79 protein-coding genes (1 of these 79 only partly in view) are annotated in these 55,792 nt (G+C 31.5%); 75 read left to right on the top strand and 4 right to left on the bottom strand.

The genetic code is table 11. From position 1 onward, the window contains the following. Positions 1–179 precede the first annotated feature (179 nt). The 13 genes from O0R46_RS08655 (at position 180) to O0R46_RS08595 (ending at position 10,385) form a co-directional block, all read left to right on the top strand. Entirely contained in the window at positions 180–350 is a 171-nt protein-coding gene (locus O0R46_RS08655) for a DUF362 domain-containing protein (protein ID WP_269311358.1), read from the top strand. A 344-nt stretch (positions 351–694) separates the two neighbouring features. Next, positions 695–1,948 (top strand): NAD-specific glutamate dehydrogenase, encoded by a 1,254-nt coding sequence (gluD, locus tag O0R46_RS08650; RefSeq protein ID WP_269311357.1) that lies wholly within the window; start codon positions 695–697, stop codon positions 1,946–1,948. A gap of 228 nt (positions 1,949–2,176) precedes the next feature. Further along, positions 2,177–2,398 (top strand): FeoA family protein, encoded by a 222-nt coding sequence (locus tag O0R46_RS08645; RefSeq protein ID WP_269311356.1) that lies wholly within the window; start codon positions 2,177–2,179, stop codon positions 2,396–2,398. Positions 2,399–2,564: 166 nt separating this feature from the next. Beyond that, positions 2,565–2,801 carry a FeoA family protein gene (locus O0R46_RS08640; RefSeq protein ID WP_269311355.1) on the top strand — a complete coding sequence of 79 codons (237 nt, stop codon included), beginning with the start codon at positions 2,565–2,567 and terminating at the stop codon, positions 2,799–2,801. A gap of 3 nt (positions 2,802–2,804) precedes the next feature. Beyond that, complete coding sequence (gene feoB, locus O0R46_RS08635) at positions 2,805–4,958, top strand: ferrous iron transport protein B (RefSeq protein ID WP_269311354.1); 2,154 nt, start codon at positions 2,805–2,807, stop codon at positions 4,956–4,958. A gap of 146 nt (positions 4,959–5,104) precedes the next feature. Next, positions 5,105–5,260: a FeoB-associated Cys-rich membrane protein gene (locus O0R46_RS08630; RefSeq protein WP_269311353.1), complete on the top strand. Its 156-nt coding sequence runs from the start codon at positions 5,105–5,107 to the stop codon at positions 5,258–5,260. 212 nt (positions 5,261–5,472) lie between these two features. Then, complete coding sequence (pyrB, locus tag O0R46_RS08625; protein WP_269311352.1) at positions 5,473–6,393, top strand: aspartate carbamoyltransferase; 921 nt, start codon at positions 5,473–5,475, stop codon at positions 6,391–6,393. A gap of 4 nt (positions 6,394–6,397) precedes the next feature. After that, the gene (locus O0R46_RS08620) at positions 6,398–7,087 is read left to right on the top strand and encodes a dihydroorotate dehydrogenase electron transfer subunit (RefSeq protein WP_269311351.1); all 690 of its coding nucleotides are present in this window, start codon (positions 6,398–6,400) and stop codon (positions 7,085–7,087) included. After that, positions 7,087–7,989: a dihydroorotate dehydrogenase gene (locus O0R46_RS08615; RefSeq protein ID WP_269311350.1), complete on the top strand. Its 903-nt coding sequence runs from the start codon at positions 7,087–7,089 to the stop codon at positions 7,987–7,989. Before O0R46_RS08620 ends, O0R46_RS08615 begins: the two co-directional genes overlap by 1 nt. A gap of 103 nt (positions 7,990–8,092) precedes the next feature. After that, on the top strand, positions 8,093–8,665 hold the full coding sequence (gene pyrE / locus O0R46_RS08610; RefSeq protein WP_269311349.1) for an orotate phosphoribosyltransferase: 573 nt from the start codon (positions 8,093–8,095) through the stop codon (positions 8,663–8,665). 206 nt (positions 8,666–8,871) lie between these two features. Then, a complete protein-coding gene (gene amaP, locus O0R46_RS08605; protein WP_269311348.1) occupies positions 8,872–9,519 on the top strand; it encodes an alkaline shock response membrane anchor protein AmaP in 648 nt (215 codons plus the stop codon). A 12-nt stretch (positions 9,520–9,531) separates the two neighbouring features. Beyond that, a complete protein-coding gene (locus O0R46_RS08600; RefSeq protein ID WP_269311347.1) occupies positions 9,532–9,993 on the top strand; it encodes a DUF2273 domain-containing protein in 462 nt (153 codons plus the stop codon). Positions 9,994–9,998: 5 nt separating this feature from the next. After that, positions 9,999–10,385 (top strand): Asp23/Gls24 family envelope stress response protein, encoded by a 387-nt coding sequence (locus tag O0R46_RS08595; RefSeq protein WP_269311346.1) that lies wholly within the window; start codon positions 9,999–10,001, stop codon positions 10,383–10,385. Between the two features lie 156 nt (positions 10,386–10,541). Here the strand turns inward: O0R46_RS08595 and O0R46_RS08590 are convergent, their stop codons facing one another. From O0R46_RS08590 to O0R46_RS08580, 3 genes are all read right to left on the bottom strand, one after another. Continuing rightward, positions 10,542–11,636: a site-specific integrase gene (locus O0R46_RS08590; protein ID WP_269311345.1), complete on the bottom strand. Its 1,095-nt coding sequence runs from the start codon at positions 11,634–11,636 to the stop codon at positions 10,542–10,544. 142 nt (positions 11,637–11,778) lie between these two features. Continuing rightward, positions 11,779–12,390 carry a hypothetical protein gene (locus O0R46_RS08585; RefSeq protein WP_269311344.1) on the bottom strand — a complete coding sequence of 204 codons (612 nt, stop codon included), beginning with the start codon at positions 12,388–12,390 and terminating at the stop codon, positions 11,779–11,781. A gap of 91 nt (positions 12,391–12,481) precedes the next feature. Beyond that, on the bottom strand, positions 12,482–13,150 hold the full coding sequence (locus O0R46_RS08580) for a LexA family protein (protein WP_269311343.1): 669 nt from the start codon (positions 13,148–13,150) through the stop codon (positions 12,482–12,484). A gap of 187 nt (positions 13,151–13,337) precedes the next feature. Here O0R46_RS08580 and O0R46_RS08575 point away from each other — a divergent pair, with 187 nt between their 5' ends. The 48 genes from O0R46_RS08575 to O0R46_RS08340 all read left to right on the top strand — a co-directional run bounded on the left by O0R46_RS08575 (position 13,338) and on the right by O0R46_RS08340 (position 42,755). Then, entirely contained in the window at positions 13,338–13,562 is a 225-nt protein-coding gene (locus O0R46_RS08575; RefSeq protein ID WP_269311342.1) for a DUF739 family protein, read from the top strand. Between the two features lie 33 nt (positions 13,563–13,595). Continuing rightward, on the top strand, positions 13,596–13,847 hold the full coding sequence (locus O0R46_RS08570; protein ID WP_269311341.1) for a hypothetical protein: 252 nt from the start codon (positions 13,596–13,598) through the stop codon (positions 13,845–13,847). 9 nt (positions 13,848–13,856) lie between these two features. Beyond that, a complete protein-coding gene (locus O0R46_RS08565) occupies positions 13,857–14,000 on the top strand; it encodes a hypothetical protein (protein WP_269311340.1) in 144 nt (47 codons plus the stop codon). After that, positions 14,001–14,213 (top strand): hypothetical protein, encoded by a 213-nt coding sequence (locus O0R46_RS08560; RefSeq protein ID WP_269311339.1) that lies wholly within the window; start codon positions 14,001–14,003, stop codon positions 14,211–14,213. A gap of 22 nt (positions 14,214–14,235) precedes the next feature. Then, positions 14,236–14,451 (top strand): hypothetical protein, encoded by a 216-nt coding sequence (locus O0R46_RS08555; protein WP_269311338.1) that lies wholly within the window; start codon positions 14,236–14,238, stop codon positions 14,449–14,451. Between the two features lie 51 nt (positions 14,452–14,502). After that, positions 14,503–14,634, top strand: coding sequence for a hypothetical protein (locus O0R46_RS08550; protein WP_269311337.1), 132 nt, complete (start codon positions 14,503–14,505; stop codon positions 14,632–14,634). 15 nt (positions 14,635–14,649) lie between these two features. After that, positions 14,650–15,513: a DUF3102 domain-containing protein gene (locus tag O0R46_RS08545; protein ID WP_269311336.1), complete on the top strand. Its 864-nt coding sequence runs from the start codon at positions 14,650–14,652 to the stop codon at positions 15,511–15,513. Positions 15,514–15,515: 2 nt separating this feature from the next. After that, on the top strand, positions 15,516–16,100 hold the full coding sequence (locus O0R46_RS08540; RefSeq protein ID WP_269311335.1) for an ORF6C domain-containing protein: 585 nt from the start codon (positions 15,516–15,518) through the stop codon (positions 16,098–16,100). Between the two features lie 10 nt (positions 16,101–16,110). Continuing rightward, on the top strand, positions 16,111–16,389 hold the full coding sequence (locus tag O0R46_RS08535; protein WP_269311334.1) for a hypothetical protein: 279 nt from the start codon (positions 16,111–16,113) through the stop codon (positions 16,387–16,389). Next, positions 16,389–16,628 carry a hypothetical protein gene (locus O0R46_RS08530; protein ID WP_269311333.1) on the top strand — a complete coding sequence of 80 codons (240 nt, stop codon included), beginning with the start codon at positions 16,389–16,391 and terminating at the stop codon, positions 16,626–16,628. The genes O0R46_RS08535 and O0R46_RS08530 overlap by 1 nt, the downstream gene beginning before the upstream one ends. Before the next feature lie 2 nt (positions 16,629–16,630). Then, a complete protein-coding gene (locus tag O0R46_RS08525; protein ID WP_269311332.1) occupies positions 16,631–16,861 on the top strand; it encodes a hypothetical protein in 231 nt (76 codons plus the stop codon). Between the two features lie 9 nt (positions 16,862–16,870). Then, complete coding sequence (locus tag O0R46_RS08520) at positions 16,871–17,206, top strand: hypothetical protein (protein WP_269311331.1); 336 nt, start codon at positions 16,871–16,873, stop codon at positions 17,204–17,206. A gap of 42 nt (positions 17,207–17,248) precedes the next feature. Beyond that, positions 17,249–17,419: a hypothetical protein gene (locus tag O0R46_RS08515; protein ID WP_269311330.1), complete on the top strand. Its 171-nt coding sequence runs from the start codon at positions 17,249–17,251 to the stop codon at positions 17,417–17,419. A gap of 9 nt (positions 17,420–17,428) precedes the next feature. After that, positions 17,429–17,968, top strand: a complete 540-nt coding sequence (locus O0R46_RS08510) for a siphovirus Gp157 family protein (protein WP_269311329.1) — start codon at positions 17,429–17,431, stop codon at positions 17,966–17,968. A gap of 8 nt (positions 17,969–17,976) precedes the next feature. After that, positions 17,977–18,597: an ERF family protein gene (locus O0R46_RS08505; protein ID WP_269311328.1), complete on the top strand. Its 621-nt coding sequence runs from the start codon at positions 17,977–17,979 to the stop codon at positions 18,595–18,597. Between the two features lie 44 nt (positions 18,598–18,641). Continuing rightward, positions 18,642–19,181 (top strand): hypothetical protein, encoded by a 540-nt coding sequence (locus O0R46_RS08500; protein WP_269311327.1) that lies wholly within the window; start codon positions 18,642–18,644, stop codon positions 19,179–19,181. A gap of 9 nt (positions 19,182–19,190) precedes the next feature. Beyond that, a complete protein-coding gene (locus O0R46_RS08495) occupies positions 19,191–19,457 on the top strand; it encodes a DUF7666 domain-containing protein (RefSeq protein WP_269311326.1) in 267 nt (88 codons plus the stop codon). A 14-nt stretch (positions 19,458–19,471) separates the two neighbouring features. Beyond that, positions 19,472–19,834 carry a DUF1064 domain-containing protein gene (locus O0R46_RS08490; protein WP_269311325.1) on the top strand — a complete coding sequence of 121 codons (363 nt, stop codon included), beginning with the start codon at positions 19,472–19,474 and terminating at the stop codon, positions 19,832–19,834. 1 nt (position 19,835) lies between these two features. Further along, positions 19,836–20,075 (top strand): hypothetical protein, encoded by a 240-nt coding sequence (locus O0R46_RS08485; protein WP_269311324.1) that lies wholly within the window; start codon positions 19,836–19,838, stop codon positions 20,073–20,075. Between the two features lie 4 nt (positions 20,076–20,079). Then, positions 20,080–20,538 (top strand): DUF3310 domain-containing protein, encoded by a 459-nt coding sequence (locus O0R46_RS08480; protein ID WP_269311323.1) that lies wholly within the window; start codon positions 20,080–20,082, stop codon positions 20,536–20,538. Between the two features lie 71 nt (positions 20,539–20,609). Then, entirely contained in the window at positions 20,610–20,849 is a 240-nt protein-coding gene (locus O0R46_RS08475; protein WP_269311322.1) for a hypothetical protein, read from the top strand. After that, positions 20,849–21,115, top strand: coding sequence for a hypothetical protein (locus O0R46_RS08470; protein ID WP_269311321.1), 267 nt, complete (start codon positions 20,849–20,851; stop codon positions 21,113–21,115). The genes O0R46_RS08475 and O0R46_RS08470 overlap by 1 nt, the downstream gene beginning before the upstream one ends. A gap of 2 nt (positions 21,116–21,117) precedes the next feature. Continuing rightward, the gene (locus tag O0R46_RS08465) at positions 21,118–21,321 is read left to right on the top strand and encodes a hypothetical protein (RefSeq protein ID WP_269311320.1); all 204 of its coding nucleotides are present in this window, start codon (positions 21,118–21,120) and stop codon (positions 21,319–21,321) included. Further along, the gene (locus tag O0R46_RS08460) at positions 21,321–21,617 is read left to right on the top strand and encodes a hypothetical protein (RefSeq protein ID WP_269311319.1); all 297 of its coding nucleotides are present in this window, start codon (positions 21,321–21,323) and stop codon (positions 21,615–21,617) included. Before O0R46_RS08465 ends, O0R46_RS08460 begins: the two co-directional genes overlap by 1 nt. Next, the gene (locus O0R46_RS08455) at positions 21,610–22,023 is read left to right on the top strand and encodes a single-stranded DNA-binding protein (RefSeq protein WP_269311318.1); all 414 of its coding nucleotides are present in this window, start codon (positions 21,610–21,612) and stop codon (positions 22,021–22,023) included. The genes O0R46_RS08460 and O0R46_RS08455 overlap by 8 nt, the downstream gene beginning before the upstream one ends. A 9-nt stretch (positions 22,024–22,032) precedes the next feature. Then, positions 22,033–22,209 carry a hypothetical protein gene (locus O0R46_RS08450; protein ID WP_269311317.1) on the top strand — a complete coding sequence of 59 codons (177 nt, stop codon included), beginning with the start codon at positions 22,033–22,035 and terminating at the stop codon, positions 22,207–22,209. A gap of 4 nt (positions 22,210–22,213) precedes the next feature. Further along, positions 22,214–22,717 carry a hypothetical protein gene (locus O0R46_RS08445; protein WP_269311316.1) on the top strand — a complete coding sequence of 168 codons (504 nt, stop codon included), beginning with the start codon at positions 22,214–22,216 and terminating at the stop codon, positions 22,715–22,717. A gap of 29 nt (positions 22,718–22,746) precedes the next feature. After that, positions 22,747–23,127 (top strand): hypothetical protein, encoded by a 381-nt coding sequence (locus O0R46_RS08440; RefSeq protein WP_269311315.1) that lies wholly within the window; start codon positions 22,747–22,749, stop codon positions 23,125–23,127. Continuing rightward, positions 23,120–24,760, top strand: a complete 1,641-nt coding sequence (locus O0R46_RS08435) for a tape measure protein (protein WP_269311314.1) — start codon at positions 23,120–23,122, stop codon at positions 24,758–24,760. Before O0R46_RS08440 ends, O0R46_RS08435 begins: the two co-directional genes overlap by 8 nt. Continuing rightward, positions 24,761–25,462, top strand: coding sequence for a LysM peptidoglycan-binding domain-containing protein (locus tag O0R46_RS08430; RefSeq protein WP_269311313.1), 702 nt, complete (start codon positions 24,761–24,763; stop codon positions 25,460–25,462). Further along, complete coding sequence (locus O0R46_RS08425; protein ID WP_269311312.1) at positions 25,462–27,477, top strand: C40 family peptidase; 2,016 nt, start codon at positions 25,462–25,464, stop codon at positions 27,475–27,477. The genes O0R46_RS08430 and O0R46_RS08425 overlap by 1 nt, the downstream gene beginning before the upstream one ends. A 3-nt stretch (positions 27,478–27,480) precedes the next feature. Then, complete coding sequence (locus O0R46_RS08420) at positions 27,481–27,759, top strand: hypothetical protein (protein WP_269311311.1); 279 nt, start codon at positions 27,481–27,483, stop codon at positions 27,757–27,759. Beyond that, positions 27,759–28,196 (top strand): DUF2634 domain-containing protein, encoded by a 438-nt coding sequence (locus O0R46_RS08415; RefSeq protein ID WP_269311310.1) that lies wholly within the window; start codon positions 27,759–27,761, stop codon positions 28,194–28,196. The genes O0R46_RS08420 and O0R46_RS08415 overlap by 1 nt, the downstream gene beginning before the upstream one ends. Then, positions 28,189–29,241, top strand: a complete 1,053-nt coding sequence (locus tag O0R46_RS08410) for a baseplate J/gp47 family protein (RefSeq protein ID WP_269311309.1) — start codon at positions 28,189–28,191, stop codon at positions 29,239–29,241. Before O0R46_RS08415 ends, O0R46_RS08410 begins: the two co-directional genes overlap by 8 nt. Then, positions 29,238–29,789 carry a putative phage tail protein gene (locus O0R46_RS08405; RefSeq protein ID WP_269311308.1) on the top strand — a complete coding sequence of 184 codons (552 nt, stop codon included), beginning with the start codon at positions 29,238–29,240 and terminating at the stop codon, positions 29,787–29,789. Before O0R46_RS08410 ends, O0R46_RS08405 begins: the two co-directional genes overlap by 4 nt. Before the next feature lie 257 nt (positions 29,790–30,046). After that, entirely contained in the window at positions 30,047–31,189 is a 1,143-nt protein-coding gene (locus tag O0R46_RS08400; protein WP_269311307.1) for a hypothetical protein, read from the top strand. Further along, positions 31,189–32,223, top strand: a complete 1,035-nt coding sequence (locus O0R46_RS08395; RefSeq protein ID WP_269311306.1) for a hypothetical protein — start codon at positions 31,189–31,191, stop codon at positions 32,221–32,223. Before O0R46_RS08400 ends, O0R46_RS08395 begins: the two co-directional genes overlap by 1 nt. A 10-nt stretch (positions 32,224–32,233) precedes the next feature. Then, positions 32,234–32,590, top strand: a complete 357-nt coding sequence (locus O0R46_RS08390) for a hypothetical protein (RefSeq protein WP_269311305.1) — start codon at positions 32,234–32,236, stop codon at positions 32,588–32,590. A gap of 1 nt (position 32,591) precedes the next feature. Next, positions 32,592–32,840, top strand: coding sequence for a hypothetical protein (locus O0R46_RS08385; protein WP_269311304.1), 249 nt, complete (start codon positions 32,592–32,594; stop codon positions 32,838–32,840). 35 nt (positions 32,841–32,875) lie between these two features. Next, complete coding sequence (locus O0R46_RS08380) at positions 32,876–33,112, top strand: hypothetical protein (protein ID WP_269311303.1); 237 nt, start codon at positions 32,876–32,878, stop codon at positions 33,110–33,112. A 5-nt stretch (positions 33,113–33,117) separates the two neighbouring features. Next, positions 33,118–33,789, top strand: a complete 672-nt coding sequence (locus O0R46_RS08375) for a hypothetical protein (protein WP_269311302.1) — start codon at positions 33,118–33,120, stop codon at positions 33,787–33,789. A 413-nt stretch (positions 33,790–34,202) separates the two neighbouring features. Further along, on the top strand, positions 34,203–35,093 hold the full coding sequence (locus O0R46_RS08370) for a DNA-3-methyladenine glycosylase family protein (RefSeq protein WP_269311301.1): 891 nt from the start codon (positions 34,203–34,205) through the stop codon (positions 35,091–35,093). Positions 35,094–35,178: 85 nt separating this feature from the next. Continuing rightward, positions 35,179–36,588 carry a cardiolipin synthase gene (cls, locus tag O0R46_RS08365; RefSeq protein WP_269311300.1) on the top strand — a complete coding sequence of 470 codons (1,410 nt, stop codon included), beginning with the start codon at positions 35,179–35,181 and terminating at the stop codon, positions 36,586–36,588. 169 nt (positions 36,589–36,757) lie between these two features. Next, entirely contained in the window at positions 36,758–37,039 is a 282-nt protein-coding gene (locus O0R46_RS08360; RefSeq protein WP_269311299.1) for a co-chaperone GroES, read from the top strand. 13 nt (positions 37,040–37,052) lie between these two features. After that, a complete protein-coding gene (gene groL, locus O0R46_RS08355; RefSeq protein ID WP_269311298.1) occupies positions 37,053–38,672 on the top strand; it encodes a chaperonin GroEL in 1,620 nt (539 codons plus the stop codon). Positions 38,673–38,854: 182 nt separating this feature from the next. Next, entirely contained in the window at positions 38,855–39,634 is a 780-nt protein-coding gene (locus tag O0R46_RS08350) for an SDR family NAD(P)-dependent oxidoreductase (protein WP_269311297.1), read from the top strand. Between the two features lie 241 nt (positions 39,635–39,875). Continuing rightward, positions 39,876–41,411, top strand: a complete 1,536-nt coding sequence (guaA, locus tag O0R46_RS08345) for a glutamine-hydrolyzing GMP synthase (protein WP_269311296.1) — start codon at positions 39,876–39,878, stop codon at positions 41,409–41,411. A 252-nt stretch (positions 41,412–41,663) separates the two neighbouring features. After that, positions 41,664–42,755: a DNA adenine methylase gene (locus tag O0R46_RS08340; protein ID WP_269311295.1), complete on the top strand. Its 1,092-nt coding sequence runs from the start codon at positions 41,664–41,666 to the stop codon at positions 42,753–42,755. Positions 42,756–42,759: 4 nt separating this feature from the next. Here the strand turns inward: O0R46_RS08340 and O0R46_RS08335 are convergent, their stop codons facing one another. After that, positions 42,760–43,794, bottom strand: coding sequence for a DNA adenine methylase (locus O0R46_RS08335; protein WP_269311294.1), 1,035 nt, complete (start codon positions 43,792–43,794; stop codon positions 42,760–42,762). A 224-nt stretch (positions 43,795–44,018) separates the two neighbouring features. Between O0R46_RS08335 and O0R46_RS08330 the strand changes: the two genes are divergently transcribed. From O0R46_RS08330 to O0R46_RS08265, 14 genes are all read left to right on the top strand, one after another. Continuing rightward, positions 44,019–45,653, top strand: coding sequence for an AlwI family type II restriction endonuclease (locus O0R46_RS08330; protein WP_269312554.1), 1,635 nt, complete (start codon positions 44,019–44,021; stop codon positions 45,651–45,653). Between the two features lie 44 nt (positions 45,654–45,697). Then, positions 45,698–47,230: a hypothetical protein gene (locus tag O0R46_RS08325; protein ID WP_269311293.1), complete on the top strand. Its 1,533-nt coding sequence runs from the start codon at positions 45,698–45,700 to the stop codon at positions 47,228–47,230. Next, positions 47,218–47,526, top strand: a complete 309-nt coding sequence (locus tag O0R46_RS08320) for a hypothetical protein (RefSeq protein ID WP_269311292.1) — start codon at positions 47,218–47,220, stop codon at positions 47,524–47,526. Before O0R46_RS08325 ends, O0R46_RS08320 begins: the two co-directional genes overlap by 13 nt. Positions 47,527–47,535: 9 nt before the next feature. Beyond that, complete coding sequence (locus O0R46_RS08315) at positions 47,536–47,658, top strand: hypothetical protein (protein ID WP_269311291.1); 123 nt, start codon at positions 47,536–47,538, stop codon at positions 47,656–47,658. Between the two features lie 543 nt (positions 47,659–48,201). Continuing rightward, positions 48,202–48,423, top strand: a complete 222-nt coding sequence (locus tag O0R46_RS08310; protein ID WP_269311290.1) for a hypothetical protein — start codon at positions 48,202–48,204, stop codon at positions 48,421–48,423. 22 nt (positions 48,424–48,445) lie between these two features. Beyond that, positions 48,446–49,393, top strand: coding sequence for a macro domain-containing protein (locus O0R46_RS08305; protein WP_269311289.1), 948 nt, complete (start codon positions 48,446–48,448; stop codon positions 49,391–49,393). Between the two features lie 114 nt (positions 49,394–49,507). Beyond that, complete coding sequence (locus O0R46_RS08300; RefSeq protein ID WP_269311288.1) at positions 49,508–50,200, top strand: vWA domain-containing protein; 693 nt, start codon at positions 49,508–49,510, stop codon at positions 50,198–50,200. 163 nt (positions 50,201–50,363) lie between these two features. Then, a complete protein-coding gene (locus O0R46_RS08295) occupies positions 50,364–51,290 on the top strand; it encodes an NTP transferase domain-containing protein (protein WP_269311287.1) in 927 nt (308 codons plus the stop codon). Between the two features lie 6 nt (positions 51,291–51,296). After that, positions 51,297–51,872, top strand: a complete 576-nt coding sequence (locus O0R46_RS08290; RefSeq protein WP_269311286.1) for a histidine phosphatase family protein — start codon at positions 51,297–51,299, stop codon at positions 51,870–51,872. A gap of 7 nt (positions 51,873–51,879) precedes the next feature. Further along, on the top strand, positions 51,880–52,908 hold the full coding sequence (locus O0R46_RS08285) for an XdhC family protein (RefSeq protein ID WP_269311285.1): 1,029 nt from the start codon (positions 51,880–51,882) through the stop codon (positions 52,906–52,908). Beyond that, a complete protein-coding gene (locus O0R46_RS08280) occupies positions 52,895–53,938 on the top strand; it encodes a molybdopterin-binding protein (protein WP_269311284.1) in 1,044 nt (347 codons plus the stop codon). Before O0R46_RS08285 ends, O0R46_RS08280 begins: the two co-directional genes overlap by 14 nt. Positions 53,939–53,957: 19 nt before the next feature. After that, positions 53,958–54,431 carry a cyclic pyranopterin monophosphate synthase MoaC gene (moaC, locus tag O0R46_RS08275; RefSeq protein WP_269311283.1) on the top strand — a complete coding sequence of 158 codons (474 nt, stop codon included), beginning with the start codon at positions 53,958–53,960 and terminating at the stop codon, positions 54,429–54,431. Next, positions 54,419–55,405, top strand: coding sequence for a GTP 3',8-cyclase MoaA (moaA, locus tag O0R46_RS08270; protein WP_331275587.1), 987 nt, complete (start codon positions 54,419–54,421; stop codon positions 55,403–55,405). Before moaC ends, moaA begins: the two co-directional genes overlap by 13 nt. 66 nt (positions 55,406–55,471) lie before the next feature. Beyond that, on the top strand, positions 55,472–55,792 hold the start of the coding sequence (locus O0R46_RS08265) for an MOSC domain-containing protein (protein WP_269311282.1). The gene runs 615 nt beyond the window's last position; the window shows 321 of its 936 coding nt (coding positions 1–321); the start codon lies at positions 55,472–55,474; its stop codon lies beyond the right edge, outside the window.

Genomic DNA, 55,792 nt, shown 5'->3' with positions numbered 1-55,792 from the left:
ATTATGATTGGAGTTATCTTATATTTGTTTTACTGTAAAAATAAAAGATTGATAGTATTAAAGCTTTGAAAAACAAAGAAAAAAATATGCTTTTTTTTCTTAAAATCAATTGCAAAAGAATAGGTCATCTGTTATAATGAATTTGATGATAAATATATTTAAATTTGGAGGTAATAACAATGGCTTATGTAATTAAAGATTCTTGTATTAGTTGTGGCGCTTGTGCTGCTGAATGTCCAGTATCATGTATATCTGAAGGTGACGGAATCTACGTTATCGATGGATCTGCTTGTATAGACTGTGGATCATGTGCAGGTGTTTGTCCAGTGGATGCACCTCAGCCAGAATAATAATAAGATAATATTCGAGAATTTTACCCTATACATTAAATGTATAGGGTTTTTTCTTATGTAGTTTACAGATAGAGTATAGTGAAAATATTTGATTTTTATATATGGATTTATAGACTTAAAAATATTCTGAAAAATTAGATTATTCGAACTTTCGATAGTGAATTAAAAAGAAAATAAAAAAAAGTCATAAAATATTAAAATTTTATACACTATTTTATTTATATGTGTTATAATCACATTAGAGTTAGGAAAATGTTCTCCGAACTAGAATTGTTGTTGAAAAAGGGGAAAATTTCCTACAAAAATATAAATAGAGTATCTTAATTTAAGGAGGCTTACAAATGGCAAATGTATTTGAAATGGCACAGGCTCAAGTAAAGAACGCTTGTGATAAATTAGGAATGGAACCACAGGTTTATGAACTACTTAAAGAACCAAGAAGAGTTATCGAAGTTAACATCCCAGTTAAAATGGATGACGGTTCTATAAAGGTTTTTAAGGGATACAGATCTCAGCATAATGACGCTGTAGGACCAACTAAAGGTGGTATTAGATTCCATCCAAACGTTTCTCTTGAAGAAGTAAAGGCACTTTCTATATGGATGACTTTCAAGTGCTCAACAACTGGTATACCTTACGGTGGTGGTAAGGGTGGAATCATAGTTGATCCATCTGAATTATCTGAAGGTGAATTAGAAAGATTATCTAGAGGATACATAGATGGTATCTACAAGTTAATCGGAGAAAAAGTTGACGTTCCTGCTCCAGACGTAAATACAAATGGTAAAATAATGTCTTGGATGGTTGATGAATACAATAAACTTGTTGGTGTTTCTTCAATCGGTGTATTAACTGGAAAGCCAGTTGAATTCGGTGGATCATTAGGAAGAAATGAAGCTACTGGTTATGGTGTTGCTGTTACAGTTAGAGAATCTGCTAAGAAATTAGGAATAGACATGAAGAGAGCAACTGTTGCTGTACAGGGATTTGGTAATGTTGGTGCTTACACAGTTAAAAATATCCAGAAATTAGGCGGAAAAGTTGTTGCACTTGCAGAATGGGATAAGGAAGTTGGACCGTATGCTTTATACAAAGAAGATGGTTTAGATTTCCAGGCAATGATGGACTACAGAGCTGAAAAGGGTAACTTAGTTGACTTCCCAGGTGCTAAAATGATAAACATGGATGAATTCTGGTCTGCAGATGTTGATGTTGTTGTTCCTGCTGCTCTTGAAAATTCAATTGATGCTAAGGTTGCTGAAATGATTAAAGCTAAGCTAGTTTGTGAAGCTGCTAATGGACCTACAACTCCAGAAGGTGACGAAGTTCTTAATAGAAAGGGAATAGTTCTTACTCCAGATATATTAACTAATGCTGGTGGTGTTACTGTTTCTTACTTCGAATGGGTACAGAACTTATATGGATACTATTGGTCTGAAGCTGAAGTTGAACAAAAAGAAGATGAAGCTATGGTTAAAGCATTTGAAGCTCTTTGGGCAATCAAAGAAGAATATGGTGTAACTATGAGAGAATCTGCTTACATGCATTCAGTTAAGAGAGTTGCTACTGCAATGAAACTTAGAGGATGGTACTAAAATATAAATAAATCAAAAGACTGCTTTTAGCAGTCTTTTTTTTGCAAAGAAATGAAAAATAATACAAACGATTATTATCAGAAATGAAAAATGTTTTTAATTAAATCTTAACAACTTATTGACAATTAATATTGATTGAACTATACTATTTATATCAAATTAGTTTAATTATTAAAATTTATGCAATAGATGATAATGAGTTTCTATTATATTTAAGGAGGGGTTTATATGAACCTATCAATTGCACCTATAGGAGTAGCTATGCAGATAGTGAAAATAAGAATAAAAGATGACCAGAAAAAACAATTAGCAAATATGGGTTTTGTAGATGGTACTCCAGTAACAGTAATATCAGAAAATATGGGGAATATAATTGTTAATGTGAGAGACAGTAGAGTTGGTATAGGAAAAGATTTAGCGAAAAAGATTAACGTGTCTCCACTGAATTAAAGTTAATTATATAATATATAATTGATAAAATATAATATTTAATCAAAAATAATAGTTTAGTTAGCAATAATTTATATTTTAATAAATATTTAATATCATAATGAAGTCTATTTTTAAAATTATAATGAGAATAGATTTCAATATCAATACGAAAAGAGGAATTATTATGAAAACATTAAAAGATGCCGAAGTGGGTAATTATTATTCGGTAAAAAAAATCCATGGTAGTGGCCCGTTAAAAAGAAGAATTATGGATATGGGTATAACGAAAAATGCCGAATTGTATGTTAGAAAGGTGGCTCCTTTGGGCGATCCAGTACAGATATCACTAAGAGGTTATGAACTTTCGCTAAGAAAAGACGATTCATCTTGTGTTGAAATTGAATTAATAGAGAGGGGATAAAAGATGAGTATTACAATTGCACTAGCAGGTAATCCTAACTGTGGAAAATCAACGCTTTTCAATGCTCTAACAGGATCTAACCAATATGTTGGTAACTGGCCTGGAGTAACAGTTGAGAAAAAAATAGGGTCTTACAAAAAAGATAAAGAGGTAAAAATAACAGACTTACCAGGTATTTATTCATTATCACCATATACTCTGGAAGAGGTAGTAAGTAGAGAATACTTAATTAATGAAAAACCAGATGTGATAGTGGATGTTGTAGATGCATCTAATATAGAAAGAAATTTATATCTATCTACTCAGCTATCAGAATTAGGTATACCTATGATAATAGCTTTAAATATGATGGATATAGTAGAAAAAAATGGCGATAAGATTAATGTCAGACAACTAAGCGCTGATTTGGGATGTCCTGTAATTGAAATATCAGCACTTAGAAATAAAAATATAGATAAAGTAATAGAAGAAGCTAGAAAAGCAGTAGGCAGAAATTATCAACCAATAGATGTTTTTGATGAGCAGGTTGAAGAATATTTAAATGAAATAGAAAAATCTGTAGGAAAAATACAATTTTCAAATCACAGTAGATGGTATGCAATTAAACTATTTGAAAATGACGAAAAAGCAACAGAAAGCTTAAATTTGAGTGCAAACGAAAAGACAGATGTAGAATCAGTGATTGCTAAGGCTGAAGCCGAACTTGACGATGATGGCGAAGGAATTATAACAGATGCAAGATATACATATATATCATCGATAGTAGCAAATACAGTAAAAAAGGGAAGGACAGGGCTTACAGCGAGTGATAAGGCCGATAGAATTCTTACAAATAGATTTTTAGCTATACCAATATTTGTGGCTATTATGTTCTTTGTTTACTATATTGCTGTTACAATAGTCGGAGGTCCAGTAACTGACTGGGTCAACGATGTATTTTTTGGAGAGATAATAGGTGGTGGTGTAGGTTCATTGCTTGAATCTGCAAAGGTTGCACCATGGGTAAATAGCTTAGTGGTAGATGGAATAATTGGTGGTGTAGGTGGTGTACTTGGATTCCTACCAATAATTGCAACTCTTTATTTACTAATGGCTATATTAGAAGATATTGGTTACATGTCTAGAATAGCTTTTATACTGGATAGAATATTTCGTAGATTTGGTTTATCTGGAAAGTCATTTATACCTATTTTAATAGGTACAGGTTGTTCAGTACCAGGTGTTATGGCTACAAGAACAATAGAAAATGAAAATGATAGAAGAATGACTATAATGGTAGCCTCATTTATGCCTTGTGGCGCTAAGACTGAAATAATAGCGTTATTTGCAGCATCAGTGTTTGCAGGCAGAAAAGGTTGGTGGTTTGCACCTCTATGCTACTTTATAGGTATTATTGCTGTTGTAATTTCAGGAGTGATTCTAAAGAAGACTAGAAAATTTGCAGGGGATCCAGCTCCATTTGTTATGGAACTTCCAGAATACCATATACCAACAGTAACAAATGTACTGAGAACTACTTGGGATAGAATTAAAGCATTTATAATAAAGGCAGGTACAGTAATTTTACTTGCTACAATAATAATTTGGTTCTTACAGAATGTATCTACAAGCTTTGAATTTGTCGAATTTAGTAATGAAAGTCATTCATTATTAGAAGCTATGGGTAGAGCAATTGCTCCAATATTCTCACCAATAGGATTTGGTGATTGGACATCTACAGTGGCTACAATAGGTGGATTGGCTGCCAAAGAGGTAGTAGTTTCTACATTTGGTGTTGTAGCAGGTTTGGGTGGAGATGTTGGTGCAGATACTCCATCGATGATTGAATATACTACAGCAGCATTTACTACGGTATCTGCATTAAGTTTTATGGTATTCAATCAGCTATGCGTACCTTGTTTTGCCGCAGTAGGTGCTATTAGAGAAGAAATGAATGATGCTAGATGGACTTGGTTCACAGTAATTTATCAGTGCTTATTTGCATATGGTATGGCTTTAATGGTATTCCAGTTCGGTAGTGTATTAGTATTAGGAAAGTCTCCAAATATTTGGACTGCTGTAGCAGGATTAGTATTGATAATATTTATTTATCTACTAGTTAGAAAACCAAAAAATTTATCTGATGTAGAAGTTAAAAGAGCTGTATCAGAAAATTAATTATAGTTTATATATATTTTATTGTTAATATGTGGAAAAATGAAAATAAGATTGTAAAGTAAGTGAAATAAAATTACCCATAAATGATATTTAATATCATTTATGGGTAATTTAACTAATGTAAATAAGAGAAAGGGGAAAAAATTATGAATACATCGATGATTTCAACAGTTGTAGTAGTGGCTATAATAGCTGTGGCAGTATTTGTAGCATTTAAATATGTAAGAAAAAATGGGGCTTGCAGTGGTTGCTCACACTCAGGTGGTTGTACGGGTTGCCCTTCAAAAATGCATCAGAAATAAGAGATGCAGCTTATAATATATTAGTTTGTAGACTAGCCTAAATGGCTAGTCTATTGTTATTTGAAAGTAGTTTATATTAAATGTAAAGTATAATATTGAATATAGACTTACTTTATTTTTCTTGACATTAGCTAGCAAAGATGTTAATCTTTAAGGTAGAAAATTTTTATGCTTTAATTGGGTCCTGTGAGGCCGAAAAGGAGGAAAATATAATGACATTAGTAGGTAGACACCTTGTCCAACCAGCAGATTTCTCAGTAGAAGAAATCGAATCAGTACTAGATTTGGGTTTAAGAATCAAAGAAGACCCATCAAAATATATAAGAGTAGCTGAAGGCAAACTATTAGCTACATTATTCTATGAACCATCAACTCGAACTAGACTTAGTTTTGAAGCAGCGATGAATAGATTGGGAGGAAGAATAATAGGTTTTTCTGATCCAGGAGCTTCATCTGTATCAAAGGGAGAGAGTCTAGAAGATACGATCACAACAGTTTCTAATTATGTGGATGTAATAGCTATGAGACATCCAATATCAGGAGCAGCAATTCAAGCATCAAAAGCATGCAAAATTCCTTTTATAAATGCAGGAGACGGAAAAAATCAACATCCAACTCAGACACTTACAGACCTACTTACAATAAAAGCATGTAGGGGACAATTAAATAATTTAACTATAGCAATGTGTGGGGATTTAAAGTATGGTAGAACTGTGCATTCACTTGCAAAAGCTATGTCAAGATATACCGACACAAAGTTTATTTTTATAGCTCCAGATGAATTAAAAATGCCAGAAGAAGTTTTAAATGATATAGAAGGAATTAATTATGAGCAGACAGCATCTTTAGAAGAAGCAATAGGAAAATGCGATATATTATACATGACTAGAGTTCAAAGAGAAAGATTTGAAGATAAGGCTCAATATGAGAGATTAAAGGATACATACATATTAGATGTTGAAAAAATGTCTAAAGCAAAAGAAAATATGTTGGTTTTACATCCACTTCCAAGAGTAAATGAAATTGCAGTAGAAGTAGATCAAGATCCAAGGGCAAAATATTTTGAACAAGCTCAATATGGTATGTATGTTAGGATGGCATTAATAATGAAATTGTTGGGGATTGGGGAGTAGAAAAATGGATTACAAGGTAGTAGAAAATTATTATGTGGGCGACAATATATACTACATAAAAATAGAAGGAAAATTTAATGCTAAAATGGGACAATTTTATATGCTAAGAGCATGGGATAATTTTCCATTATTGTCTAGACCAATCAGCATTTTTGAAGTAGAAGAAAATTATATAAGTTTCTTGTACAAGGTAGTAGGCAAGGGAACTGAAATAATATCAAAATTAAGAGAATATGATTATATAAAATTAGAAGGACCTTATGGAAATGGTTTTGAAAAGGTTAAGGGTAAAATTGCTCTAGTAGGTGGTGGAGTTGGAATAGCTCCTTTATATATGGTCGCAAAAGAACTGGAAAATTGTGATGCATATTTAGGTTTTAATGAAGAAGAAATAATGTTGGATATATTTTCAAAAGAATGTGAGAATGTTTTTACGACAAAAGGATCAACATTTATTACAGATATATTAGATGTAGAAAAATATGATTACATTATGGTATGTGGACCTACACCTATGATGAAAAAAATATTAGATATGGCTAATGAAACACGTACTAGAGTTCAGGTTTCCCTAGAAAATCATATGGCTTGTGGAGTGGGAGCATGTTTAGTATGCACTTGTAAAACACATTCAGGTAATAAAAAAACGTGCAAAGACGGACCAGTATTCTGGGGAGAGGATGTGATTTTATAATGGCAGATTTAAAAGTGAATTTGTGTGGCTTTGATTTAAAAAATCCAATAATAATGGCATCAGGAACATTTGGATTCGGAAAAGAATATGGAGAAATTTATGATGTATCACTCTTAGGTGGAATTAGTTCAAAAGGCCTTACTTTTGATAAAAGACAGGGAAATGATGGACTTAGAGTATATGAGACACCATCAGGAATGATGAATAGTGTGGGACTTGAAAATCCAGGAGTAAAAGGATTTATTGAAAATGAATTAAAAGACTTTTCCAAGATAGATACTTGTAGGATAGTAAATTTGGGTGGTAATTGTGAAGATGATTATATAGAAGGCGCAAAATTACTAAGCGATGAAGATTTTGATATAATTGAGCTTAATATTTCATGCCCTAATGTAAAGTACGGAGGTATGGCTTTTGGAATCAAATCAGAAGTAGCAAGAGATATAGTGAGGTCAGTAAGGGAAGTTTGCAAAAAAACTTTAATAGTAAAACTTTCACCAAACGCAGAGGATATAGTAGAGATGGCAAAGGTATGTGAAGAAGAAGGTGCTGATGGAGTCTCACTGGTAAATACATTTAAAGCAATGGCCATAGACATAAAAAATAAAAAGCCGGTATTTGATAATATTACAGCGGGTCTATCAGGTCCAGCTATCAAACCTATAGCTCTTAGAATGGTATATGAAGTATCTAAGTCTGTTAATATTCCAGTCGTAGGAATGGGTGGTATTATGTGTGCTGAAGATGTTATAGAATTTATTATGGCAGGAGCAACTTGTGTACAAATAGGAACTGCGAACTTTGTAGACCCAAAAATAGGTGAAAAGATAATAGAGGATTTAAAATACTATATGAATCAAAATGGTATTAATAGTCTAGATGAAATCAGAGGGATAATATAGGAATGTATAAGTTTATATTTAATAAAGTATAAAAAATATATTCATTAAAAATAAATTTATTAATAAAGATAAAAAGTATAATATGATTTTGTGGAGGTATAATATGACTAATGTTGATGTAATAAATATTTTAAGAGATTGTGATGCACTTTTAGAGGGACATTTTTTATTGTCTTCAGGAAAGCATTCAAATAGATATGTACAGTGTGCAAAAGTGCTTAGATATCCTGACAAAGCAGCACAAGTACTGAGTATAGTAGTAGAAAAAATAAAAGATTTAGATATAGATTTAGTAGTGGGACCTGCTATGGGCGGAGTGGTAGTATCTTATGAGTTGGGTAGACAACTTGGCAAAGAAGCTATTTTCACAGAAAGAAAAAATAATGTAATGGAGCTTAGAAGAGGATTTGAAATAAAACCAGGTTCTAAAATAATAATAGCAGAAGACGTGGTAACTACAGGCAAATCAACGAAAGAAACAAAAAAAGTTTTAGAAAAATTGGGAGGAGAAGTAATAGGAGTAGCTTGTATAGCTAATAGGACATCAGAAGATATAGGAATGCCAATATACAGTGCAATAGACATAGATATAAAAGTATATGATGCAGAAAATTGTCCACTGTGTAAAGAAGGAAAAATAGAACTTGTAAAGCCTGGCAGTAGAGAGTTTAAGTAATTTAATTTTTCGTATATGAAAAGCCTAAAGAATATGCATATGCAAAGTTCAATGGGCTTTTTTTATATCAATAAATAAATTAATATTACCTATAAACATTATTTCACAGAAATTTCAAAAATTTTAATATGTAATCACTTATAGTATTATGTTATACTATAAGTGATGATACAAACTTATAAATGAAAATGGAGGCTGAATAGTCTATGAAGAAATTATTGAATTTTATTTACTATTTGCTGGCGATTTTGCTTGCTATATCTTTATTAATATTTTTCTATAACAAGAGTTATTTGGAACCTATTTTGTCATATATGAATGAGAACATATTTGTATATTCTATGATGATTATTTTAGGAATTTTTATATTATCATCTCTTGCAAAAATATTATTTACTTTGGGAAAAAAATCTCCTGACTCTTATTTGATTTTGGCTGATGATAAGGGGCAAATATCTATTTCTGATTCTTCAATAGCACAGACTTGTGAAAAGGTATTAGCAACATATCCAGAAGTTGTGGAACAAAAGATAAAGACTAGTATAAAAAATAATAAAAATTCTCAGGCAGATGTCATCGTAAATATAAAATGTGGTCTTGATGAATATCTATGTGGGAATAAAGATGGAGAAAATCAAGTAGCTGTAGATAGCTTATGTTTAGATATACAAGATAAAATTTATAAGGCTTTAGAAGCTTTTCTAGGCAGAAAAGTTAATCAAGTGAATATAAAATATCACAATGTAAAGTATAAGGAAATAAATCATAAAGATAAAAGAATAAGAGATGAAAGAGATATTAAGTCTAATCAATCTGGAGCAAGCTCTAGAAAAAAAGGCAGTAGAGTAAGGTAGGGGGACAATAAATTGTTGGATGAAAATTACCATATAGTAGACATAGATGAATACAATGGCGATTTTGATAATAATGTAAAAACTCAAATAATATATGAATCAAGCGACAATATGGATGATAATATGAGCAGTAATAAATATGCTAGAAATAATATTAATCTTGATAGTAGCGATGATATAAGCGATTCGTATAGGGGATATGATAATAATAAATCTAAATATAAGATAGATGTATCTAATGAACTCACAAGATATTATCATAAGAAACCAAATACTTTTATTGGAACTCTAGTAGGACTAATATTTGCGATTTGTACATTATTAATTGGATTTTGGAAGACATTATTTTTATTTATTATAATATTAATCGCCAATATAATAGGACAGTTGTTGGATAAAAATTCTAGGATAATAATGTTTTTTGATTGGCTTATAAGAAAATTTAAAAGAAATAGATTTAGTAATTGGAGGTAGATGGTATGAACAACAATGATATGACTGTAAGAGACTACGAAAACAATAGCACTTTGGTATTTGATGAACAAGTTATAGTAAAAATTGTATCTATGGCACTAAGAGATATTGAGGGTGCAGCAATTGCTAGAGGAAATTCAAATGCTTTTTCAGGTATTGTAGGAAGAGGTTCTTCTGAGGGAATCAATGTAGAAGTTGGCACTAGCGAAGTAGCCGTAGATCTAAGATTAATTATTGAATATGGAAAAAATGCTAGGGCTGTATATGAACAAATAAAAGCTAAGATAGAAAATGAAGTAATGAGTATGACTGGCCTAAGGGTAGTAGAAGTCAATGCTAGGATTGAAGATGTTTTTGAGAAAGAAGAATTTCAAGCAAGAACACAGCTTTAAATAAAGAGAAATTAGGCAGCTGTACAAAGTGTATAGCTGCCTTTAATAAATGCCACTAATTTCATATAAAAATGAGTAATATTGATAAAATCGTGAATATAAGTTGTACTAACACTTTCAAGAAACATACTCTTTGTAAGTGTGTTGAAAAGTGTGTTAAAGTATTTCTAGATTAGAAAATAGTTCTATATCATTTTCTTTCATTTTTCTAGTAACTTGTATGTATATTCTTTCAGTTATTTTGGAATCTTTATGCCCTAGTCGTCTAGTTATGACTTGTAAGGGGACACCTGCCTCAGCTAACAAGCTTGCGTGTGTTTTTCTGAATTTATGAGTTTTTTGATTAGCTCCAATTGACTTTAAACATTGCCTTATTGAAGTTATATCTAAGTATAAACCTTTTCTACTGCAAAATACTATGTCGCTTCTAATACCGTTTTCAAACTTCAATTTTTTAGCTTCTAATATTATTTCTTTGCAACGTTTATTTAAACCAAGTATTCTATTTGATGTAGCTGTTTTTGTTGCATTAACTAAAAAGCCATTTGAATAAGTAGCGTTAATATTAATAGTATTATTTTTCACTTCTGAATCCTTTAGAGCTAATATCTCCCCAATCCTATTACCAGTAAGTGTTTGAAATTCTAGAATATAAGATGTCATTACACTTGTATAAGTGTCTTTTTCTTTCAAATTTTTAAAAATAACTTTTAGTTCTTCTTTTTCATAGTATTCTTTTTCAACAACATTATCATGTACAGCACTATTTTTAATATTTTTAAAATTATTTAATTCATAGTTGGTTAAGATTCCTTCACTAAAACCAAAATTAAGTAACATTTTAATGAATTTCCTATTACTTTTAGTGGCATTTAAAAAAAGCAGATTCATTTGTTTTAAACTTAAAGTATCTATTATCAAATTTTCTCCAAGTAGATTTTTAAGCGAATTAAATTGAGAATTAACTGTTTTGTAAGTTGTTTGCCTAGTATATTGCTTAGTTTTGAACCACATATCTATTAATTTCCCAAGTGTGATACAATCATCTAACTTAGCCTGCTCAAATTCTTCATCTATAGCTTGCATAATGTCCTTTTTAGCTTGATTTCTGTTCTTAGCAGTGTCTTTAGCGTACTTCCTTGTCTTTCGTCTTTTTTTTCCGTTTGGAGCGGTATACTGTAACTCATACTTAACTGATCCATCTTTTTGAATATGCGTCCAAATTTCTTGTTCGTGGTAGTCTTTATTCATTGATTTTATCCCCTTTCTCTGATATAATTGTATTACAAAAGGACGTACTAATACTGTACGTGTCTAGCCAAGAAGTAGTTCGGTCGCCAAACTTGATACTACTTCTTTTTTTATTTCAACTTATGGGAAATTCCCAATAGTTCTATTGACCAGCAACAAGCATATTATATATTATTTTAATATTTTTAGCTTTGCTGTTTTCTACTTGCATAAATCTTATCTGTTCAGGGATACTTTCATCAATACCTGCCTCTTTTGAAACAAAATCTATTGCAACATTTATATTTTTAACTTTATATTTGTAAGTATCGAGATTCAATATAGACAACTGATTTTTTGTTCCAAATTCAATGCCATTTTCGTTGTCAATATTAATTCTTACTAATTTATCTTTATAAAACCAATATTCATAGTCAATGTTATCTTTTTTATAAGATAAAGTTGATATATTATATTTATCACCACTTCCTTGTGAATCCCAATCGAATTTATCAGTGCTTTGCGGCTGACCTAATTCATTGATAATATCATCTTTAGTTTTATTTATGTATTTTTTTGTATCAAATACAACTGGTAAATCATTAGTTGTATTATCAGTTAATTGTTTTTCTTCGACTTTTGTTTTATTAGTGGCTGTCTTTTCTTTATCCGACAATAAAGAACCTATAATAGTGCCTACAACAAAAATTATTATTACAATTAAACAACCTACTTTAAAGCAACCGCCTTTTTTCTTTTTTTCTACATCGTTCATTATAAACCCCCTAAAAAATATAATTTATTTAATTTTATAATAACATCACAGGAAAACAGTTGCAATAATAGTTACATTATCGTAACTATTATTAATCAACATCAACTATATATTTTACAACTTTTCCTATAAGTTTTAAATCTTCGCTATCATCATAATTTACAATAATATCTGTATAAGTATCATCATAGCTTTCAGGCTTAAATATAAATCTCCTATTAGATTCATCATTTATAAATCTTTTAACACTATATTCGCCATTTTGAGAAAACACTACTATATCTTTGCTCTTTATATCAGATACTCTTTTCTTAGAGGTATCTACCACAATATAAGACTTATTAGGGATATACTTGTTCATTGATTCCCCACTTACTTTTAATAGTATAATAGATTTACTGCCTGCATATTTACCAAGTATCTTATCACTTAACGGAACTTCTTCATAATCGCTTATGCCTTCTATATTTTCTAATGAACCAGCTGATATAGAAACTGGAAAATATTTGTATAACGAATTAGATAAGTTATTTCTTATAATTTTATTTCCAGCTACATCAACGTCTGCCCCCATTAACCAAGTTACATCTACATTTAAAGCTTTACTTATTCTATAAATATTATTTTGTTTAGGTTTAAATCTGCCTGTCACATAATGACTAATAGAAGCTTTATTTATACCTGTTAGTTCAACTAAATCCGCCTGGCTAATATTATTCATATCCATTGCTTTTTGTATTCTTTTATATATTTCTTCCATTTTTTACCATCCTTCCTACATTTTTATTATACATTATAAGTTAAATAAATTCAACAAAATTTACAATATATTATAAAAAAAGTTAAACAAGTTTAAAAAAACTATTGACAGTGAAAAAAAATTGATATATACTAAAAACAAGTTAAACAAGTTTAACAAAAAACAAAAAAGAAAAGAGGTGTTAAAAATGGCTTGGGATTATTCAAAACTATTAGGTAAGATAAAAGAAAAATATGGAACGCAAGATAAGTTTGCTAAAGAGTTAGGCATGAGTGCCACTACATTAAATTTAAAGCTAAATAATAAATTAGAGTTTACTCAAAAACAAATGTTTTTAGCCTGTGATTTGCTAAACATTGATAGAAGTAAAACTAACGATTATTTTTTTGAACAATTAGTTAAACAAGTTTAACTAATACTAACAACAAAATTCGGAGGCAACAATATGCAAAAGACAAAACTAAGCGTTACAGAGGTAGCAGAAGAATATGGATGGAAGTCGCCAACAACAGCTATCAAATACGTAAAAGAATTTGAGCAGGCAGTAGATGATGGGTTGATTAATAGGAAGTATTTTTTACACCCTAATAGAAAAATCAAAAAGGTTAATAAGTACGCGTTTGAATACTATATGACAAATCGTACTAACTTCCAAGACCCATTTCAATGTAAAAAACTTACAGAATACAAATTCTAGGAGGTGTAAATGGTAGATTTAACAGAATACGCAAAAGAAAATAAACAACTAGAAGATAAGCACAACGATTTATTAATTAAATCTAGTGTCTTCTTTGCAATAGCATTCATATTCGAAGTGCTATTGATATTAGTAATAGTAGGAGTGATTTAAATGGAAAAAATAGAAGAAGAACAGATAAAAAAAATAACAGATGCATTGTATGGATTAGACTACGACCAATGGAGTTTAATTAGTAATTCGGTAGATATGTATTTCAATAAAAAAATCACCAAGCTGGAACTTGATGACAAAAAAGTTTTATATGCTTTTTTAAATAGGGACCCTAGAGACCCTGGCACTATAAATATACCTAAAGAATATTAAGCCGAAACTAAAGGAGGTTTCAATGAAAAAACTACAAATAATAAAAAATGAAGTAAAAGGTAAGAAATTCAATGAAATGATAAGAGTTAGCACAGATGTTAAAAATGCAATAGATGAATTATCAGCTAGTACAGGCAAAACAAGAGTAGTAATAGCAGATAAATTACTTAGATTTGCAATGGATAACTGTGTAATTGTTGATGAAGAAGATTTAACAGACTTAGTTATAGAGGAGTAATTATGCTAGAGGAATTAATAGAAGAAATGAAAAATAAGGAGGATTCAACATATGAGAGATACAAACGTCACAAAGCAATTTCTAAAGGAGAATGAGATAGATATAGTAGGTGCAGTATTTTACGCAGTACTAATTGTACTAGAAACTATCAGGCATAAGTTAGCAGAAAATGCATGGAGTTAGAAAAGAGGCGATAAATTGAATGATTTGCAACAAGTAACGCAATTAGAAGTAGAGATTAACTACTATAAAAATCAAACAGTACAAAACTTCTTAGAAATAGGTAAAAGGTTGGTTAAGTCTAAAGAAGTTATTCCTAATGGAGAATGGAAATATTGGCTTAAAGAAAAGGTAGACTTCACAGAAAGAACAGCTTATAGGCTTATAGATTGTTACAACAGATTTGGAGAACTGTCGACGTCGACAGTCATAAGTTCATCAAAAATGATTGAATTGCTATCATTACCCGAAGAAAAAACGCAAGATTTCATTGAAAATAATGATGTTCAGGATATGACAGTAAAACAACTAAGAGAAGCTGTTAAGAGAGAAAAAGAAGCAATCAAACGTGAAGAACAAGCGAAAAATGAAATAGCTAAGCTTAAATCCGAGTTAGAAAAACAACCTAGAGAAGTTATAAAAGAGATTGTAAGAACTGAAAAGGTCGAAGTAACACCTATTGACTATGAGCCAATTAAAAGGGACTTAGCCAGCAAAGACGAAGCTTTAAAAAAAGCAAGTTACAGACAAGAACAAGAAGTAAAAGCAAGAAAGCAAATTGAAGCAGAATTAAAAGCTACTAAAGAAGAAATGCAAAAACTTAAAAATGAGTACACATCAGAAGAAGCAAAGAATAGATTTTCTAAGAATTTATCTGAAAATACAATAGTATTTTTATCAGAAATGAATAACTTTTTAAGTCGTATAGGTGGCTTAGCTTGGGTTACAGATTATATAGAAGATTTAGAAGATGTAGAAGTTAGAAATATTCACAAAGGATTAGATAGCATTGAAGCTTGGACAGTAGCAGTAAGAAATAATTTAATTGAGAAAGGAAAATAAAAATGGCAAATGAAATACAAGCAATAGAAAAAATGATTAGGCAACAAACAGAACAACAACAATTATTCATTAATTCAGTAAGTCAAATGATGACAAATAATAACAGTAAATTTCAAATTGTAGAAAATAACTTGTCAGAAGTGCAAAAAGACATCAAAGATATAAAAGAAAACGAAGAATTAGAAAATGATAAGTATAACAGATTAAATAAATTAAAAGCTTCAAAAGTTGAGGAAACTGTAGCTAATACTAACGAAGTGATTAAACAAGAGTTATACAGACAGATAACTAGAGCTATAAAAGAAAAATTCAATTTATCAAGCTTACCAAAAATAAAGAAAAAAGATGAACAAGAGTGCGAATCATTCATAGAAAATTTCAAGTTCAACATTAATAACGCTTCTATATCAGCTTGTAGAAAATTTATAAAAGAGTTTGACAAGATAATAGGAACTGATAGCGTTCAACGTGCTAAATATATTATTTACGACTATGAAAAGTGTCTTAATATGATGGATAAGTCTTACAAAGAAGAATTTGAAAATCATTATAAATACACAGAATTAAAAGCTTTTTTAAATAATTAAGGAGGTATTTATGGCAAAAATGAGAATTAGCTATTTGAATAGCGAAAAGAAAGAATTAGTAAATGTAGATCATTTGAGGGCGATAAGAGTTGATACATTTATGTTTATATACGACAAAGAGATTAATACCTGTTCAGTGTATACAGAAAATGACGATTTAAAATCTGTTGGTGAATTTGATACAGATGTGTTTGATTCATCAGTATGTAGAGAGTGGATAAAGAACCATATAGGAGAACCAAGAACATTATCATATGAAGAATCATTAAAAATAGCGGAGGAAAACTAATGAAAATTAATTTAAGAAAAACAGAAAACATAGAAATAGGTGATGTAGTTACAGACGGAGACAATATGTACATTATATGTGTTAGCAATTTTGATGAACAAGTATGCTTACTTGACTTGAAAAATTCATATTTCATTGAAACTTCTTTAGAACCTTGTGAGCTTTCAGATTGTATAAAAGAATTTAATTTGAAATTAGTCACTAAAAATAAAGATGTATTAATAACAGAAAGCAGGTAATTATGAAGCACAAACTAACAGTAACTGAACACATTAGAAAAACACACGAGATTGAAGTAAAAGGAGACTATACAGCAGATGAATTAGATGTGGCGCTAGATTACGCACAAGATACAGCAGATGATATGGACGAATACAAGCAGATGTTAAGCGAGAATGGAATTAATACGGTAAATCACAGGGAAATAATAGATTGTCATAGCATAGAATGTGACTATGCAGATGAAATATAGGAGGTGGCTATGAATAAAGAAATAACACTAGAAGATATAGAACAAAAATGCAAAGAATTAGCAACTATATGCAATTGGTTTCTTTATAAAGCAGGAGCTTATTCTATAAATGTTGATAGATTTATACACAGAAGCCCACGATTACATTTTGGGCAAAACTATAAATTTATTGGCTTGAATGGAACTGAAAGAGTGCGAGAAGGTGGCCTGACAGTAGAGGTATCAAAGGTTATAAATGAATGTGAGTTGTTTTATTCAAGAGATTCAACTTTAGAGGATATCGAAAAAATTTTAAAAGAAAAAGCCGTTGCGACAACAACGACTAGTCAACAAAATGTTGAATAAAAAACTATATGTACATTATAACACATTTTTAGGAGGTTGAAAATGGCGAATAGTGATTTAAGAGAAGAAATAACTAGGCTAAATGAAATAATAAAAGATAAAAATAAGATTATAGAGTTGCAAGACAAACATAATCATAATTTAGAAAATAAAGTAATTGACTTAGAAAATCAATTAGAAGAAATAGCAAGTGACACATTAAGTCCATTTTAGGAGGTAAACATGAGTTTATACAATTTAGAAAAAGAATATGCATTATTAGAATCTGAATTAGACGAATTAATGCAATCAGATGATGAAGAGACACAAAAATTAGCAAATGCAAAACTTCAAGAGGTAATAAATAAATCTCTTGAAATAGAAAATAAAAATGTAAACATATTTAAATATAGATTTTATTTATTAGGCAAAGAAGAGCAAATAAGAGCATTGTCAGAAATGCATAAAAAAGAGGCAAAAAGATTAGATGACTATGCAGACACATTCGCGAATAAGATAAAGCAATTAGATAGAAGCACTATCAATGCTTTAGAAATAAATGGTAAAAAGTCAATTGAGACTGAATTAGGTAAAATGACTATACGTAAATCAAAAGGAAGAATAGATATTTTAGATAAAAAACTTATCCCAGATTCATATAAAAAAGAGCGTGTATCTACTACACTTGTTGAAAATAAAACAGCTATAAGAGAAGCTATTGAAAGTGGCAAAAATGTGCCAGGAGCTAAGTTGGTATTTGAAGATACATTGATAGTTAAGTAGGTGGTTATATGAATATATATGAGAAGTTACAAAAGATACAGAACGAATTGAAAGTACCTAAGGAAAGAGATGTAAAAGGCAGGTATAAGTATAGGTCAGCTGATGACATATATAAGCACTTAAAACCACTTGCTGATAAGTATAATGTATCAGTTTTTGTAAGTGACGAAATCTTTATGGCAAATGAAGAAATATATATAAAAGCCATTTGTACTATAACAGATGGAGAAGGAACTATTACAGCTAATGCTTATGCTAGAGAACCTAAAATTAGTAAAACAGGGCAATCTGAACAACAGATAACAGGAGCTACATCATCATATGCAAGAAAATATGCAATGGGAGGAATGTTTTTAATAGATAATGATTCAATTGACGCAGACGAAGAAGAGTATCAAAAAGAATTTAATTCTAATTATAAAGAAAATAAAAATTCAACAAATAGTCAACCTAAACAAGATGAAAAAATGGCAACTAAAGAGAATATAGATAAATTAAAAAAATTGTTAGATTCACGAGGATTTACAGAGGCAGATGTTCAAGGAATATTGAAAAATCATTACAAAGCAAAAACCCTTGAACAACTTACAGCTAAAGAGTGTAAGTCATTCTATGATAGAGCTAAATAGAAAAAATAAAAAAGAAATAGTTAAAAATGGAGGACAATTAATGAATGAGCATTGATAATGGCTGGATAAAACTGCATAGGAAATTGCTTGAAAATGCTTTATGGCAAGATTGTACCTCCGAACAAAAAGTAATAATGATAACCCTACTTTTAATGGCTAACCATAAAGAAAAAAAATGGATATTCGGAGGTGAAGAATACACTTGCAAACCTGGTCAATTTGTTACGAGTTTAAAGTCGATCAAAAAAAATGTAGGGGAAGATATATCGACCATGCAAATTCGAAGGTGTTTGGAGAAATTCGAAAAGTACGGATTTTTAACAAGCAAACCGACAAACAAAAATAGACTTATAACCATTGCAAATTGGGAAACATATCAATCTAAAGATGATAAACCGACAAGCAAACCGACAAGCAACCGACAAGCAACCGACAAGCAACCGACAACTAACAAGAATGTAAGAAAGAAAGAATGTAAGAATATATATACGAATCAAACTAAATTTCATAATTTCAAACCTTCACTTACAGGAAAATATAGTAGTGAAGAATTGAATCAGAAAATAAAAGAACTAAATAAGTAGGAGGACAATATGAAAGGATATAAAGTTTTTAACCCAGATTGGAAGTGTAGAGATTTTCAATACTCAGTAGGAGAAGAATATGCAATAGATGAAGAACCGATTATATGTAAGAGAGGGTTTCATTTTTGTAAAGAATTAAACGACTGTTTTAATTACTATAACTTTGATGGCGATAATAAAGTAGCAGAAATAGAAGCTTTAGGAAGCATAGATGAAAAAGGGGACGACACTAAATGCTGTACTAATAAAATTAAAATAGTTAGAGCGTTGACATAGATATGGGGGAGTAAATGGCTAAAAAAAGCAAATACAACAATATTAAAGTCGAATATAAGGGGATAGAGTTTGACTCTAAAAAAGAAAGAGATAGATATATAGAATTAGACCTCTTGGAAAGAGCAAAAGAAATTAAAAACCTTGAAAGACAGAAAAAGTTTAACTTGCTAGAAGGGTTTACAGATAATCAAGGGAAAAAAGAAAGAAGCATAAGTTATATTGCAGACTTTGCATATATAGATAATAGAACTGGTGAATATATAGTCGAAGATGTAAAGAGCGATTTTACTAGAAAAAAGGCTGAATATATCATAAAAAGGAAAATGTTCAAAAAGAAGTATCCAGATTATGTTTTTTTTGAAAATGTAAGGAGGTAGTATGAGTTTTAATAGCTATCATAATAGCAGACTTACTAAACTTAATCCTTGCTATACATGTGAGAGACGTTTTATGGGGTGTCACAGCGACTGTAAAGAATATTTAGTATATAAGTCTAAGTTAGACAATATAAACGCTAAAAAAGGCGAATACGCAGACGTAAACGCATATATAAAAAGTAATGCTAAAAAGAGAGTTCATTCAGAAGGATTATTTAAAAAGCAAAGAGCAGAGAGGTAGGTATATGGTTAATAATTTTGAAAAAAGTAAATGGTATGAAGTTGTAAAATGGGATAATGAAAGGGAATGGAATCTTAGAGGTTATAAATTTCAGTCGTTAGATGATGGGAACTACACTTATATTAGTGATATATGTATATTTGCTTGTGATTGTGATGAAATAGAAGATCCGTTTTCAACAAATTGTAAACTAAACCAAGATAACGTAATTCTTAAAACAGTGATAAAAGATGAAATCCACGACAATGTGAATAGTCCGAATCATTATAAGCTAGACGGCTTAGATATAGAGTCTAAAGACGTAATAAGAGCCTTGTTAGGTAATGAAATGTATCTTGGTTGGTTGTGGGGCAATATGTTGAAATATTCCTTTAGATGGAACAAGAAAAATGGGATAGAGGATTTAAGAAAAGCTAGAAAATTCAATGAGTGGATAGAAGAGTTAGAAAGTGAAGGTAAATAGATGTTAGCAATTTCAATAACGCTAATAATTATAGTATTATGCTTGATAATTATAGATTAAGGAGAATAAAAATGACTAAAAAAGAAAAATTATTAGAGGATATAGAGTGGTCTATTGATGACAATATAGGCTTAGATATAACAATAGAAACAAATGGTAGGAAAGCTATAGTACCTTATTCGGTAAGCCAGTTAGACGCTTATAAAAAGGTGATAGAGCGTGATTTTGATGATGAGTTGAATTATACGCACAAGAGCGTTGAACAGATGAATTGTAGGATAATAGATTGGAAAATATGGGAGGTAGAATAATGGATAAGTGTGCTGTGTGCGGTAGTAATCACAATTTACATTTTGAATATGAAGGTGACTATTATTGCAGGAACAATAGATGCTTAAACAGGCTATTTTGCATTCTAGTAGGTGATGAGTGTATAAGAGTAGATGACGATAACAAAGCTAGTACATATGATGAATATTATAATTCAGAAGGTAAATTTATAGGTGATGATACTTGTACTAATATAAGCATTATAAGACAAGTTACAGAAGTTAATAAATATAAAGGAGATAAATAGCAATGGAATTACCTTATGGGCTACAGGTTATAGCTGTTAAATATGCGATAGAGTACATAGAGAGTGAAATATATACAATAAATAGATATGAATTTGCAACTGCTAATTCTAGTGAGGATTATAAAAAAGCATTACAAGGTAGATTAAATAGTTTAAGGCAGGAACACAAGCAACTTAAAGAGTGGATTAAAAGGGAGGTAGAATAGTGAGTTCAGACTTCAAAATTAATAATAATGAAAAATTTAATAATGGTATTTTCTTTAGATGGCAAGTAGTATCACTTTCTAACAAAATTCATGAAAGAGATAAGCTCAATCATGAAATTAAAAAGGATATGCGAATGTTATTAAGTGAGAAAACTTTAAATAATAGAGATAGGCATATAATTCAAAGCACAATTGAAACATCTAAAAGTGATGTAATTAAGGAAATTGAAAAGGCATATAAAAGAGATTGCAATAGAAAATTACCAGAAATATTAAGGGAGGATAATAATGAATAATACAGTATTGGTTGGAAGGTTATGCAAAGACCCTGAATTAAGATATATTCCAGGTTCTGGCACGCCAGTGGCTACATTTACACTAGCTATTGATAGAGATTATAAAAATAAAGATGGAAGCACAACAACTGATTTTATACCAGTTGAGGTAATGGGTAAGCCAGCGGAATTTTGTGCAAACTATATTACAAAAGGAAGGTTAGTAGGCATACAAGGTTCTATCAGAGTAGATAGATACGAAACACCTAATGGAGAGAAAAGAAACTTCACTAAGGTAGCAGGTCGTAATATACAGGCTCTTGATTATGCTAATGATGATAAGGGAGGCAATCCTAAGTTTGAGCCAAGTGGTTCAGTTGGTTCATCAGAATTTAATAGCATTGATGATGATGACGTGCCATTTTAGGAGGTAATTATGAGTAAAATAACAGGAACATTAGAAAAAGTAGAGCTTGTATTAATGTTTGCATTATGGTCATTTAGCGAGGTTTCTATAGAGGTTTCACATTTTACAGGATATAATGCAGATATAAACATTATTATAACAACTATGATTTTTGTAACATACATATCAACAACAAGGAGGAAATAAAAACATGGAAAATAAAGAAATAATAGATGTATTAGAAAAGTTATGTAGTGAGAATGGCAAAGAACAGTTGATAGAAGCTGTTGAAGAATGGAAAAAGAAGGAAGAAAATAAGTCATGGATGCCGAATAATGGAGAAAACTATTATTTTATAGATTCCGAAGGTGTTGTATTGAAACATACATGGAAACAGTTGGAAGAGCGACATGATTACTTTGATGGTAGTAGGCTGGCAATAGGTAACGTATTTAAAACAGAAGAAGAAGCAGAATTTGAAGTTGAACGCTTGAAGATATTAAAAATTATGAAGGATTATTCAAGACCTTTTGAATTTGAAGAAAAAAACTGGCAGATTGTATATGGATATGATAGCGGAGAAATTGAAACCGTGTATGAGCGTATAAATGAGTACGGAGGCTATCATTTCGATTCAGAAGAAACCGCACAAAAGGTTATTGATGAAATAGGCGAAGATAGGCTGAAAAAATATTACTTTAGGTGTGTCAACTAAAAACTATAATTCAGAAAGAGAGGTATAGTATGAAAATAGCAGGATTGTTATATTTAATAAATGTGTTAAGTGGGTTTAGAGTTTTATGTAGAATACTGGTATTCATGATTTGTGTAGTTATAGTTGGAGACATTATATGGTATGCAGTAAATTCAGGCACATATTTGGAAGAAGAAAGAGATAGAATAAGAGAAATTCATATAAAATATAAAAAAGAAATAAAAAAAATATTAGCAGTATTTGTTGTTTCTATTCTAGGATTAGTGTTTATACCAAGTAAAAATGATATGTATTTGTTAGTAGCAAGCACACAAATAAGTACAAAAAACTATAACTGGACTAAAAATGAAGTTAAAGAAATTATAGATTATTCGGTTAAATCGTTTAAACAAATTAAAGAAGATGGGTAAGCTTGGCGAGATAGGTATTAAGATTCTTGGGAAAGCTCCTGCACTTGCTGTTATAGCAGGCATTGGTTTTGGTTTAAGCAAGCTGGTGAAATCAGCATATAACGGTGTAAAAGTGTGGATAAATGACGCTACCCAATGGACGTTACAAAAGATTCAAAATGGCTTAGCTATGCTTAAAGATAAGGTAATAAAAGTTACTATAGAAGGCTACAACGAGTATTCAGACTACAAGTCTAGAGCAAAAAGCATAAAAAAAGGCATGAGCTACAAAGAATACGATAATCTTATGCAATCAACAGCAAGCGACACAAGAGGTAGCTTGAAGGATACTAGAGCAGGAGTAACTAAGCTAATGCAAATGGCTCCTGACACTTTTGGTGGTGACGCTAAGAGTGCCGCAAAGTTCTACAAAACAGCTATGCAATCATTCAGAATAGGTGGAACAAGTTCAGAAGAAGCAAGTTCAGCAATGTATCAGATGAATCAAGGTTTAGCGTCTGGGGCATTACAGGGTGATGAATTGCGTTCAGTTCGTGAGAATGCACCACTTATGGCTAAAATGATAGAAAAAGAACTCGGCATGGGCATTAAAAAAGCTGGTGAACAAGGCTTGGTTACAGCAGAAGTTGTTAAAAGAGCATTAGAAAATAATGCTAAAGAAATAAACGAGCAATATAAAAATATTCCATTGAATTTCAAAGATATGTGGGTTATGGCAGGTTCATTTATGGAAGCTAACGTATTCACACCATTATACGAAAGAATGCAAGGGGTGTTTGAAAACCCTGCACTACAGAACTTCTTTAAAAATCTTTATTCTGACGCAGAAAGTTTTATGAAGAGTTTTTGGGAGTTGATGGATCAAACTAATTTTGGTGGTATTGATTTTAGTATACTTTGGGATTCACTAGGACCTATAAGAGATTTATTTAATGATATATTCGACTCAATTACTAATAAATCACCTGGTGCTGTAAGTTCGATAAATGACTTTGGAGCGTTTGTTAATAGAACATTTGAAGGCATGAAGCCAGTTATAAAGCTGTTTGTAGATGTTATTAAAGATGTGTTTAACTATTTGACAGAACATCCAGAGGTTATAAAGAACGTCTTAACAATGTTAGCAACTGTATGGGGCATGGAATGGGAATGGATGAAAATTAAGCTAAAGATAGCTACTGATATTATCATTCCAATAATTGAAGCTATATCAGGAGCTTTAAAAACAGTAGGTGAATGGATAAACAACATTAAGAAGGCTTGGGGTGATTTTTGCAAATTTCTTAGTGACCACAAACCACCAGCGATTGATATAGGCATGGATATAGGCGCTGATATCATGGGAATTAGTAGAAGTGGAAATAGTGGATATGTAAGACCACCTGATGGGAAAGGTGTTAATAGAGCAATGGGTCAAGCTAGAGTCCCATACGACAACTTCCCAGCGAACTTACATCAAGGTGAAAGAGTACTTAGTAAGCGTGAAGCTAATGAGTATGATAAAAAATCAAGCAATAATGCAGGAGTAGTGTTTAATATATTCGGACTAACTGTAAGAGAACAAGCAGATATTGACTTGATAGCAGATAGATTCGTCAAGAAAATGAATCTATCACTAGAAGGAGGTGTCTAAATGGGACTTATAGTTAATCCTACTGATATAGAAGTCTATTTAGTGCATAAGCATAATAGACTGAATATGATACGTTTTCCTGTTCTTCCATCAGAATTCGGTTTGAATGTGAATGCAGATATATCTTCTGAAAAAATAGTAAAAAAAGGCAAAGTAACATTTTATAACGGGAAAGAGCCTAGAAGTACAACTATAACAGGCTTTTTCCCAAGTGCTGACGCAACGAACGAATATATCAAGGTGAAAGGCAAAGACCCTTACGACTATATAAGGATGATTGAAGAGTGGGCTTTAGGTGGCTATAGCTTGAGATATATAGTTACTACTACACCAATTAATGTTCCAGTTGTTATATCACACTTTGAATATAAGGAAAATGACGGAAGCGGAGACGTATACTTTTTAATAGAGTTGAAAGAACATGAACCTTTACTAATTCCTACTTGGCAACCACCTGCACCAGCTGTAGTGAATAAACCTACAACTCCACCAAATAAGCCTAGACCAGCACCTGCACCAGCTAAAAAACAAAGAATACATACTGTTAAGAGAGGTGAGTATTTATATTTGCTCGGTCAAAAATATTATGGAAATGGGAAACTTTATAAAAGAATCAAAAATGACCCAACGAATTTAAAAAATTATCCTAAATTAAAATATAGCAATGTTATTTATGTGAATTGGAAGTTGGTGATACCTTAATGAAAGAACCTATTAATCTAGTGAATCCTGATATGTATCATTCAGGAGATATAGAAATAATAGCACATATACGTGGGAAAAATGAATTTTATAAGTTATCACCTGCATTATCTCACATAACTTGGAGTGGGGATATTAAGTCCCCTTCAAGAACTCTTGAGTTTGAATTCCTAAAAGGTGTTGCAGATGAAAGAGTAAGAGAAATAGGGTTAGTTGTTGGCTCAACTGTTTGTATGTATGAGGATGACAAAGAGTTGTTCAGAGGTACAGTAACTGATATATCAAGAGATACGAATAACAATGAATTGAAAGTTACAGCACACGATATAGGTTATATACTTGGTAAAGATGATGTTAGCTTCAACTTTGTGAATACTACAGCTTGTGATATAGCAAAAGCCGTGCTAAAAGGCTCGAAAGGTCAAATGCAACTTACATATGGAAAGCTTGCAGTAGCTGGCACTAAAATCACTAAGATGTTTGTAGGTGTGTCAAGGTATGACGCTATTATGAGTGCTTATACAGCACATTCTAAAGCGGATAAATCACACAAAAAATACATGATAGAAGTCGATTTAGATAAAATCAATGTGATTGAAAAAGGTATCGTAAAGCTTAAAATAATGTTCGAAGAAATGGTTAACATTGAAAGTGCGAACTATAAAGAATCTATAGAAAATATGGTTAATAGCGTATTGGTTGTAGACGAAAAAGGCAATATTATTAAGCAGAAAACATCTAAAGACTTTGGGAAAGTATTTAAGACTGTAACTAAAGTTATAGAGCAAAGAAAAGATAAAACTGTTACAGATGATGAGATAAACAAAGAGTTTAAAAGCGTCGAAAGAACCTGCAACTTGTCTGGCTATGGTAATACTAGCTGTAAGGCTGGCTATAAAGTTCAAGTCAAAGATAATCACACAGGGTTAGTAGGAGAGTTCTATATTGACAAAGATAAGCATACTTGGAGTGGTGGTGTCTATAATATAGACTTAGACTTGAATTTTGATAATATCATGGACGAAAAAGACGCAGGAAAAGACGAACAAAAAGAAACTTCAACATCTAATTCAGTATCAACAATGGGTACTGATTGGGGGCATGGTGTTACAGCTGATATGATAAACAAAGTGTTGAAGGGTAAGCTTGCAGGAAGAGGGGCAGAATATATAAAGTGGGGTAACGCTTATAAAGTAAACCCACTTCTAATAGCTCTAATACAGAGAAAAGAAACAGGTACAAACTTCAATTCAAGATTAGCTAGAGAATGCAACAACTTTGGTGGAATAACAGCAGACCCATTATACAAGAAGAAAAGCGGTAGATTTGTTATTTATCCAAGTATTGAAGTTGGGGTAGAAAGACACTTTAGGCTTGTATCAGTTAAGTATCTTCATGACTGGGGGAAAAGGTCAATTGACGCAATAATGGCTGTCTATGCTCCAGTTAGTGATGGGAATAATACTAGTGGTTATATAGCAGAAATGAAATCATGGTATCAGCAGTTTTCAGGCAGAGTATGGAACAACTCACTACTTGGCACAGGGGTAGCTAATGAACAAGAGGCACACAACAACATCACTGTATATAGTTCAACAAATAGTGGAAATGGTAGCTTGAGTTGGAATGGAATACAATTTGAAAATCCTAGACAGATGAGAATAGTTCAATTCGCCTATTCCATGATAGGAAAAGGTCGCTATACATGGGGAGGGCACGGCTCACCTTATAGGTCAGACTGTTCAGGGTTTGTACATTTTTGCTATGCAAGTGCAGGTATTAATATCGGCTGGACTACAGCAGACCAAAGGTATAATGGTCGTCAAATCCCACTTAACCAAATAAAACCAGGTGATTTTGTGGTAATGAGCAGTGCGGCGTCTGGAAGTGGTAGACACGTTGTATTGTATGTTGGTAATGGACAAATAATACACAATGGTGGACCGAGTGGTGCTCCGATTACAAAACGAAGCTTATATACAACAGGTTGGTACACAGTTAGGAGGTGTTGGTAATAATTGAGCAGTATAAATGATTTAATTAGGTTAATAAGAAGAATTTCAAAAGAAGAATTTAGACCTTCTTTTTTTTATGCAGAGATTACAAATATTTCACCTCTTAGATTAGCTTTTAACGGCTTAGAGTTAATATCAGAACAGATTATGTTGACTAATACAGCAAAAACGCTTATAACGTCAAATAACATGCTTAAAGGTGATACAGTATTAATTAAGGCAAATTATGAAGATGATAATAGTATATATAGCGTTTTATTAGTAGATAAGGTGGTGAAGTAATGGAAGAAGAACAATTTTTCCCGTTTATTGGGGTTGAAGATGATTATATTTATCAATCTAATAAGGATTTACCACTATTTGAAGAGTTTGCTTATGATTTTGAAATAAATGATTTTATATTTGATGAAAAAGGCGAGATAAAAATTCTACAAGGTGTTGAAGCTTTAAAAATATGGATTAAAAAAGCACTACTAACAGATAGATTTGTTCATGAAATATATTCATGGGATTATGGGACTGAATTAATAACCTTAGTTGGGCAAAAATTTAGCCAAGGGCTTACTGAATCAGAAGCTTTTAGATACATAACAGAAGCATTATTAATCAATCCATATATTGAAAATGTAACAAACAACGGTGTAAAGTTTGATGGTGATAATCTCACAATTAATATAATTGTTGAAACCATATATGGGGAGGTGAATATAAGTGTATGAAGATAAAACATTAGAAAGTTTAAAACAAGAAATATTGAATAAAATAGACCTCCCTCTTGCTAAGAATGAAGGGAGTTTTTTAAACGAATTAGCTAGTGGATTTGCTCTTGGTAACGCAAATATATATGTAGTCTTAGACGAGATATACAACAGAGCTTTTCTACAAAATGCTTATGATGATATATTAGACGCTAGGCTTCAAGAATTTGGATACAAAAGAAAAGCTGGAACTAAAACAGTAGCATATATAACTGTATATGGTATAGAAGGAACTACAGTTCCTCATGAAACAGTTTTTTCATACCAAGATAAAAATTATGTAATTCTTGAATCGGCAGAACCTTATGTAATTACAAGTGGTGCTGTGAATATACTTGTAATGGCTGAAAAAGAAGGAAAAGACTACAATTTAACAAGTAGCATAGAGCTTAGTTGTGACTTGAACAATGTTGATAAAGTAACAAACATGGTTATAAAGACCATTGGTACAGACCCCGAAACTGATGATGAATTTAGGGATAGATTCTACTTCATGCAAGCTCATAAAGGTACATCAGGTAATATAGATGACTATGTTAACTGGGCATTAGAAGTGCAAGGAGTTAAGACAGCAAAATGTATTCCACTTTGGAATGGCAATGGAACTGTGAAAGTTGTTGTTATGGGGGAAAATGGAAGGAATGTATCAGAAGATATAGTGACAGCTGTTAAAGAGCATATAGAAATGCTTAGACCAATAGGGGCAAGCGTAACAGTTGCAACACCAAGCGTTCTATCAATTAATGTAAGTGCTACTGTAGAAGTTCAAACAGGATTTACAATTGATGGAATAAAAGAAGCTTTTAAGATTGTTTTAGGCGATTATCTGAATAGTGATGTTAAAGAAATTACTTACACTAAAGTAGGTGCGATATTATCAAGTATAGAGGGAGTAGTAGACTATAGCAATCTACTAGTCAACACAACAAATAAAAATGTAAAAATTGCAGACGACCAAATAGGAGCTGTAGGAACAGTACTTTTTAATGTAGGGGTGATTGAATGATAGATTTAATAGAGCTTTACCCTGAACACCTAAAAAATCCTACAATAATTGAAATACTAAGGGTTTTAAACGTTCAGTTAGCAGAAGAGGAAGAAGGCATAGAAAACTTAATAAAAGAGTTTAATATATCTACAGCAACAAATTCACTCCCACTATGGGCAAAGTTTGTTGGAATTGAATATAATGATGAAATAGACATAGAGATAATGCGTTCTAACATCTTAGCAGGGTTAATGAGTAACCAAGTTACAACAGTAAAGGTTATTAAAGAAATAGCTGAAAAGTACTCAAATGGTACTTGTGAGGTTATAGAAAACTATGCGGATTACTCATTTATCGTAAGGTTTACATCAACTGTTGGCATACCACTCAAGCTTGATGAAATTAAAAAATCAATTGATAGAGTAAAGCCTGCACATCTTAACTATAAATTTGAGTTCATTTATAGAACATGGGGAGATATTAAGAAGTTAGGACTTACTTGGGGGCAATGGTTTGCTCTTAATAGAACATTTAAAGAATTAAGAGAAAGGAGTGATTTATTATAGACGGTTTCGAAAAAACAACTAACAATGGCTTTAATAAAGTAACAGATAATAACTTAGTTGATATTAGACCAATAGCTGAAAACTTTGAGATAATAGATACAAAGCTTGGAAATGTTAGTACGACTAACTTAGAAGGTTATTCAGAAAGTACAGACGGAGAAATCAATATATCTAATTTAATTAAATATGTTTTTAAGAGTGCTAAGGAAACTACAATCAAACTATCTAATTGGAGCAATCAATCTCTGAAAGATGTATTGGATTGGCTAAAAGGTAGGGTTACTGACACAGTAAAACCTAATTTAGCAAGTAATTCCTTATATGATTGGTTATGGTTTAATATTGTTAAATCAACTTCTACACCTTATTCTCTTAATACAACGATAAATATGGAAGGTCTTACAACTAATGATTACTTAAATATTTCTTATGAATTCAAAAGTTCTGGACTTGTACAAGATAGTGCTGTTACTCCTTATGCTAGTATAATTGGGTTAAATCCAACTGGAAATAAAGTCATGGCATTAAATACACAATCACAAATGTTTGTAAATAACAGCGGTGTTGTTAGTATTAGTATTAAAGTAACACAAGATATGATAAATGCAGGAACTATCAAACTTGTAGCGTATTATTTAGGGTATAGTACAGGTAATATTTACTATAGAAGAGTTAAAGTGGAGAAAGGACAAATTCTAACTCCATATATTCAGTCATCTAATGATATAGAATCATTAAGGAAAGATATAGCAACAAGTAAAGCAGATATAGATGGAATGAAATTAATTGATACTGGATTAAGAAATGACATTAGCGGGTTACAAGCTAGTAGATATAATCTTATTAATGATGGTAATATACCAGTAGTTAATTCACAAAATTATCCAGCTGTAATCTACACTTTAGATGATAACACCTTAAAAGACAATGAAAAAATAACTGTTTTTATTTATGGCAGCATATTGGCAGACCAACGGTTCTATATGTGCAACACCGTCGGAGATACACTAGTAGCAAGTATTCCGTCAGGGGGAATATCTGAAAAAAAATTATATATTGCAAAAAGTACATGGAAAGTTAAAGACACTAACAATAAGTTGCTTGTCTATCCTTATCTAAATAAAACAACAGCAAATAATACAAATATAGATTGGATAGTTCTTGTACGAGGGCATGTTGATGGTATAAGCGAGTGGATTCCGTCAAAGTCTGATGTTATCAATATGCAACTTAACACAGACGTTAAGAACTTAAAAGAGGCAGAAATATTAGATAGACAAGATATAGTAAAGCTTAATCAAGAAATTACAGGTGAAGATGCCTTGATTGACGCTAACAATATCAAGTTTGCACAGCTTTTAGGTGTTGATATTGCAACAATCAAAGGGGGTATAGTGTAATGGCGATACGATTTAATCGAAAAGTATATGATAAGATACTTGCTGAATTTGAACCGATTTCTAAGAGCTTGATTAGTAATCTACAAAGTGTAGTATCTCCAACGTCGGCTATAACCAATTTAAAGACCTTAGCCGATAGGGTGGCACTAGCAGAACACTTAGACATGGTGAAAGCTGATACATACAAGCCTTTATTTCCAATAAATGGAATTACTGAAAATATGTTTATAGTATCTGCATGTAGAGGTAAGGTGTATATATTCTATAATCCAACATCAACATCAGACAATGTTACAGAAGTATTTATATACGACCCATTTACTAATACTGTAGGTGGGTTAAAAAATAAAAATATATCTCCACCTTATAGTAGGCTTCCAACTATGGGTGCAATAGATGATTTTGTGTTCACATATGAAGAGAATATCTACTATAAAGGTGCAGATTCAACAACTGGAAATACTGTAATATACAAGTTTGATACTGGATATGAAACATCAGAAGTTTTTACAACTTTAAATGTTTCCATAAAAAATACTAGAGTTTTCAATAATGGTTCAGATGCATATATATGTTATACACCAGGACCAGGTATAAGACGTATGTATAAGCTAAATATGGTGACTAAGACATTAACTTTAATAAAAGATTTTGGATTTACTAATACCTCTAACGTGACAATAGGTCACTTCTATAATGGAAATATATACTTACTAGAAAGTTCAGTAGACCAGTCAAACTATGTACTTTATAAGTATAATCCAGTCACAGGAACTTCTACAAATGCAAAGACTATACCAAAAGCGACTTCATCTTCAACTATGGAAGGTATTGGAGTTGGAAAATATATTTATATATTTAGTCATATAATGGGTACAATGACCATCCTTAATCTTGATACATATACTATAGAAGAACAAGGTATAGACTATAACTTAGGCGGTGGACTTACTCCAAAAGTATGTATGAACAGAAATAGAATATATGTGTATGATAATCCTTGGCTAGGCATTGTTTATCCAAGATTGAAGTAGGGGGTTGAATATGAATAAGATTGAAATATGGGATAAAGAAAGAGATTTAAAAGAAATCTCAAAAGAAATATGGCTTGAAAATTATCCTGAAGCTAAAGAAAAAACACTAGTTTTAATTAATGATTCTTTAATTGTTTGGCTTGAAGATTTAAAAGCTGATGGTTTTTCAGGAGAAACAGATACAGCTGTTGTTGAAACTTACCTAAAAAAACAAGCAGAAATAATTGCTGAATACGAAAAGAAAGAACAAGCTAGAAAACAATTAGAAAAAGAAGAGTTAGAAAAAAAGATAGTAGCACAAGCTACAAGAATTGATACATTATCATCTGCATTGGAAGAATTAACTATAACAGTAGCAGGTGGCTAAAATGATTAAAATATGTCGCGATATTTTTAATAAAATTAAATTTATATTGAAGGGAGAAAATGAAATGGGAGAATTTTTAGCAGCAAGAATTACAATGGCATTTGTAGATGAAGGAGAAACAGGAGCAAGAGAAAAGTATAAAATGTATTTTTCAAAGGCTGGTATGCTTAGATGGAAGCCAGCTACTGATGAATCCATAAGAACTAAATATACAGATGTACTATTTGTAATTCAAGATAAAGTAGAATAGTGAAGTTTAAAGTCTCATAGTTAAAGCTATGTAATATGAGTAATTTAGTAAAAATTAATAATCAAGAAATAACATTAAAAGAGTGGAAAGGTCAAAGAGTAGTTACATTTGCAGATATTGACTATGTACACGGGAGCCAAAAGGGACAGCTAAAAGAAATTTTAGCGAAAATAAGAAACATTTTATCGAAGGTGAAGATTATATACTTGCAACAGTTGAAAATACTAAAAAGTACGGAATTCGTTCCTTTAAAATTCCACCAAGAGGATTAATTTTATTGACAGAAACAGGATATTTAATGTTGGTAAAATCATTTACTGATGATTTAGCTTGGACAGTACAAAGAGCATTGGTTAATAATTACTTTAAATCTGAAAAACAGATAGTACCAACTAGTAAATCAACAGAATATAAACCTACTGTAAAAAGATATGGTGCTGATTTAGTGTTGGTTACTAAAGACTTAGCAGAAATGTTAGAAACATCTGTGGAAAATATATGTAGTATAGTAAAGAAAAATGATATTTGGTGTTACAGGTTAGAAAATGATTCATTAAAGAAGTTTAAGAGGGATAACTCAAGTGTACTTGGTACAATAAATTATATGTTTGCATTCAACAAAGAGATGACAATAGGGTTATTGAAACATATTAGACACTCTAAAGAATCATTAGAGAAGATAGAGACATATTTTAATGTAACTGGTCTTAGTGACTACGATAAGTTAAAGTTAATAGAATTAGCTAAGGATATACAGAATGTATCAAATAATAGGGGATATAATACACCTTATGCCAACATGCTTAACATAGTAGCAAGTAAAATATATGTCGACTGTGGTTTCTTAAATGATGTTACGGATGATATAAGTATAAATACATCAGTAGGTACTTGCACGTATCAAAAGTTAATTAATTTCAGAGGTAATTTAAAAAGAAAACTCATTTAAATATTGATAAACGTTTTTTATTTATATATTGATCGTACATATACACTCCATAGAATAATATTACCCAAAAAAATAGAATGTCTAGTAATTCGGACATTCTATTTTTTTGGGTAATATGAAAAATTCAATAGGTAAAACTATTACATCTTTATTTAATATCACTTTAAAAAAATAGTCAAGGTTTATTTGTTAATTTACCTCAAAAAAGTGTGTGAAAAAGTGTGTTCGAGTGTGTCAAAATCTGTTATTATTTAAATATATAAATTTCATATTAAGACTTAAAAAACATTAATATATCACAATTTTATAGTTATGTGTATACATTTGTAGCTATTTGAATATATTGCTCATATAAAAATGAGAATAGTGGGTAATAAAAGATTGTAAAAAGAAAATGAATTAAGGGGTTTATTATGAGAGAATATAATTTTGAAATTGAAGAAATTGAAAATGGACTCAGGTTAAAGAATCTAAAGGATTTTCAACCTAGCCATATATTTGATTGTGGTCAGTGTTTTAGATGGATAAAAGATGGAGATGAGTCTTACACTGGTGTTGCAATGGGAAAAATATTAAATGTCAGAAGAGATGGCGAGGATATAATATTTGATAATACTAATATGTATGACTTTGAAAATATTTGGTACGACTATTTTGATTTAGGAAGAGACTATAGCTCAATCAAAAATCAGTTGGCACTTCATGATGAAAATTTAGCTAAGGCAGTTGAATTTGGTTGGGGTATTAGAATACTTCAGCAAGATGGTTGGGAAATGTTAATATCATTTATAATATCATCAAATAATAGGATACCTATGATTCAAAGAGCTATCAATAATATATCTGAGAGATATGGTAAGGATTTGGGTGAATATAATGGCAATCATTATTTTTCATTTCCTACGCCACAAGAACTATCTGAGGCTAGTATAGAAGATTTGAGAGACTGTAAGACAGGATTTAGAGATAAATATATATACTATACTACAAAGGCTGTAATAGAAGATGAAATAGATCTAGCCAGCTTTGTAGCTATGGAAGCGGATATATGCCACAAAGAATTATTAAAATTCAAGGGTGTTGGTGCAAAGGTTGCTGATTGTATAGGTCTATTTGGTATGAGAAAGTATGGTTCTTTTCCAGTTGATGTATGGGTAAAAAGAGTCCTACAAGAATTTTATCAGGCTGAGGACATGTCCTTACCAAAGATGAGAAAATATGGTATGGATTTATTTGGAAAAGATGCAGGATTTGCCCAGCAATATTTATTTTATTATGTAAGAGAGTTGGAGATTGGGAAATAGGGTGATTTGATTGGTTTTGCAAATAATTGTATTTATAACTGCTTTATCCTATTTTATTGGAGCGATAATATCATTAAATATATTATTGGAAAATAGGGATCCATCCAAGACCTTGCTATGGGTTATGATGTTTTTCTTGTTACCTGGTTTAGGTATATTTTTATACCTATTATCTGGCAGGAATATTAGAAAGCATAAACTATTCAAGGCTTCTAGAAAGAATAAAAAATTAAATGATAGACATCTATTCCTAAACTTGGAAGTTTCAAAGAATATAGTTATGAGACAAAGAGCTAGGCTTATAGATGGAAAACTCTTAGGAGATAGATTTACACCAGAAAGACAAAGGGTAATAAAACTATTGTTAAATATGGGTAAGTTTCCTTATACTACTAATAATAGTGTACAAATGTATAAAAACGGAAGGGAAAAATTCTACTATTTACTAAGAGATATGGAAAAAGCTAGAGAGCATATACATCTTGAATATTTTATAATCAAGGATTCTAATATAGGTCAAAAGATTAAAAATATGCTAATCAAAAAAGCAAAAGAAGGTGTAGAAGTAAGAGTATTATACGATGATTTTGCTTGTTGGAGATTTAAAATTTATAGAAAATACCTAAGTGAATTAAAAGAAGCTGGTGTTCATGTAGCTGCCTTTTTACCAACCAAGCTTCCAACTTTAGGTGGACAGATGAATTATAGAAATCATAGAAAAATTGTGGTAATCGATGGCGTAGTGGGTTATACAGGTGGAATAAATATAGGTGATGAATATCTAGGAGAAAATAAAAAGTTTGGATACTGGCGAGATACACATATGAGAATTGAAGGTGTAGCAACACATATGCTACAGATGATATTTTTAATAGACTGGTATTTGACAACTGGTGAGATAAAATCAGATATGAAATATACACCTAGAATTTCTGAAACCAAGGGAAATGTTGCTCTGCAAGTGGTGGGTTCAGGACCAGATAGCAAGTGGGAAGAAATACACTATGCATTTTTTTCAGCTATTTCAATGGCAAAGAAGAGAGTTTATATACAGACTCCGTATTTTATACCAGATGAAAGTCTTTTAAAGGCAATTGAGACAGCCTCGTTAAGTGGTGTCGATGTAAGAATAATTTTTCCAAAAGTCATAGACCACTATATAGTAAATATAGCTTCTTATTCATACTTTGAAGATATATTGAGAGCAGGTGGTAGAGTATACCTTTATAAAAAAGGATTCATACATTCAAAGGTTGTTATAGTAGATGATGAACTGGCATCTGTAGGCTCGTCAAATATGGATCTTAGAAGTTTTATGCTTAATTTCGAGGTAAATACATTTATATTTGACAAAGAAGTAATTGATGATTTGACTGATCAATTCTATGAGGACCAAGATGATTCAGAAGAGTTGATTATGGAAAATTTTAGAACTAGGCATGTATTAGTTCGTTTAACAGAATCTATTTCAAGGCTTTTTTCACCGCTTTTATAAAATATAAAGAAAAGGTATAATTGTGTGAAGATGTGAGAAATTATAAAGTAAGTAGTGAAAAAATTTAAAATGTAGTTAAGCTTTTGTTAAGCTAATAATAATATACTGTTAGCAAACAATAAGCTAGAGTGCTAATTAGAAAATGAACAGATATAAAGGAGGAATTAAAATGAAAATAAAGCCATTAGGTGATAGAATTGTATTGAAAAAAGTTGAAGCAGAGGAAAAAACTTCAAGTGGAATAATATTAACAGGTGCAGCAAAAGAAGTTCCTCAGTTTGCTGAAGTAGTAGCAGTTGGTTCAGGTATAGTAAACGGCAATACTATAGATATGGAAGTTGAGATAGGTGATAAGGTAATATACAATAAATATGCAGGCACAGATGTAAAGATAGAAAACGAAGAATATATAGTAATCAAACAAGAAGACATTGTAGGTGTATTAGTATAAGGAGGTAAAACAAATGGCAAAAGAAATTAAATTTTCAAAAGATGCGAGAAGTGCTTTAGAAAATGGAGTAAATAAACTTGCAGATACAGTAAAGGTTACATTAGGACCAAAGGGAAGAAATGTAATTTTAGATAAAAAATTTGGAGCACCACTTATTACAAATGATGGTGTAACAATAGCAAAAGAAATAGAATTAGAGGACAAGTATGAAAACATGGGAGCTCAGCTAGTAAAAGAAGTTGCTACAAAGACTAATGATGTAGCAGGTGACGGTACTACTACAGCTACAGTACTTGCACAGGCAATAATTAGAGAAGGTCTAAAAAACGTAACAGCAGGAGCAAATCCAATAATACTTAGAAGGGGTATACAAAAAGCTGTAGATATTACAATAGAAGAAATAAAGAAAAACTCAAAGGAAATAAATACTGAAGAAAAAATAGCTCAGGTTGGTGCAATATCAGCAGGTGATGAAGAAGTAGGTAGATTAATAGCAGAAGCTATGAATATAGTAGGTAAAGATGGAGTAATCACTATAGAAGAGTCAAAATCAATGGCCACAGAATTAGATGCTGTAGAAGGTATGCAGTTTGATAGAGGATTTGTATCAGCTTATATGGTAAGTGATGTTGAAAAAATGGAAGCTGTATTAGAGAATCCATATATATTAATTACAGACAAGAAAATAAGCAATATACAAGACATATTACCATTATTAGAAGAACTAGTAAAGACAGGTGGAAAACTACTTATAATATCTGAAGATTTAGAAGGTGAAGCCCTATCGACTCTAGTAGTAAATAAATTGAGAGGAACATTTGATGTAGTAGCTGTAAAGGCACCAGCTTTTGGAGACAGAAGAAAAGAAATGTTACAGGACTTGGCATTCTTAACTGGTGGTAGATTTGTATCTACTGAATTAGGTTTTGAATTAAAAGAAGTAGAATTATCTATGTTGGGTAGAGCACAGACTGTAAAAATCAATAAAGAATCTACTACAATTATAGGTGGAGCAGGTAATAAAGCAGATATAGAAGGAAGAGTAAACCAAATCAAGCGTCAAATAATGGAAACAACTTCAGAATTTGACAAAGAGAAACTATCAGAAAGACTGGCTAAACTATCAGGTGGAGTAGCAGTAGTAAAGGTAGGAGCTGCTACAGAAGTTGAAATGAAAGAAAGAAAACTTAGAATAGAAGATGCGCTAAATGCTACAAAGGCAGCCGTACAAGAAGGTATAGTAGCAGGTGGTGGTACAGCATTTGTAAGTGCAATACCAGCAGTAGATGCCTTGGTAGATACTTTAGATGGTGAAGAGAAATTAGGAGCACAGATAATAAGAAGAGCTCTTGAAGAACCACTAAGACAAATAGCTCATAACGCCGGATTAGAAGGATCTGTAATAATTCAAAATGTAATAAGTTCAGATTTTCAAACAGGATTCGATGCACTAAATGAAAAATATGTAGATATGATAGATGCAGGTATAGTAGATCCTACAAAAGTAAGTAGAACAGCGCTACAAAATGCAGCATCAATAGCAGGAGTATTTTTAACAACAGAGGCTGCAATAGCAGATATGGATACTACAGAGTTGCCGGGAATGGGTGGCGGAATGCCTCCAATGATGTAATATCATAATATATTGCGAATAAATAAACTTAGTTAAACAAAGTATAGACTAGTTAAGGTTAATGATTGCCTTGACTAGTCTTATTTTTGCTAATAATTAATTAAAAATAAAATTTGTTAGAAATATTATAATTTGTGGTATTAATAAAATATGAGAATTTATATTGATAAAGGAGAACGGCGATGAAAAATTTGTTTAATTTAGAGGGGAAGATAGCAGTAATAGCAGGAGCATCAAGTGGCTTGGGTGCAGATGCAGCGAGAGCATTTGCAGAAAATGGAGCGGATTTAGCTCTACTTGCTAGAAGAGAGGAAAAACTAGCTGATGTAGCAACGGAAATAGAAGAAAAATATGGAAGAAAAGTAATCACAATTAGATGTGATGTAAGTGTAGAAGAAGATGTGAAAAGTGCTTTTGAAGAAATTATAAAAGAGTTTGATAGAGTGGACATATTATTTAATAATGCAGGTATTGCCCTTAGAGGTGGAGTCGATGATATGTCAGAAAGTGACTGGGAAAAGATGATGGCCACTAATGTAAAAGGAATCTATCTTGCTTGTAAATATGCACTACCAATAATGAAAGAACAAAATTATGGCAAAATAATAAATACGGCATCAGTAAATGCAAAAATAGCAGACAAGAGTTCTATATTTATAAGACATGCATATAATGCTTCAAAATCAGCTGTTGTAGGTCTTACAAAGGGAATAGCAGCCAGCCACAGCCAGTATGGAATTACTTGTAATGCAGTAGGGCCAGGATTATTTGAATCAGAAATGACTTCTGGAACTTTATTCAAGTCAGAAGAATTTTTAAATCACTATAATGCAATTAATCCAGCAGGTAGACCAGGTAAAAAAGGTGAATTAAATGGACCTTTATTATTCTTGGCATCAGACGCATCAAGCTATGTAACTGGACAGATAATATACGTAGATGGTGGTATAACAATAATATAATAAAAAGTTTAAAAATTTACTTTTACTTGTTTAAAAAAGGTATTTGGGGAAATAATAATAGTAGCCAAATTAAATTAAATTAGTTAAAAATAAAATAGTAAATGTAAAAGACCACTTAATTATGAGAGAAGACATAAATTAAGCGGTCTTTTACATTTTGTGTAGATAATTGCAAAGAAAATATGATATAATAATTCGTATGTATAAAGTAGAAATTTTAAATATGTGAAGGGAGAATAATATGAAGCATGAGATAGTTCTTGTAATAGATTTTGGCGGTCAGTATAACCAGCTAATAGCTAGAAGAGTCAGAGAAAATAATGTATATTGTGAAATATTACCATATACTACACCAATAGAAAAGATAAAGGAAAAAAATCCTAAGGGAATAATATTTACTGGAGGACCAAACAGCGCCTATTTAGAGGACTCTCCAAAGATATCTAAGGAAATATTCGAAATGAGAGTACCTATTCTTGGAATTTGCTATGGAGACCAGTTGATGGCTCACCTACTTGGAGCAACAGTTCAAAAGGGTGATAATATGACAAGAGAATACGGAAAAACAAAGATAGAATATGGAAATTCTCCAATATTTGAAGGCCTAAGCACAAATCAAGTATGGATGAGCCATACAGATTATATATCTAAGGCACCAGATGGATTTGAAGTAACTGCAACAACAGGAAACTGTCCAGTAGCAGCAATGCACAATGTAGAAAAGAAATTATACGGAGTTCAGTTCCACCCAGAAGTAGAACATTCACTAGAAGGGGACAAAATACTTACAAACTTCTTGTACAAGATTTGTCAGGTAAGTGGAGATTGGACAACTAGTTCATTTATAGAAGACAAGGTAGCAGAAATAAAGGCAAAGGTTGGAGACAAGAAAGCCCTATGTGCCCTAAGTGGTGGAGTAGATTCTTCAGTTGCAGCAGCCCTAATGCACAGAGCAATAGGTGACAACCTTACTTGCGTATTCGTGGACCATGGTCTACTTAGAAAGAACGAAGGGGACGACGTAGAAAGAATATTCAGAGGAAAATTCGGCATGAACCTAATTAGAGTCAATGCAGAAGACAGATTCCTAGGAAAATTAAAGGGAGTTACAGAACCAGAAGCTAAGAGAAAAATAATCGGTGAAGAATTCATCAGGGTGTTTGAAGCTGAATCTCAGAAGCTTGGTAAGATGGAATTCTTGGTACAGGGAACAATTTACCCAGATGTAGTTGAAAGTGGTAACGGAGACTCTGCAACAATCAAATCTCATCACAATGTTGGTGGATTACCTGAAGATGTAGATTTCCAGGAAATAATAGAACCATTAAGAGAATTATTCAAGGACGAAGTTAGAAAAATAGGTCTTGAATTAGGAATAGAAGAAAACTTGATCTTTAGACATCCATTCCCAGGCCCAGGTCTTGGAATCAGAGTAATAGGTGAAGTAACAAAGGAAAAATGCGACATCCTAAGAGAAGCTGATGCTGTATACATGGACGAACTTAGAAAAGCTGGCCTATACAAAGAAATTTGGCAGGCATTTGCAACACTTCCAGATGTAATGACAGTTGGAGTAATGGGTGACGAAAGAACTTATGCCCACCTAGTAGGACTAAGAGCAGTAGCATCAAGTGATGGAATGACTTCAGACTGGTACAAGATACCTTATGAAGTATTGGAAAGAATAAGTAATAGAATAATCAATGAGTGTCAGGGAGTTAATAGAGTTGTGTATGACATAACAAGTAAGCCTCCTGGAACTATCGAATGGGAGTAAGATATAAGTAATTTTAGCGATTTTCGCACTGTTCAAAAAGCCTTAGCTGTTAACACAGCTAGGGCTTTTTTCAATGTACTCAATCATCTAAAAGTACTTATTGAGGAAGAGGGTGAATACATGTTAATACAAAATGTTAATAAATTTATGATGCTAATAGCATCTGTTTTTTTCTCTAAAATATATAAAAATAAGGAATTATATGCTATAATGTCTACTAAATAGATTAAAATGTGGCAAGGAGGAATAAAGATGGCAAGTATTAATGTTGCTGATATAATAAAAGAATTAGACATTTCTAAGTCATATTTATATAAATTAATAGATAAAGAAAATATTTTAATTCCGAGAAGTGATACAGGAAGATACTTTTGGGATGAAAATACAGTTGAAGCTATAAAGAAAATTTTGTATACAGATTCTTTAGAAGATAAGAATGATATAGATTCTTTAATATATAAATTAGGATTAAAGCAGTCATTTATAAATAATAGACGATATTTAGGAAACAAATATTCTCTTTCCGATTTTATAAGAAAGACTGTTGATGAAAATTGCAAAGGTGTAAATATTGTTATTGATATATTTAGTGGAACCGGTGCAGTTGCGAATACTTTTAAGGATAAAATGCTTATCACAAATGATTTACTGTATAGTAATTATATTTCCAATTATGCATGGTTTGGATATAAAAAATATTCAAGCAAAAAGATAATTGAGCTTATATACGACTATAATCAAATTAAAACAAAAGAAAATAATTATATGCGAGAAAATTTTGCAAATACATTCTTTTCTGCTGATGATTGTAGCAAGATAGGATATATAAGAGAAGATATAGAAGCAAAGTATAAAAACAAAGAAATAAATTTTAAGGAATATGCGATTTTAATTACATCACTTCTATATGCAATGGATAAGATTGCAAATACGGTTGGACATTACGATGCATATAGAAAAAATGTTGATTTTGAGAAAAAATTAGTATTGAATGTTTTGTTACCTGAAAAAAATATAAATTCTAATAATATTTGTTATAACATAGATGCAAATAAACTTATTAAAAGTATTAAGGGGGATTTGTTGTACTTAGATCCTCCATATAACTCAAGGCAGTATTGCGATGCATATCATTTACTTGAAAATGTGGCAAGATGGGAAAAACCTGAAGTTTACGGGGTTGCAAGAAAGATGGATAGGACTTCACTTAAAAGTGATTACTGCATGATTACGGCTACAAAAGCATTCGAGGAACTTATTGAAAGGGCTGATACAAAGTATATCTTACTCTCATATAACAATATGTCCGACAACAAAAACTTTGATAAGGAATACTTTTATTAGCCATTTACTTATTCCTCCAATCAACCGGATAATTAGTAATTAAAACTTCTTCAGATATACTATTCTTATTTTTTCTGTGATAATTGCTATTTGAATAACTTTTATTCAGATGATTGCAGTAATACCCCTTACTTTCAATCCAATTATATAAAATATCATTTCTTTTATTTTTACTTTCCAAAACATTGGACAAAGCAAAGCTAAAACCTCTTTCATTAGATTCATCCAAAAATTCAAGTAGAGCTTTTTCTTCTATTTCATTCCACATTCCATTTTCATTATATGTTGCATTTGTAATTAAATACGGCGGATCACAATAAATAAAAGTTTCTTTAGGAAGATCATCTAACACAATATTCCTAAAATCTTTTTTCATAAACTGAACATCTTTATTTTTCAGCTCTTCTGAAAATAACACAAGTTTACTTCTCATTTTAGAATTAAAATCCCTCTTCCCTACAGGAAGATTAAACAACCCTTTTCGATTAAAACGGATTTGATTATTGAAAGAATAAACCATAAGTACATACAACATTGAATAATTTATTTCTCCTGCCATAGTTTTAGAATTAAAATCTTCTCTTAAATTCAAAAATCTTTCTTTATTATATTTAGCTAATCCCATACTACTATCACAATCATAGTAAGAATATCCATATAACGACGTCTTGGATAAACCATATTTGTCAATAATATTATCTATCTGCTCTAACAATATCTTAGTGTTGGTATCTTTAATATACCTAATTAAATCTATCAGTTTTTCATTCAAATCATTAAAAATAACTTTTGAAGAAGTTGAGTTTATTCCAACATTACATCCTCCTGAAAATAAATCTAAAAATACTTTCTTTTCATCAAATAAAGGTTGTAACTGCTCCAACAGCTTAAATTTTCCACCTGTATAATTAAACGGACAAGGTATATTAATTTTCTTCTTATCTTCACTAAATACTTCACATAAAAATAGCCTTTCTTTATTATCTTTTATATCTGATTTCCCAGTTGAAAAACTCTTGTAGTCCGATTCGAATATCATAACTTTCCCCTTCTTACTAAGAATTCTCATAATATCTTCATCTGATATTTTCGCATTCGACCTATCATTTCCCTTGGGTTATAGGAACTACAAGTTTTAGAACTGCAAAATTAAATTTAAAAATCGAGGCACAATTATTGCTTCTTGATGAGTTTTATAATGAAGTCATAAAGAAATCTAAATGGAACTGGAATAATGAATTACAAGAAAAATATTATGATTTCATGAAAAACAAAGCCTTCTTAACAGGGAATGCGAAAAGGAAGGATAAAGATGCCAGAGAAAAAACATCAGGGTTGGTTGATATTGGTTTAATTACAGAAGATAGACTGATTACGGATGCAGGAAGAGAACTCCTTAAAATAACAAGTAGTGGGGATTTTGAAACCAATAATGTGTTTAATATTAATAGAGACAGCTTTATCTATCTAAAACAGCTTCTTAAAACAAGTATAGATGTAAGTGGTAGTATTGTTAGACCGTTTATTGCGGTTGTAAAGTGCCTGACGGAACTTGAGTTTTTAAGTTATGATGAGTTTACTTATTTCGTTCCGTTAATTAGAGATGATGAAACTGCAAAGCAAATCATATCGGATATCAAGTTATATAGAGAAGGCAAAATTTTGCCGGAAGAAATAATTTATAAGAGGCTTATGCAAATGGATAACTACAAACTTGCTAGGGAAGAATTTATAGCCTCTGATGTTGATGAAAATCTAATATGTTTAGTTGGAATGAATCGTAAAAGCAGAAGCTATGACAAGCCTTACTATAAATTATATGAGAATTTAAAGAAGGTATTTCTTGATGGGAAAAGCGATTATGAATCACTATTAAATTCCGCAAAGAATATAAATCAAAAACCTGGAACGTTGTGGAGAAGTTTACTATTTAAAACAACCAATATTGGTGTTGTAAGAAAAAATGGGAAGTCTTCAATTCACAAACAATGCCCATTTATAAACTGTAAAAATGAGATGGAACTAAAAGAAGTATTTTTCAGATATTTACATGTTTTTAAAGCAATGGCGACTTTATCTGATTATTTTGATTTAAATAGAAGATATTTTAATATTACAGATACTCTAATTTTTGAAGATCGTATGATTAAGTTGGATACAATTCCAAAATATTATTTTAAAGAAATCATTGATGTTCTGTATACAGAAACTTTTAGTAGAGATAATAATCTCAGAGCTGATGCCTCACTTGAAACTATATCAGAAGCATTCAAGTTAGATATTAGCAAAGTATATGTAGCTTTAAGTAAAGATTTAGGCATTACAATTAAGAGTCCGGAACAAGCTGCAACTTATGTAAATGATGAACGATACAGAAGATTTAACACTTTGATTGATAAGAAATTTAACGATTCTGTGCTTATAGAGTTACTAAATTGTTTTGAGAAACGTGATGATAAAAGGATTGAAGAACTTGTTACAGATGAGGCTGCAGTACCAACTATCTTTGAATATATTTTGGGAATTATATGGTATAAAGTAAGTGAAAGACAAGGGAATATTTTGGACTTCATGAAGTTATCATTAGAAGCTAATTTATTGCCTAAGACACATGCAGCAGGAGGTTATGCAGACATTATATATGAATATGAAGCATGCACTTCTTATCCTAAACATTCGCTATTACTTGAAGCAACTCTTGCAGACGGAAACAATCAAAGAAGAATGGAAATGGAGCCTGTTTCAAGACATTTAGGAGATTATAGGATTAGATTTAATAATCCATTTGATTATAGCTTGTTTGTTAGCACTTATTTGGATAAAAATGTAATATCAGATTTTAGATATAGAAAGATAATTCCATATACCAGAGATGAAGAAACCATTACAGGCATGTAAAAGATTGGGGAAAATATTCGGAAGAAGCAAAAAGATTACCAGAAATGAAATTTGCAATTGATAGTTTCGGTAAATTTTATGAGTTAGCAACATCATCTAATGTGTTTATAAAATCCGTATTGAATCATTGCGAAAAAATGGAAATAGATTTGGATTATAACAACAAGTTGGATATATATCAGGATATTAATGTGATTTTTGGTGGCAAGGGTTCAGGAAAGACTGTGTTAATGAAGAATCATATTTTTCCTAAATTAAGTGAAAATGGGAAAAAGATTTTTATTCACGAAGGAAAAGATTATCAAAAAGTCTATGATGAAATATTGAAAAATAATGAGGATGAAGTTGAAATAGATAGCGTTTTAAAAGATTATATAATTAATGATTTAGACTCTGTATTAAATTATAAAGAGAGTACTTACACTAATTTTATTGGTAAATATTTGAAGTACTATGAAAATCAAAATGTATCAAAAAATGCAAAGAAAATAAGAAAAACAGAATGTTTGTATAATAAAAATATATCTCAAACTATCCAAGATGTTTCTATAAAATATAGGGAAAATATTAATTATATCAATAAAGTTAATAATATAAATACAGAGTATAGAAATGATGAAAACGAGCATAAAGAAAATTTATCTGATGAATTATATAAGCTTAAACAAGAAATTTATGAAGATACAATAGAGAAAGCTAAAGAAATATTTTCTGTTTCTAAAACAGGTATAATTATTGAAAATATTAAAGAAATAATAGATAAAAAAACAGGAAAAAAATCTAAACCAAATAATATTGGATTTTCAAAAATGGTTTCCGAGAGACGAGCTATTTTTGAAAAAATCAAAAATATTAATAATAGTTTAGAGAATGTTAAATCATCTAAAAAAATTAAAATTGGAGAATTACCAGATAAGGGGCAGATTTATTCCAAAGTGGAAGTGAAAGTAATGGATAAAAATGAAAAATATGTTAAAGGTTCTCCATTTGACAGAAATAAGATTTCTGTTAATCGAGGTGTAATAGAAAAAATAGCAAATTTTTCTGTTAAAGATTTGTTGGGAATGAATAAATTGTTTTCGATTGATGAGTTACAAAAGTGCGGTGCAGAATATTTTAGTGATTGTGTAAAGAAGTCTTGCATGGTTATTAGAGAAGACGATACTATATATGAACCTTCGGAAGGTGAAAAATCAATTCTATCAATTAGTGGATTGATTGAAAATCTGGCTTTTGATTGTTACTTGTTTGATGAAATAGAACGAGGACTTGGAAATAAATATATATCAGAATATATAATTCCTAAATTAAAGTATTTAAGAGATATAGGGAAAACGGTGGTTTTATCTACACATAATGCCAATATTGCAATTAATACATTGCCAACCCAAACAATATATTGCAACTATGTAGGAGATTCAGAAGCGGAAATATATTTTGCTGGCAATATGTATGCAAATGAACTGGTATCAATTAAAAATACTAACGATATAATATCGTGGGAAGATGAAGCTATTAAACATTTAGAAGGAAGTGAATACATGTTCAATATAAGGAGAAACATATGGAATCAATAAGAATGAAATTCAAAGTAGATAGAAGTGAAAATAATGAAACCGTTAAATTTTTAATACCAGATTTAGAAAATGGTTCAGTTAATATAACTGACAGCAATACGCAAGATATTGAAAATTTATTTAATTTAATCTTTCAGGAAGTAATTAAGAGAAAAAAACTTATAGAATTTGAGTTGGATGATTCAAACAACGATTTATTTAATGAAGTGGCAAATGATATAGTGATACAAATAAATAGTGAAATCAAAAATGCAGAATCTGATTTTAAAAAAATAATAGAATTAGATAATGCTTAGAAAAGTTTTATGCTTGCAAAAAATCAGATAAACAGAAATGAAATGGATAATAGGGCTAAAACAGATAAGAATAACCTTGATTTTATGCTATTTATACAAAATGATATCGATGGACATATCGAGTGGGAATAGTATATAAAAACGGTGCAACCTTTGTATTTCAAAGGTTGCACCGTTTTTTTAACTGTTATTGGCGTAAAAATGGCGTTATTTATTCTATTTACAACTTTACTATGTTTATTTGGAAATAAATGTCAGTATATTTCATCATTTTCCACACATAAATCTCTAACTAATATTTCAATGTCTCTCACTAACGTTGGTTTGAATGTCGGTTTGAATAAGACCGAAAAGGCAAATATGTGCAGCGTTGTACGATAAAATATTAGATTAGAAATATGGAGAATAAATCACTTTAAGGCAATGTGTTCAAGAGGTATTTTTATCCTATAAAAAGAATATCTTGATAAATAAACTTGTTTAAATAGCATCATATTTATACTAAAATATTTTTAAAGTCTATGAATCTTTTACAGTAAAAGGTATAATGGTGACAAGGAATGATAAATAATAAAGCTACTTATAAAATGTTAATTAATTGAACCTGTACATAAATAATTTTATTGCGGGTGCGTTTGTCGAGCTTAGTATTAAAAAATTTAATGAGGTGTATTTATGAGCAAGAAAATAAGGGAAGAGATAAAGAAACTTCAGTCGATAAAAGCAGGAGTCGAAGCAGAAATTGAAACATTGCAATTAACTGAAAAAAATATAAAACGGGAAATCTCAACGAAGAACATGAATTTAAATAATTTGAACCAGAAAATTGAAAATCTTTCAAAGAATAATGAAGGTCTAACCGTTTCAGAGCATGCTATTATTAGATATACACTATAAATAATACATGGAGGTGGTAGTGATGCCATTTAAAATTATCAGGAGCGACATTACAAAAATAAGTGCAGATGCCATTGTAAATACAGCAAATCAATTTGTAGAGATAGGTGATGGTGTAGAATCTGCAAAATATATTATTCAAGCTAGTAGTCCATGCTGGCAAGGTGGTAAAAATAATGAAGACGCCTTGCTTAGACAGTACTATGATGAATCTTTGAGTCTGGCTGTAAGAAAGGGTTGTAAGTCTATAGTTTTTCCTCTATTGGCAACGGGAACGTATGCCTTTCCTAAGGAATTAGCCATTCAAATTGCCATCGATGCTTTTACAGAGTTTTTAAGAAATCATGATATGGAGATTATTTTAGTAGTATCTATAAGTGATACAGTTAAAATTTCTGGAAAACTCGTCGATGAGGTGTCTCAATTTATAGATGATGCCTATGTAGGAAAAGCATTAGAAGTAGAGTATGAAAATGAAGGTTTTGAAGAACTGGAACTTGAAAGTTTAGAATTTAGTCAAGAAGTTGGAAGCTTTGGTGCGCTTCCTTCAGAAGATGATTTAGATTTTGATTGTACAATTAACCAAGCATCTATAGAAAAAGATAATTTGGATGATATTTTAATGGGTATTTACAAGGAATCTTTTGATAAGTACTTACGGAGATTGATTAATAGAAAAGGGCTTAAAAATTCGGAGGTTTACGCTGCGGCCAATATTTCCAAGCAGTATTTTTCTAAGCTCTTAAAGGGTAAAATTAAACCTTCAAAAGAGAAAATGCTTGCCTTGGCCGTTGGTTTAAAGCTTAACCTTGACGAAACTGTAGATTTTTTGAATCTAGCTGGTTATTCCCTATCTCCAATTTCTCAGACTGATGCTATAGTTGAATATTTTATCGAACATAGAGATTACAATGTTTTAAAAATCGATATTGTCTTGTTTGATTATGGACTTGATCCACTCTCAAATTAATTATTTAGAGGTCGCCCTAGGGTTGACCTTTTTTGTGTGCCAAGAATGTATTATTAATTTACAGAAATAAAAAGCCATACTGCAGAAAGGCAATTAATTAAATTGGAGGACAAGATGGGTAAAGGATTGACTGAAATAGTATATATTTTGGATAGAAGTGGATCAATGAAAGGACTTGAACAAGACACAATAGGTGGTTTTAATTCAATGATAAAAAAGCAGAAAAAAATTGGGGAGAAGGCCTATGTATCAACCGTATTATTTGATGATGAATGCGAGGTTTTACATGATAGAGTAGCAATTGATAAGATTAAAAAAATGACACATAAACAATATTATGTTAGAGGTTGTACGGCTTTATTGGATGCTGTAGGTGGAGCAATTCACAACATTGCTAGTGTCCATAAGTATGCTAGAGATGATGATAGACCAAACAAGACTATTTTTATTATTACAACTGATGGTATGGAGAATGCAAGTACAAATTATTCTTATAAAAAAGTTCAAAGAATGATTAAACATCAACAAAAAAAGTTTGGATGGGAATTTATTTTTGTAGGGGCTAATATAGATGCATATGATGAAGCTAGGAGATTCGGCATTAAGAAAGAAAGAGCTATAAATTATGTCCACGATGAACTGGGTACGGCAAATGTATACGATGGAATATATAAGGCAGTGAGTTCTGTCATGACTGCGAATTCCTTAGATGACGTGGATAAATGCCTAACAGATAGCTGTTGGAGTGAGGAGATAAAAGAAGATTTTAATAAACGTGGAAAAATAAAAAATAAATATACAAAATAAAAGAATTCAAGCAATTAGTGAATTGAGAATTTTGAACTAAAGATTTTATGTTAGAATATTTACAATATTTTTCACGCGTGATATAATGAAAAAGGGTTAGATATTTAAAAAACGAACGCTATTGTATTTGTTTAAGGAATGATTTATGAAAAAAACAGGAGCAGTGATCGTTGCAGCTGGTTTATCTTCTAGAATGAAGGCATTTAAACCTTCCTTGCCTTTTGGAGATTCTACTGTAGCCAATCACACAATAACGAAATTGAAAAAATTGAATATTGATCCCATAACAGTTGTTGTCGGCCACAAATCTGAGGAATTGAAGAATAGTATTTTCTTTGATGATATCAGATATGTAAAAAATGAAAACTACTCTGAAACTCAAATGTTTGATTCTGTAGTATTAGGTGTTAATGATATTATGAATTTGTGCGATAGAATCATGATAATGCCAATGGACCTGCCAGCCATTTTAGAAGAAACATTGATAAAGGTTTTGAGTATTGATTCAAAATTGGTTAGAACAACATATAAGGGCCAGCCTGGTCATCCTATCATTGTGACTAATGACTTTGCCAAATCACTAGTGGATTATAATGGTGTGGATGGCCTGAGGGGAGCCATGGAGGCGTATGAATCTCCTATTACAAATGTTGAAGTAGAGGATGCAGCTGTCTTTTTAGACATAGATACGCCAGAAGAATACCATGAACTGATTGAATGGAATTACCAGAGGGGAAAGGGTTATCCTGTAGGTCCTCAGGTTGAAGTAAAACTTAGGGCGCGGGAAGTTTTTTTTGATGAAACTGCCTATAACCTTTTGATAAATATTGACTCTCAAAAGTCTATTCAACAGGCGTGCTCCAGTGTTGGAATTTCATATTCAAAGGGAAGTAAGATTATTAAAGAAATAGAGAGAGAACTAGGTTTTCCAGTTGTTGAAAAGAGGACTGGAGGAGCTGGTGGAGGCGGATCTTTACTCACAAAAGAAGGAATCAGGTTAGTAGATAATTATTCCAAGTTAGTTGAAGAAATGCGCCAAGAAATGGAAAAAAAGTATAAGAAATATTTTGCCATGGGGCTGAGAGTGTAATAGCTTATGAGAAAATTATATCTTATTAGACATGCTAGGCCAGATTTTGTGGATGGTATCAAGCTTTGTATTGGTAGGACAGACATAGATATAGGTGAGCATGGAATAGATGAAAGTGAAAAATTGAAGGAATTTTTTTCTGAAAAAGACATATCTTGCATATATTCTAGTCCTTTGACTAGGTGTATAAGCACTTCAGAAATTATTTCAGATGGAAAAATAGAGATAAAGATAGAGCCAGGTCTCATAGAAATAGACATGGGAGAATGGGAAGGACTTCCTCTAAAGGATATATTCAAGGAATTAGGTGACGAACCTAAAGAGGGCGAAAGGCGTATGGACGCTTTAAAAAGAATGGAAGAGACCCTTTTATATATCATGGATAAGTCGGTTGGGGATGTTATTTGCTTAGCTCATGCTGGGATTAATTGCGCATTTATAGCAAAGGTTACGGGTTCTGATATTAGGACTTCGAGAGCGATTAAGCAACCCTATGCATCCTACAATTGCTTTGAATTTGATGAAGATAAAAGGGAATTTAAGTGTTTAGAAATCGGGGTTGTTCCCCAGGGGAGTTTGTGATAAATAAATGAAAACGTTTTTTAAAATATTGAACGATGAATTGTTGGCTGGTAGAGATATTACCATGGTCAGCGTAACGTCTAGTTCTGGTTCAACACCTAGGGGAGCTGGCGCTAGAATGATTGTTGGAGAAAAAGGTAGACTTTATGGAACTATAGGTGGCGGTGCTGTAGAGTTTTTATGCCAAAATAAGGGGCAGGAAGTCCTTAAAACAAAAAAATCATTCAACGAAGTCTACATGCTTAGACAAAATGAAGTCCAGGATTTGGGCATGATTTGTGGTGGCGATGTAGCTTGTTTTTTCCAGTATATATCTAGTGAAGACGAGAATATAAAGGAAATAGTGAAAGCTGTTGTAGAAGGATTTGAAAAAGATGAAGATATTTGGTTGGTAAATGATATTACTGAGGATGCGAGATTTTCTATGGGCGTTATCTATGGTAATGGAACAGTAGTAGGAATGGATTGCCCAGACCAGATTATTAATAATTTAGATGCAGGCACTAGAAAGTGCAAGATTGAGGAGAGAACATATTTTGTTGAGAAAATTAACCACAATTCAAAGGTATATGTATTTGGTGGTGGTCATGTTGCTCAGCAGCTAGTACCTACTCTTAGTAGGATTGGATTTAATTGTATAGTACTTGAAGATAGGGAAGAATTCGCAAAGGCTGAGTTGTTCTCTGGTGTTGTTTCCACAAAAATCGTAGATATGGAAAACCTGTACGAATTTTGCAAAGAAGTAACAAAGAACGATTATATTTGCATTATGACAAGAGGACACAAGGACGACTATATAATTCAGCGTCAAGTATTGAAAACACCGGCAAGATACATTGGAGTAATAGGCTCTAGAAGAAAAACTGCGGGTGTAATGAAAAAGCTTAGAAATGACGGATATAAGGATGAAGATTTAGCGAGAATAACGGCTCCAATAGGTATACCATTGGATGCGGAAACTCCTGCAGAGATTGCTATCAGCATTGCAGGTCAATTAATAAACGAAAGGGCTAAAGATAGATATGAAAATAATTAAAACAGTTGATGCAGAGGGCGCAGTTCTTTGCCATGATATAACACAGATAATAAAGGGAGTAACAAAAGATGTCGTTTTTAAAAAGGGACATGTAGTAAGAAAAGAAGATATACCAGTATTATTGAGCGTGGGAAAAGACAACCTATATATTTGGGAAAATGATGACAACATGCTTCATGAAAATGACGCAGCGGAAATCCTATGTTCTATGTGTCTAGGAGAAAACATGCAACGTACTCAGCCAAAGGAAGGTAAAATAAGCCTGATAGCTGATTGTCACGGTTTACTAAAGATAAATAGACAGGCTTTAAAGACTGTTAATGGTTTTGGACAGATGATGATCGCAAGTATACACGGTGATTTCGCCGTTCAAAAGGGCGAAAAAATAGCAGGTACGAGAATTATTCCTTTGGTAATAGAAAAAGAAAAAATGGATAGGGTTAAGGGCCAGGTAGACGCTATAACTTCCGGACAGCCTATATTTGAAATAAAAGAATTCAAGGGCAAAAAAGTCGGTGTAGTAACTACAGGTAATGAAGTTTTCTACGGAAGAATTAAGGATACTTTCACTCCTGTATTAATCGATAAAATAGCTGAATTCGGTGGAGAATTATTTGAGCATATTATCTTAGAAGATGATGATAAGAAAGTTACTAAGGCCATTGTAGAATTAATAGAAAAGGGAGCGGACATGGTCCTTTGCACAGGTGGTATGAGTGTAGACCCTGATGACAAGACTCCTTTGGCTATCAGAAATACAGGAGCAAATATAATTTCATACGGAGCGCCAGTTCTTCCAGGGGCTATGTTCCTATTGGCTTATTACGATGATAAGGGTCAAAGAACAGTACCAATCCTCGGTCTACCAGGATGTGTAATGTATGCTAAGAGAACAATATTTGACCTAATTCTACCTAGAGTTATGGCAGATGACGAAGTTACAGCAGATGATATAGCAGAACTTGGTGAAGGTGGCCTATGTCTTGAATGTGACGTATGTACTTTCCCTAAGTGTACTTTTGGTAGATAGGTTTTATAGGGGAGAATATATGAGTAATTTTACACATTTTGATAAAAATGGCAATGCCATTATGGTCGATGTAAGCGAAAAAAACGAAACAGTTAGGGAAGCTATTGCAATAGGTAGCATTAAAATGTCAAAAGAATGCTTTTTAAAAGTTAAAGAAGGTGGCATGAAAAAGGGTGATGTTCTGGGGGTTGCAAGAGTTGCAGGTATTATGGGAGCCAAGAAAACATCAGAACTAATACCACTATGTCACATATTGAACTTGAGCAAGGTGGAGATTGATTTTTCACTTGATGAAGTTGAGTGCAAGATTGAAGCTGCCTGTACAGTGAAAACTGTTGGAAAAACAGGTGTAGAAATGGAAGCGCTGACAGGAGTCAACATTTGCCTTTTGACAATCTATGATATGTGCAAGGCTATAGATAAAGGTATGGAAATATTGGAAGTAAAACTCATGAAAAAAACTGGTGGTAAAAGTGGAGTTTGGGAAAGGTAGAGATTATCTTGATAGATTCATTTAATAGAAATATAGATTATATGAGAATTTCTGTTACTGATAGGTGCAATTTGCGTTGTAGGTATTGTATGCCTGATGGTATTGAATTATGCTCTCATGATTATATTTTATCTTTTGACGAAATATTAATGGTGTGCAAGGAAGCTATCGGATTGGGTATTGTAAATTTTAAAATCACTGGTGGCGAGCCTCTTGTTAGGAAAGACTGCCATAAATTGATTAAAAAAATATACGAATTAGGCGGAGTTAATGAGGTTACAATTACTACAAATGGAATCCTGCTTGTAGACCAATTGGACGATATAATTGATGCAGGCGTGAAATCCATAAACATCAGTCTAGATACCCTGGACAGAGAAAAATACGAGCAGATTACAGGATTTGATCAAATTGACAAGGTTTTGGAAGCTATAGAAAAATCTGTTGAAAAGGGAATAAGAGTGAAGATAAATTCTGTATTACACGATAAAGACTACAAAGAAGATTTCTTGAATCTAATAAAATTGGCTCAAAAATATCCGATAGATGTTAGATTTATTGAAATGATGCCTATAGGACTTGGAGCCAATTCAATGCTAGTCTCAAATGAAGACCTAAAAAAAATATTGGAGACTTCATTTGAAAATGTGAGTTCAGATAAGACAAAGCATGGTAACGGACCGGCTGAGTATTGTAGAATAGATGGTTTCTTGGGAGCTATTGGTTTTATCAGCGCCATGCATGGAAAATTCTGTGATTCATGCAATAGGATAAGGATGACATCGACAGGAGAAATAAAATCTTGCCTATGTTTTGATAAACAGATAAGCTTGAAAGACGCATTAAAGGCAAGGGATTCAAAGGCTATATCTGAAATCCTAAAAAATAGCATATTGGAAAAACCTGAAATGCACTGCTTTGAAGATAAAAAACGTATTACAGAATTAAAGAGAATGACGCAGATTGGTGGCTAGAGGTCAACAAATCTCATTAAAAAAGTACTATAGAATTCGAAATTTAAGCGGGGAAGGAATAGCGAAATGGCTGAAATTATAGGAATATGTACTAGTGAAAGAAAAGGAACTCAAAAGAGCGAAGTTTCAAGTGCCAGATTGATAGAAAATCACGGTATTGAAAATGATGCACATGCTGGAAAATGGCATAGACAGGTGAGCCTTCTTTCATATGAAAAGATAAAAGACTTTAGGGCAAAAGGAGCAGATGTTGCTCTTGGAGCTTTTGGCGAAAATATTATAATAGACGAATACGATTTTAGGTCTATGCCCATTGGTACAAGATTTAAAATAGGCGATGTGATTTTGGAATTGAGCCAGATAGGTAAGGAATGCCATTCACATTGT

This window comes from Peptostreptococcus equinus (assembly GCF_027125355.1).
Taxonomy (GTDB): Bacteria; Bacillota; Clostridia; order Peptostreptococcales; family Peptostreptococcaceae; genus Peptostreptococcus; species Peptostreptococcus equinus.
This window is presented reverse-complemented; position numbering and strand designations above follow the sequence as displayed.

Excerpts from the sequence above, each read along its gene's own strand:
- O0R46_RS08655 (WP_269311358.1), top strand. The coding sequence starts at position 180 with ATGGCTTATGTAATTAAAGATTCTTGTATTAGTTGTGGCGCTTGTGCT.
- gluD (WP_269311357.1), top strand. The coding sequence starts at position 695 with ATGGCAAATGTATTTGAAATGGCACAGGCTCAAGTAAAGAACGCTTGT.
- O0R46_RS08645 (WP_269311356.1), top strand. The coding sequence starts at position 2,177 with ATGAACCTATCAATTGCACCTATAGGAGTAGCTATGCAGATAGTGAAA.
- O0R46_RS08640 (WP_269311355.1), top strand. The coding sequence starts at position 2,565 with ATGAAAACATTAAAAGATGCCGAAGTGGGTAATTATTATTCGGTAAAA.
- feoB (WP_269311354.1), top strand. The coding sequence starts at position 2,805 with ATGAGTATTACAATTGCACTAGCAGGTAATCCTAACTGTGGAAAATCA.
- O0R46_RS08630 (WP_269311353.1), top strand. The coding sequence starts at position 5,105 with ATGAATACATCGATGATTTCAACAGTTGTAGTAGTGGCTATAATAGCT.
- pyrB (WP_269311352.1), top strand. The coding sequence starts at position 5,473 with ATGACATTAGTAGGTAGACACCTTGTCCAACCAGCAGATTTCTCAGTA.
- O0R46_RS08620 (WP_269311351.1), top strand. The coding sequence starts at position 6,398 with ATGGATTACAAGGTAGTAGAAAATTATTATGTGGGCGACAATATATAC.
- O0R46_RS08615 (WP_269311350.1), top strand. The coding sequence starts at position 7,087 with ATGGCAGATTTAAAAGTGAATTTGTGTGGCTTTGATTTAAAAAATCCA.
- pyrE (WP_269311349.1), top strand. The coding sequence starts at position 8,093 with ATGACTAATGTTGATGTAATAAATATTTTAAGAGATTGTGATGCACTT.
- amaP (WP_269311348.1), top strand. The coding sequence starts at position 8,872 with ATGAAGAAATTATTGAATTTTATTTACTATTTGCTGGCGATTTTGCTT.
- O0R46_RS08595 (WP_269311346.1), top strand. The coding sequence starts at position 9,999 with ATGAACAACAATGATATGACTGTAAGAGACTACGAAAACAATAGCACT.
- O0R46_RS08590 (WP_269311345.1), bottom strand. The coding sequence starts at position 11,636 with ATGAATAAAGACTACCACGAACAAGAAATTTGGACGCATATTCAAAAA.
- O0R46_RS08585 (WP_269311344.1), bottom strand. The coding sequence starts at position 12,390 with ATGAACGATGTAGAAAAAAAGAAAAAAGGCGGTTGCTTTAAAGTAGGT.
- O0R46_RS08580 (WP_269311343.1), bottom strand. The coding sequence starts at position 13,150 with ATGGAAGAAATATATAAAAGAATACAAAAAGCAATGGATATGAATAAT.
- O0R46_RS08575 (WP_269311342.1), top strand. The coding sequence starts at position 13,338 with ATGGCTTGGGATTATTCAAAACTATTAGGTAAGATAAAAGAAAAATAT.
- O0R46_RS08570 (WP_269311341.1), top strand. The coding sequence starts at position 13,596 with ATGCAAAAGACAAAACTAAGCGTTACAGAGGTAGCAGAAGAATATGGA.
- O0R46_RS08565 (WP_269311340.1), top strand. The coding sequence starts at position 13,857 with ATGGTAGATTTAACAGAATACGCAAAAGAAAATAAACAACTAGAAGAT.
- O0R46_RS08560 (WP_269311339.1), top strand. The coding sequence starts at position 14,001 with ATGGAAAAAATAGAAGAAGAACAGATAAAAAAAATAACAGATGCATTG.
- O0R46_RS08555 (WP_269311338.1), top strand. The coding sequence starts at position 14,236 with ATGAAAAAACTACAAATAATAAAAAATGAAGTAAAAGGTAAGAAATTC.
- O0R46_RS08550 (WP_269311337.1), top strand. The coding sequence starts at position 14,503 with ATGAGAGATACAAACGTCACAAAGCAATTTCTAAAGGAGAATGAGATA.
- O0R46_RS08540 (WP_269311335.1), top strand. The coding sequence starts at position 15,516 with ATGGCAAATGAAATACAAGCAATAGAAAAAATGATTAGGCAACAAACA.
- O0R46_RS08535 (WP_269311334.1), top strand. The coding sequence starts at position 16,111 with ATGGCAAAAATGAGAATTAGCTATTTGAATAGCGAAAAGAAAGAATTA.
- O0R46_RS08530 (WP_269311333.1), top strand. The coding sequence starts at position 16,389 with ATGAAAATTAATTTAAGAAAAACAGAAAACATAGAAATAGGTGATGTA.
- O0R46_RS08525 (WP_269311332.1), top strand. The coding sequence starts at position 16,631 with ATGAAGCACAAACTAACAGTAACTGAACACATTAGAAAAACACACGAG.
- O0R46_RS08520 (WP_269311331.1), top strand. The coding sequence starts at position 16,871 with ATGAATAAAGAAATAACACTAGAAGATATAGAACAAAAATGCAAAGAA.
- O0R46_RS08515 (WP_269311330.1), top strand. The coding sequence starts at position 17,249 with ATGGCGAATAGTGATTTAAGAGAAGAAATAACTAGGCTAAATGAAATA.
- O0R46_RS08510 (WP_269311329.1), top strand. The coding sequence starts at position 17,429 with ATGAGTTTATACAATTTAGAAAAAGAATATGCATTATTAGAATCTGAA.
- O0R46_RS08505 (WP_269311328.1), top strand. The coding sequence starts at position 17,977 with ATGAATATATATGAGAAGTTACAAAAGATACAGAACGAATTGAAAGTA.
- O0R46_RS08500 (WP_269311327.1), top strand. The coding sequence starts at position 18,642 with ATGAGCATTGATAATGGCTGGATAAAACTGCATAGGAAATTGCTTGAA.
- O0R46_RS08495 (WP_269311326.1), top strand. The coding sequence starts at position 19,191 with ATGAAAGGATATAAAGTTTTTAACCCAGATTGGAAGTGTAGAGATTTT.
- O0R46_RS08490 (WP_269311325.1), top strand. The coding sequence starts at position 19,472 with ATGGCTAAAAAAAGCAAATACAACAATATTAAAGTCGAATATAAGGGG.
- O0R46_RS08485 (WP_269311324.1), top strand. The coding sequence starts at position 19,836 with ATGAGTTTTAATAGCTATCATAATAGCAGACTTACTAAACTTAATCCT.
- O0R46_RS08480 (WP_269311323.1), top strand. The coding sequence starts at position 20,080 with ATGGTTAATAATTTTGAAAAAAGTAAATGGTATGAAGTTGTAAAATGG.
- O0R46_RS08475 (WP_269311322.1), top strand. The coding sequence starts at position 20,610 with ATGACTAAAAAAGAAAAATTATTAGAGGATATAGAGTGGTCTATTGAT.
- O0R46_RS08470 (WP_269311321.1), top strand. The coding sequence starts at position 20,849 with ATGGATAAGTGTGCTGTGTGCGGTAGTAATCACAATTTACATTTTGAA.
- O0R46_RS08465 (WP_269311320.1), top strand. The coding sequence starts at position 21,118 with ATGGAATTACCTTATGGGCTACAGGTTATAGCTGTTAAATATGCGATA.
- O0R46_RS08455 (WP_269311318.1), top strand. The coding sequence starts at position 21,610 with ATGAATAATACAGTATTGGTTGGAAGGTTATGCAAAGACCCTGAATTA.
- O0R46_RS08450 (WP_269311317.1), top strand. The coding sequence starts at position 22,033 with ATGAGTAAAATAACAGGAACATTAGAAAAAGTAGAGCTTGTATTAATG.
- O0R46_RS08445 (WP_269311316.1), top strand. The coding sequence starts at position 22,214 with ATGGAAAATAAAGAAATAATAGATGTATTAGAAAAGTTATGTAGTGAG.
- O0R46_RS08440 (WP_269311315.1), top strand. The coding sequence starts at position 22,747 with ATGAAAATAGCAGGATTGTTATATTTAATAAATGTGTTAAGTGGGTTT.
- O0R46_RS08435 (WP_269311314.1), top strand. The coding sequence starts at position 23,120 with ATGGGTAAGCTTGGCGAGATAGGTATTAAGATTCTTGGGAAAGCTCCT.
- O0R46_RS08430 (WP_269311313.1), top strand. The coding sequence starts at position 24,761 with ATGGGACTTATAGTTAATCCTACTGATATAGAAGTCTATTTAGTGCAT.
- O0R46_RS08425 (WP_269311312.1), top strand. The coding sequence starts at position 25,462 with ATGAAAGAACCTATTAATCTAGTGAATCCTGATATGTATCATTCAGGA.
- O0R46_RS08415 (WP_269311310.1), top strand. The coding sequence starts at position 27,759 with ATGGAAGAAGAACAATTTTTCCCGTTTATTGGGGTTGAAGATGATTAT.
- O0R46_RS08405 (WP_269311308.1), top strand. The coding sequence starts at position 29,238 with ATGATAGATTTAATAGAGCTTTACCCTGAACACCTAAAAAATCCTACA.
- O0R46_RS08395 (WP_269311306.1), top strand. The coding sequence starts at position 31,189 with ATGGCGATACGATTTAATCGAAAAGTATATGATAAGATACTTGCTGAA.
- O0R46_RS08390 (WP_269311305.1), top strand. The coding sequence starts at position 32,234 with ATGAATAAGATTGAAATATGGGATAAAGAAAGAGATTTAAAAGAAATC.
- O0R46_RS08385 (WP_269311304.1), top strand. The coding sequence starts at position 32,592 with ATGATTAAAATATGTCGCGATATTTTTAATAAAATTAAATTTATATTG.
- O0R46_RS08380 (WP_269311303.1), top strand. The coding sequence starts at position 32,876 with ATGAGTAATTTAGTAAAAATTAATAATCAAGAAATAACATTAAAAGAG.
- O0R46_RS08370 (WP_269311301.1), top strand. The coding sequence starts at position 34,203 with ATGAGAGAATATAATTTTGAAATTGAAGAAATTGAAAATGGACTCAGG.
- O0R46_RS08360 (WP_269311299.1), top strand. The coding sequence starts at position 36,758 with ATGAAAATAAAGCCATTAGGTGATAGAATTGTATTGAAAAAAGTTGAA.
- groL (WP_269311298.1), top strand. The coding sequence starts at position 37,053 with ATGGCAAAAGAAATTAAATTTTCAAAAGATGCGAGAAGTGCTTTAGAA.
- O0R46_RS08350 (WP_269311297.1), top strand. The coding sequence starts at position 38,855 with ATGAAAAATTTGTTTAATTTAGAGGGGAAGATAGCAGTAATAGCAGGA.
- guaA (WP_269311296.1), top strand. The coding sequence starts at position 39,876 with ATGAAGCATGAGATAGTTCTTGTAATAGATTTTGGCGGTCAGTATAAC.
- O0R46_RS08340 (WP_269311295.1), top strand. The coding sequence starts at position 41,664 with ATGGCAAGTATTAATGTTGCTGATATAATAAAAGAATTAGACATTTCT.
- O0R46_RS08335 (WP_269311294.1), bottom strand. The coding sequence starts at position 43,794 with ATGATATTCGAATCGGACTACAAGAGTTTTTCAACTGGGAAATCAGAT.
- O0R46_RS08330 (WP_269312554.1), top strand. The coding sequence starts at position 44,019 with ATGAAAAACAAAGCCTTCTTAACAGGGAATGCGAAAAGGAAGGATAAA.
- O0R46_RS08325 (WP_269311293.1), top strand. The coding sequence starts at position 45,698 with ATGAAATTTGCAATTGATAGTTTCGGTAAATTTTATGAGTTAGCAACA.
- O0R46_RS08320 (WP_269311292.1), top strand. The coding sequence starts at position 47,218 with ATGGAATCAATAAGAATGAAATTCAAAGTAGATAGAAGTGAAAATAAT.
- O0R46_RS08315 (WP_269311291.1), top strand. The coding sequence starts at position 47,536 with ATGCTTGCAAAAAATCAGATAAACAGAAATGAAATGGATAATAGGGCT.
- O0R46_RS08310 (WP_269311290.1), top strand. The coding sequence starts at position 48,202 with ATGAGCAAGAAAATAAGGGAAGAGATAAAGAAACTTCAGTCGATAAAA.
- O0R46_RS08305 (WP_269311289.1), top strand. The coding sequence starts at position 48,446 with ATGCCATTTAAAATTATCAGGAGCGACATTACAAAAATAAGTGCAGAT.
- O0R46_RS08300 (WP_269311288.1), top strand. The coding sequence starts at position 49,508 with ATGGGTAAAGGATTGACTGAAATAGTATATATTTTGGATAGAAGTGGA.
- O0R46_RS08290 (WP_269311286.1), top strand. The coding sequence starts at position 51,297 with ATGAGAAAATTATATCTTATTAGACATGCTAGGCCAGATTTTGTGGAT.
- O0R46_RS08285 (WP_269311285.1), top strand. The coding sequence starts at position 51,880 with ATGAAAACGTTTTTTAAAATATTGAACGATGAATTGTTGGCTGGTAGA.
- O0R46_RS08280 (WP_269311284.1), top strand. The coding sequence starts at position 52,895 with ATGAAAATAATTAAAACAGTTGATGCAGAGGGCGCAGTTCTTTGCCAT.
- moaC (WP_269311283.1), top strand. The coding sequence starts at position 53,958 with ATGAGTAATTTTACACATTTTGATAAAAATGGCAATGCCATTATGGTC.